Below are 55320 nucleotides of genomic sequence, written 5' to 3' on the forward strand. Positions count from 1 at the left end.
CTTTGAGCAGAACACATAACTGAAGAGTGTGCTTGTTCGCTCGAAACCATTAGGGTTTCGGTGGTTATAGCGTGAGGGAAACGCCCGGTTACATTTCGAACCCGGAAGCTAAGCCTTACAGCGCCGATGGTACTGCAGGGGGGACCCTGTGGGAGAGTAGGACGCCGCCGAACAATCTTTGGGAAGGACCCCTGGTCACCAGCGTTCAGCTGGGACCAGGGGTCCTTTCGTTTTTACAATGCTTGCGGTACCGAAGACAGGAGTCACCGATGTCCACCAACTCTCCCGACGATCGACCGGAGCGCGACCAGCGGCGACGGGACAGTGGGGACCGCGGCGAGCGTGGCGGCTACCGCGGCGACCGCGGTGGCTTCCGTCGCGACGACCGCCGTGACGATCGTCGCGACGACACCCGCCGTGACGACAACCGCGGTGGCGGGTACGGCCGCAGAGACGACCGACGCGAGGGTGACCGCGGTGGCCGGCCGGCGTTCCAGCGTGACGACCGTGACCGTGGTCCGCGTCGGGACGACCGTGACCGTGGCTTCCGTCGTGATGACCGGCGTGACGACCGTGGGGACCGGCCGTCCTTCCGCCGGGACGACCGCGGCGACCGTCCTTCCTTCCGCCGTGACGACCGTCGCGATGACCGCCGCGACGACCGTGGTGAGCGTCGTGACAGCGACCGCGGTGGCTTCCGGCGCGACGACAACCGCGGTGGCGGCTACGGCCGTAGGGACGACCGCCGGGGTGGCCCCGACCGTGGTGGCTACGGCCGTTCCGATGACCGGCGTGATGACCGCCGCGATGACCGTGACCGCGGCTTCCGTGGTGACGACCGAGGCGACCGCGGCCCGCGTCGTGACGACCGTGGGGACCGTCCGGCCTTCCGCCGGGACGACCGTGGGGACCGTCCGGCCTTCCGTCGCGACGACCGTGGGGACCGTCCGGCCTTCCGCCGGGACGACCGCCGTGACGACCGGCGCGACTTCCGGCGTGACGACCGTGACCGTGACTTCCGTCGCGACGACCGGCGCGATGACCGTCGTGACGATCGCGGGGACCGCCCGGCGTACCGCCGTGACGACCGCCGTGACGACCGCCGTGATGACCGTCGCGACGACCGCCCGGCGTACCGTCGCGACGATCGTCGTGATGACCGTCGCGCCGACCATAGTGAGCACCGACACGGCGGAAGTGGTCGGTTCCGGCGTGATGACAGTCGCGGCGAGCGCGGTGGGTTCCGTGGGCGCGACGACCGTGGCGGACGTGGTGGTCCGCGGCGCGACGACCGTGGCGGACGGCCCGGTGGCTTCCGCGGGCGTGACGACAGGCGTGACGACCGGCGCGGTGGTGGTGGCGGTCGGTTCCGCGACGATCGGCCCCGGGACAGGGACCGTGACCGCGACCGGGATCGCGAGCCCATCAAGCGGCTGCCGATCCCCGAGGATGTCACCGGCGACGAGATCGACAAGGACGTACGGCAGGAGCTGCAGAGCCTGCCGAAGACGCTCGCGGAGGACGTCGCCAAGAACCTGGTGATGGTCGCCCGGCTCATCGACGAGGACCCCGAGGGTGCCTACGCCTACTCCCGGATCGCTCTGCGGCTGGCGTCGCGCGTCGCGGCCGTACGAGAGGCGGCCGGGTTCGCCGCGTACGCGAACCAGAAGTACTCCGAGGCGCTGGCCGAGTTCCGTGCCGCGCGGCGTATGACCGGCACCGTCGAGCTGTGGCCCGTGATGGCCGACTGCGAGCGTGGGCTCGGGCGGCCGGAGAAGGCGCTGGACATGGCCGGGGCGCCCGAGGTGCAGAAGCTGGACAAGGCCGGGCAGGTCGAGATGCGTCTCGTCGCGGCCGGCGCCCGGCGCGACATGGGGCAGCTCGACGCGGCCATCGTGACGCTGCAGAGCCCCGAGCTCGCCTCCAACTCCGTGCAGCCGTGGACCGCGCGACTGCGGTACGCCTACGCCGACGCGCTGCTCGCCGCCGGTCGTGAGGGCGAGGCCCGGGACTGGTTCGCCAAGGCCGTCGAGGCCGACCGGGACGGCAGCACGGACGCCTCCGACCGGCTCGCCGAGATGGACGGCGTGGAGTTCGTGGACGCCTTCGACGCCAGCGACGAGGCCGAGGCCGAGGCCGACGGTGAGGACGTCGACAGCGCCAAGTCCGAGGCGGACGCCGACCGCGGCATCCAGGATGAGGCCGAGGCCGAGGGCGACGACAAGGGCTGAGCCGTCATGCGAAAGGGCGGGACCGCACGGTCCCGCCCTTTCGCATGTCCGTGTGCCGCGTCAGCCGTCCAGGGTCCGCAGCACCAGCCCCGACGCCGGCTTCGGGCCGAACGACGTCGACTTGCGGGGCATCGTCACTCCCTCGCGGGCCAGGTCGCGGACGACCTCCTCGCGGACCGGGTGCAGCAGGACGGCCGTGCCGCCGTCGCGTTCGGCCTTCTCGACCGTGGCCGCCGTGTCGTGGATGTAGGCGATACAGGCCGGGTCGTCCTCGGGGATGCCCCAGACGTGGTCGAGCAGCGTGGCGTGCAGGACCGTCGCGTCCAGGGTGCGCCAGGCGACGGGGCGGTCGACCGGGATCGTCCGGGCCAGGAGGTCCGGGTCCGGGCGGTCGACCAGGTGGAAGGCGCCGTCGCCCGCCAGCAGGAACGCGTTGCCGGCGCACGCGCTGTCCGCCAGTGCCTCCAGGGCCTGGGGGAGGGACACCGGCAGGTGCCGTATGCGGAACCGGCCATCCAGGGCGGCGAGGGCGTCGGAGACCGGCAGGCCGTGCAGGAGGCGATGGATGGCGCGCACGCGCAGCGGGTAGCGGGCCGTGTCGACGAGCAGGACGAGGCCGTAGTCCCAGGGGCTCGGGGAGCCGTGCTCGGTGCGCAGGCGGCGGTACGTCGCCCAGCGGTGGTGGCCGTCGGCGATCAGCGCCTGGTGCTGGGCCAGGTCGGCCTGGACGCGGGCGAGGTCGGCCGGGTCGGTGATCGACCACAGGCGGTGGCTGTAGCCGTCCTCGGTGGTGGTGGCGAGCAGCGGCGGGTGGTCGGCGGCGCGTTCCACGAGCTCGGCGGCGGAGGAGGCCGAGCCGTCGCCGCGGTAGGTCAGGAGCAGGGGTTCGAGGTTCGCGGAGGTGGCGCGCATGAGGTCCGCGCGATCGGCGACCACGTGCGGCATGACGTCCTCGTGCGGCAGCACCACGCCCTCCGCCGGGTCCGAGACGCGCAGGGCACCGATGATGCCGCGCTGGAGCATGCCGTCGCCGTCGCTCTGCTCGTAGACGTACAGGCCGGGTTCGGGGTCGGCGGCCAGGACTCCCTCGGCGAGCCAGCGGCGCAGGGTGTCGGACGCCTGCTCGTTGCGCGCGACCGCCGTCGGGGCCTGCGGCAGGATCAGGCGGACGATGTTGTACGGGTCCGCGGACTGGAGGTGGTGCAGGCCGTCGGGGCGTACCACGACGTCGTACGGCGGCGATGTCACGGCGGCCAGGCTGCCGACCCGGTCCGGATCGTAACGAAGGCCGCGGAACGGGGTGAGTTCCAGGCCCCGGCGCGCCGTTGCTTCCGAGTGACCTGCTGTGTTCATCCCGGCATCGTACGTGTGTCGGGGGCGTGAGGGATGATCGGGGGAAAGCCGTCGAACGAGGAGCGATGTGGAATGAGCCAGAGCGTCAGGACGAGGCCCGAGGGCAGTGGCCAGGCCCTGAGCGAGGCGTACGACACGGCGCTGCTCGATCTGGACGGGGTGGTGTACGCGGGAGGTCATGCCATCGCGCACGCCGTCGAGTCGCTGGAGACGGCCAGGGCGGGCGGGATGCATCTCGCGTACGTCACCAACAACGCGCTGCGGACGCCCGACACGGTGGCGGAGCACCTGACCGAGCTGGGGATACCGACCGGTGCCCAGGACGTCATCACCTCCGCGCAGGCGGTCGCGCGGCTGATCAGCGAGCAGGTGCCGGCGGGGTCGCGGGTGCTGGTCATCGGCGGCGAGGGGCTGCGGGTCGCGCTGCGGGAGCGCGGCCTTGAGCCCGTCGAGTCGGCGGACGACGATCCGGCGGCGGTCGTGCAGGGGTTCGGCGGGCTCGACCTGCCGTGGGGACGGTTCGCCGAGGCGAGCTACGCGGTCGCGCGCGGAGTGCCGTGGTACGCGTCCAACACCGATCTGACGATCCCCAGCGGCCGCGGGATCGCGCCGGGCAACGGCGCCGCGGTGGAGGTCGTGCGGATCGCGACGGGTGCCGAACCCCAGGTCGCGGGCAAGCCGTTGCCGCCGATGCACCGGGAGACGATCCTGCGCACGGGCGCCGAGCGGCCGTTGGTGGTCGGCGACCGGCTGGACACGGACATCGAGGGGGCGTTCAACGGCGCGGTGGACTCGCTGCTCGTCCTGACGGGCGTGACCGACGGCGCGCAGCTGCTCGCCGCGCCGCCGCAGCACCGGCCGACGTACGTCGACGCCGATCTGCGCGGGATGCTCACGGGGCAGCCGGAGGTCGAGGAGGCGGGTGACGGCTTCCGGTGCGGCGGCTGGACGGCCACGGCGGCCTCGGACCGGCTGGAACTGGAGGGTGACGGCGCGGCCCTGGACGGCCTGCGGGCGCTGTGCGCGGCAGCCTGGACGGCGGCCGGGGACGGTGTGTGCGAACTGGATGCGGGGAAGGCGCTGGCGCGGCTGGAGTTGTGAGCCGTGCGGCCGGGGCGGCCCATAGGGAAGATGCGAGGGTAGGCTAACCTAACTACGTGTTGCTCGACAGTCCTCCCGAACAGCGCGCGGAGACCGCCCCCGCGCCCCCAACCCGCCGGGCGATACGTGCCGTTGGGCTCCTCGTCGCGCTCGCCGTCCTGGTGCTCGTCGCCTTGGCGAGCATCGCGATCGGCGCGAAGGAGCTCTCCCTGGAGCAGGTCTGGCACGGACTGTTCCAGGACACCGGGACGTACGGCGACGTAGTCGTGGACGAGCGGCTGGCGCGGACCGCGCTCGGGCTGCTCGCCGGCGCCGCGCTGGGACTCTCCGGCGCGGTGCTCCAGGCGCTCACCCGCAACCCGCTGGCCGACCCCGGCCTGCTCGGCATCAACGCGGGCGCCTCGGCCGCCGTCGTCACCGCCCTCACGTACTTCGGTGTCACGAGCCTCAACGGCTATGTGTGGTTCGCCTTCGCGGGGGCGGCCGCCGTGGGGGCCCTGGTGTGGTTCCTCGGGGGCAGCCGCAGCGCCACGCCGGTGCGGCTCGCGCTCGCCGGCACCGCCATCAGCGCCGCGCTCTACGGCTATCTGCAGGCCGTGATGATCACGGACGAGGCGGCGCTCAACAAGATGCGCTTCTGGACGGTCGGTTCGCTCGCCTCGGCGTCCAACTCGACCACTTTGCAGGTGCTGCCGTTCATCGCGGTCGGCACGGTCCTCTCCCTGGTGCTCGCCCGGCCGCTCAACGCCGTGGCCATGGGCGACGACACCGCCAAGGCGCTCGGCGCCAACCTGAACCGCACCCGGGCGCTGTCCATGCTCGCCGCGACCGTGCTGTGCGGCGCGGCGACGGCCGCCTGCGGGCCGATCGCCTTCGTCGGGCTGATGGTCCCGCACGTCGTACGGTCCTTCACCGGCCCCGACCTGCGCTGGATCCTGCCGTACGCCGCGATCCTGTCGCCCGTGCTGCTGCTCGGCGCGGACGTGCTCGGCCGGATCGTCGCCCGCCCCTCGGAGCTCCAGGTCGGCATCGTCACCGCGATCATCGGCGGTCCGGTCTTCATCCTTCTGGTACGACGGCGGAGGACGGCGCAGCTGTGAGGACCACCCGTGTGATGAGGAGCCCGGGCGGGCTCTCCGTGCGCCTGGACGTCCGGGCCGCCGTCGTGGTCGCCGTGCTGCTGCTCGCCGCGCTCGCCGCGAGCGTCCTGCTGATCGGCACCGGCGACTTCCCGATCCCGGCCGGCGACGTCCTCAAGACCCTGGCGGGGAACGGCAATACGGGCCAGGAGTTCATCGTCCGCGAGCTGCGGCTGCCGCGCGTCCTGGTCGGGCTGCTGGTCGGCGCCTCGCTCGGACTCGGCGGCGCGCTGTTCCAGGCCGTCACCCGCAACCCGCTGGGCAGCCCGGACGTGCTCGGCCTCGGGCAAGGGGCGACGGCCGGCGCGCTCGTGATGATCGTGCTGTTCTCCGGCAGCGCCGCGCAGGTCACCCTGGGCGCGCTGGTCGGCGGGCTCGCGACCGGGCTCGCCATCTATCTGCTCGCCTGGAAGCAGGGCGTGCACGGCTACCGGCTGGTCCTGGTCGGCATCGGCGTCTCCGCGATCGTCACGGCGGTCAACGGCTATCTGCTCACCGTGTCCGACATCGTCGACGCGGCCCGCGCGGTCGTCTGGATGACCGGCTCCCTCAGCGGGCGTGACTGGGACCAGGTCTGGCCGCTGCTCGCGCTGTGCGCCGTGCTCGTCCCGCTGGTCCTCGCCAACGCGCGCGGGCTGCGGCTGATGGAGATGGGCGACGACGTGTCGAACGCGCTCGGCGTACGCGTGGAGCGGGTGCGGGCGCTGCTGATGGTGGCCGCCGTCCTGCTCACCGCGACCGCCACCGCCGCCGCGGGCCCCGTCGGCTTCGTGGCGCTGACCGCGCCGCAGCTCGCCCGCCGCCTGACCCGCTCGCCGGGCCCCAATCTGCTGTCGTCCCTGTGCATGGGCGCCGCCCTGCTGGTCACCGCCGACTGGGCCTCGCAGCGGATCTTCGGCGCCGACCAGCTGCCCGTCGGGGTGGTCACCGGAGTCCTCGGCGGCGTCTACCTGCTGTGGCTGCTGGTCGCCGAGCGCAGGGCGGGCCGGATATGAGCGCCTCCACGAAGCCGGACCCGAACACCCGAAGGAGCACAGTGAACCGCCTGTCCGCCGAGGACGTCACCCTCGCCTACGACCAGCGGGTCATCGCCGAGCAGCTCTCGGTGGAGATCCCGGACAACTCCTTCACCGTGATCGTCGGCCCCAACGCGTGCGGCAAGTCGACGCTGCTGCGGGCCCTTTCGCGCATGCTGAAGCCCAGCCGGGGCCGGGTGCTGCTGGACGGGCAGGTCATCCAGTCGATGCCGGCGAAGAAGGTCGCGCGGACGCTCGGCCTGCTGCCGCAGTCGTCGATCGCGCCCGACGGCATCACCGTCGCCGACCTGGTGGGCCGCGGCCGGTACCCGCACCAGGGCGTCCTGCGCCAGTGGTCGGGCGAGGACGAGCGGGTCGTGCAGGAGTCGATGGCGCGGACCGGGGTCGCCGAACTCGCCGATCGCCATGTCGACGAACTGTCCGGCGGTCAGCGCCAGCGCGTGTGGATCGCCATGGCGCTCGCCCAGCAGACGCCGCTGCTGCTGCTCGACGAGCCGACGACGTACCTCGACATCCACCACCAGATCGACGTCCTCGACCTCTGCGCCGAACTGCACGAGGAACAGGGCCGCACGCTGGTCGCCGTGCTGCACGACCTCAACCACGCCGCGCGGTACGCCACCCACCTCATCGCGCTGCGCGAGGGGCAGGTCGTCGCCGAGGGCGCGCCGAAGGACATCGTCACGGCCGGGCTGGTCGAGGAGGTCTTCGGGCTGCGCTGCCAGATCATCGACGACCCGGAGACCGGAACGCCGCTGGTGGTGCCGGCGGCGCGCAGGGCGCGGGCCGCTACAGCAGCTTCCTGAGCAGGAACAGGTCGCGCAGGCCGGCCTCCAGCTTCACCCGGCCCGAGCCCCAGGCCCGGGCGAAGTTCAGCTCGCCGTCGACCATCGCGACCAGGTCGTCGCCCTTCATGGCCAGCCGGATCTGGGCCTTCTCCCGCGGCGGGCCCTGGACGGTGTCCTGCACCACGATCCGGCCACCGGTCATCCTGCCGACGAACGTGACGTCGAGGTCGGTGATCAGGCAGCTCACCGAGCGGTCCAGGGCGGCGGCCGTGCGGACGTCCCCTTCGGCGCGGTTCATGTTGTCCGAGAGCTTTTCCAGCGCGGCGCGGCATTCTTCGATCGTGGCCATCGAGATCGACGGTACCCCAGGGCTTCGGGGTAGCGTCTGGGCATGAGCGACACTGTGCCCGAGGCCACGGCGGGGGACGGGAGGGCCGAGGCCGGACCCGCGCCCGACCACGACCCGGCCGCCCCGGCCCCGCTGAACGTCCCCCGCACGCCCACCGGCAACGCCGAGGTCGACGTACAGCTGGAGCGGCTGGGCGACGCCGACCACCTCGCCACCGACGGACACGTCGAGGTGTACGAGGATGTACACCGGGGGCTGCGCGACACGCTCACCGCGCTCGACGCCCGCCCGGGTCCGCCGGCCCCCGCACCGTCGTACGGACAACACAGGAGCTGAACCGAACGTGGCAGGAGTCGCACGCCGCCGTCTCGACGCGGAGCTGGTGCGCCGCAAGCTCGCGCGCTCGCGCGAGCACGCGAGTCAGCTGATCGCCGCCGGGCGGGTCAAAGTCGGCAAGACCGTGGCGACCAAGCCGGCCACGCAGGTGGAGACCGCGGCGGCGATCGTCGTCTCCGCCGACGACGGCGATCCCGACTACGTCTCGCGCGGCGGCCACAAGCTCGCGGGCGCCCTCGCGGCCTTCGCGCCGCAGGGGCTCGTCGTCGAGGGGCGGCGGGCGCTCGACGCCGGCGCCTCGACCGGTGGCTTCACGGACGTCCTGCTGCGCTCGGGGGCCGCGCACGTCGTCGCCGTCGACGTCGGATACGGACAACTCGCCTGGACTCTGCAGAGCGATGAACGCGTCACCGTCAAGGACCGTACGAACGTACGCGAGTTGACGCTCGAAGCGATCGATGGGGAGCCTGTGGATCTTGTCGTGGGGGATCTGTCCTTCATCCCGCTCGGCCTGGTACTGCCTGCCTTGGTGCGGTGCGTGAAACCGGACGCCGACCTGGTGATGATGGTCAAGCCGCAGTTCGAGGTGGGGAAGGAACGGCTGGGCAGCGGGGGAGTCGTACGGAGTCCGCAGCTGCGGGCGGAGGCCGTGCGGGGCGTGGCCCACAAGGCGTCGGAGCTCGGGCTCGGGGTGCAGGGTGTCACCGCCAGCCCGCTGCCCGGCCCGTCCGGGAATGTCGAGTACTTTCTGTGGCTGCGGGCCGGGGCACCGGAACTGGACCCGGCCGACGTAGACCGTGCAGTGGCGGAGGGGCCGCGTTGACACCGAACCGAGCTCGTACTGTTTTCCTGCTCGCCCACACGGGGCGGCCCGCGGCCATCCGCAGCGCCGAGCTGGTCGTGAAGGGGCTGCTGCGCGAGGGCATCGGCGTGCGCGTCCTGGAGTACGAGGCGCGCGACCTGCCGCTGCCCGAGGAGGTGGAGCTGGTCAAGGAGGCCACTCCGCAGTGCCTCGACGGCTGCGAGCTGCTGATCGTGCTGGGCGGCGACGGGACGCTGCTGCGCGGCGCCGAGTTCGCCCGGGCCTCCGGGGTGCCGATGCTCGGGGTCAACCTCGGGCGGGTCGGGTTCCTCGCGGAGGCCGAGCGCGACGATCTCGACAAGGTCGTCGACCGGGTGGTGACGAAGGCGTACGAGGTCGAGGAGCGGATGACCGTCGACGTCGTCGTCCACCGCAACGGCGACATCGTGCACACGGACTGGGCGCTGAACGAGGCGGCCGTGCAGAAGGTCTCCGCCGAGAAGCTGCTCGAGGTGGTGCTGGAGATCGACGGGCGGCCGGTCACCGGCTTCGGCTGCGACGGGATCGTGCTGTCGACGCCGACCGGGTCGACGGCGTACGCCTTCTCCGCCGGCGGGCCGGTGGTGTGGCCGGAGGTCGAGGCGCTGCTGATGGTGCCGATCTCGGCGCACGCGCTCTTCGCCAAGCCGCTGGTCACCTCGCCGGACTCGGTGCTGGCCGTCGAGGTGCTGCCGCACGTCCCGCCGGGGGTGCTGTGGTGCGACGGGCGGCGGACGGTCGAGCTGCCGCCGGGGGCGCGGGTGGAGGTGCGCCGGGGGTCGGTGCCGGTGCGGCTGGCACGGCTGCACCACGCGTCGTTCACGGACCGGCTGGTGGCGAAGTTCGCGCTGCCGGTGTCCGGGTGGCGCGGGGCGCCGCACTAGCCGGCGGACGCCGGAGGTCCTGCACTCGCGTGGGTGACAATGTGCTGTCGGTGGGCATTCGTCACCTGCACCTTCACACAACAGGGACGGGGGCCGTCGCACTTCCCGGTGCCGACCTCGTAAGGTCGTAGCCGTGCTGGAAGAGATGCGGATACGGTCGCTCGGAGTCATCGACGACGCGGTCGTCGAGCTGTCGCCCGGGTTCACCGCCGTCACCGGTGAGACGGGTGCGGGCAAGACCATGGTGGTCACCAGCCTCGGGCTGCTGCTGGGCGGACGGGCGGACCCTGCGCTCGTGCGGATCGGGGCCGACAGGGCCGTGGTGGAAGGACGGATCGCCGTCCCCTCGGGCTCGTCGGCCGGCGTACGCGCCGAGGAGGCGGGGGCCGAGCTGGACGACGGGGCGCTGCTGATCAGCCGTACCGTTTCCGCCGAGGGGCGGTCGCGGGCGCACGTGGGCGGGCGCAGTGTCCCGGTCGGGCTGCTGGCCGAGCTCGCCGACGATCTGGTGGCCGTGCACGGGCAGACGGATCAGCAGGGGCTGCTGAAGCTGACGCGGCAGCGGCAGGCCCTCGACCGGTACGCCGGGGAGGCCGTCGCCGGGCCGCTGGCGAAGTACGGCGAGGCGTACCGGCGGCTGCGGGCGGTCTCCGCCGAGCTGGAGGAGATCGTCACGCGCGCGCGTGAGCGGGCCCAGGAGGCCGACATGCTGCGCTACGGCCTCGAGGAGATCTCCGCCGTGGAGCCGCGGGCCGGCGAGGACGTGGAGCTGGCGGAGGAGGCCGAGCGCCTCGGGCACGCGGAGGCGCTCTCGTCGGCCGCCACGGCCGCGCACGCCGCGCTCGCCGGGAATCCCGAGGACCCCGAGGGCATCGACGCCGCCACGCTCGTCGCGGGCGCCCAGCGGGCGCTGGACGCCGTGCGCTCGCACGATCCGGCGCTGTCGGCGCTGGCCGACCGGATCGGCGAGATCGGGATCCTTCTCGGCGACGTCGCGGGGGAGTTGGCGGGATACGCCGACGACCTGGACGCGGATCCCCTGCGGCTGGCGGCAGTTGAGGAACGGCGCGCCGCGCTGGGCGCGTTGACGCGGAAGTACGGCGAGGACGTCGCCTCGGTGCTGGCCTGGGCCGAGCAGAGCGCCACGCGGCTGACCCAGCTGGACGGCGACGACGAGCGGATCGCGGAGCTGACCGCCGAGCGGGACGCCCTGCGGACCGAACTGGGCGGGCTGGCCCAGGCGTTGACGGACGCGCGGGCCGAGGCGGCCGAGCGGTTCGCGGCGGCCGTGACGGCCGAACTGGCCTCGCTCGCCATGCCGCACGCGCGCGTGTCCTTCGAGATCCGGCAGACCGAGGACCCGGAGGGCGTCGAGGTCGGCGGGCGCACCGTCGGCTACGGGCCGTCCGGCGTCGACGAGGTCGAGCTGCTGCTCGCCCCGCACCCCGGTGCGCCGCCGCGGCCGATCGCCAAGGGCGCGTCCGGCGGTGAGCTCTCGCGCGTGATGCTCGCCGTGGAGGTCGTGTTCGCGGGGACGGACCCCGTGCCGACGTACCTCTTCGACGAGGTGGACGCCGGTGTCGGCGGCAAGGCGGCCGTCGAGATCGGGCGCCGGCTGGCGCGGCTGGCGAAGAGCGCGCAGGTCGTGGTCGTCACCCACCTCCCGCAGGTGGCCGCCTTCGCCGACCGGCAGTTGCTGGTCGAGAAGACCAACGACGGGTCCGTGACACGGTCCGGCGTGAAGGTCCTGGAGGGCGAGGAGCGGGTGCGCGAGCTGTCGCGCATGCTGGCCGGCCAGGAGGACTCCGAGACGGCCCGGGCGCACGCGGAGGAGCTGCTGGCGACGGCCAGGGCGGACGCCTAGGGCGGACGGCCGGGCAGAGGGCTGGGCGGACGGTCAGGTAAACGGCCGGGCAGTGGGCCGTAACGGGCGGTCGGGACGCGGGTCCGGGCCGCCCGGTCCACGCACTAGGGTGGCCCGATGCCCAACCGCGCTGGAAGAACACGATCGTTCGCACTCGCCGCCGCGCTCACGCGCGCGGGCATCGCCGGGCTGCGGGCCAAGGCCCCCGGCGGCCGCGGGCGTTGGGAGCGGACGAACCACCGCGGGCGCGCCGTCGGGCTGTACGCCGGGCCCGCGGCCGGGCTCGCCGCCGCGGCCGGTGCCGCACGGGTGCGTCCGGCCGCCGGGTTCGCGGTGCTCACGGCCGGGGTCTGCGGGGCCTACGACGACGTGGCCGGCGCCGGCGACCCCCGGCGCGGGTTCCGCGACCATCTGTCCGCGCTCGGGGACGGCGAGGTCACCAGCGGCGCGGTCAAGCTCTTCGGTATCTCCGCGGCGGGGCTCGCCGCCGGTGCGCTGCTCAAGGAGCGGGCCGTGGACAAGGCGCTCGCGGGGATCGTGATCGCCGGGGCCGCACACTTCGTGAACCTCGTGGACGTACGCCCGGGAACGGCCGCCGCGGCGGTGGTCGCGCTCGGGGCGCCGGGACTGCTGCGGTCCGGTCCGGGCGCGGAACTGGCCGCCGTCACCACGGGCGCCGCCGCGGCCGTCCTGCCCGACGATCTGGGGGAGCGCACGATGCTCGGTGACACCGGGGCGCACGCGCTGGGCGCGGCCCTGGGCACCGCCGTGGTGGTGGGCAACGGGCGCGCCGGACTGCTCGCCCACGCCGTGGCGTTCGTCACGGCGGCCGTGTACGGCGACAAAGTCAGCGCGACGGCGCGGTCGTTGAGCCTGGAGTGAAGCGTGGGACGCAATAGGCTCCGTCTTCACCTGTACGTCCCCGTACTTCACCCGTGTGAGTGACCAACCCCACCGTCGCGCGGCCCGCGCATCGCCTCCACGTTTCCGGAACACCCGTGCGTGCTGGCATCCTTGACGTCGTCCATGGAGGAAACCGCGCGGTACACCCCCTCCGCCCGTTCCTTCTGTACTTTCGTCGTGACCGCCCGACGCCGAACCAGGAGCCCCGGCCACGTGAGCCCCGTGAGCAGCCACTCACCGCACGGCCAGTCGCCGCTGCGCACCGTGCAGGTGCTGGGCGGCGGCAACGCCCACAGCAGCGCGCACGTGCGGTCGCTGGCGTCGGGTCTGGTCGCGCGGGGCGTGCGGGTGACCGTGTGCGCCCCCGGTGAGGCCGATCGCACCTACGACTTCACGGGCACCGGCGCCGAACACGTGCACGTGCCGCGCAGCAGCGACCCGGGAGCCGTGGCCGCGCTGCGGGCCGTCTGCGCCGACGCCGACCTCGTGCACGCGCACGGACTGCACGCCTCCTTCCGCGCCGCGCTCGCCCTCAGCGGCCGGCGCATCCCGTTCGTCGTCACCTGGCACGACCGCGCGCACGCCGAGGGCGCCCGCGCGCATCTGCTGCGCCTCCTGGAGCGGCGGGTCGTGAAGGCGGCCACCGTGGTGCTCGGCGCCTCCTCCGACCTCGTGGACCGGGCCCGCCGGAGCGGGGCGCGGGACGCGCGGCTCGCGGCGGTCGCCCTGCCGGCGGCGCGCCGGTCCCCCGACGCGGAGGACCCCGACCGTCCGGGCCTGAAGGTCCGGGCCGAACTCGGCGCCACCGAGCGCCCGTTGCTGATGGCGGTCGGCTCCCTCGACCGGCACCGGGGCTACGGCACCCTGCTGGACGCCGCGCGCGCGTGGCGGCGCCTCGACCCCGTGCCGCTCGTGGTGATCGCGGGCGAGGGCCCGCTGCGGGCCGTGCTGCAGCGCCGTATCGAGGACGAGGGGTTGCCCGTGCGGCTCATCGGACGGCGCGACGACGTGGCGCAACTGCTCGCTGCCGCCGACGTCGCGCTGCTGCCCAGCAGTTGGGAGTCGCGTTCCGTCCTCGCGCAGGAGGCCCTCCACGCGCGCGTGCCGCTCGTCGCGACCCGGGTCGGCGGCATCCCCGAACTCGTCGGCGACGCCGCCGAACTCGTCCCCTACGGCGACGCCGAGGCGCTCGCCGGCGCCGTGACCGGGCTCCTCGCCGATCCCGGCCGGTGCGAGGAACTCCGGGACAGGGGCACCCGCCAGGCCGCCACCTGGCCGACCGAGGACGAGACGGTCGCCCAAGTGCTGAGCGTCTACGACGAGTTGACGCAGCCCCGGGTGCTGATCTGAACCGTCCGGCTACGGCACGTGCCGGCGTGCCCGCAGGGCCAGGCTCAACGCCATGACCGTCTGCGGGTCGTCGAGGTCCGTGCCGAGCAACTCGCCGATGCGGGCGAGGCGGTTGTAGAGGGTCTGCCGGTTGAGATGGAGCTCGCGGGCGGTCTCCGCCTTGCGGCCGGCGTGCGCCAGATACGTCTCCAGGGTGGGCAGCAGCGGCGGCCGGGAGCGGTCGTCGTGGTCGCGCAGCGGGCCGATCGCACGGTCCACGAAGGCCGCCAGGTCGGGGTGGTCGCGCAGCCGCCACAGCAGCAGGTCGATGTCCAGGCGGCGGGCGTCGTACCAGGGGCGGTCCGACAGGCCCTGCGCCGCCGTCGCCGTCTCCGCCGCGTGCCGCAGGCCCGCCGAGGCCGCCGCCCAACCGCCCGCCACCGCGACGACCACCACCGGCGGCTGCGCCCCGGGCCGGTGCATCCCGGCCCGCTCCACGCCCGCCCGCAGCGCCGCCGCCACCCGGTCCGCGACCGCCGGGCGCTCCGACTCCGAGCGCAGGCCCAGCAGCACGAGCACGCGGCCCTCGACGGGCCGTACACCGAGCAGGACCGGGACGCCGACGGAGGCCAGCTCCTCGGAGACCGCGCGGGCCAGCACCGCCCAGCCGCCGCCGGGGGCGAGGGCGTCGCCCAGCCGCATGACGACGGGCAGCAGCGGGCTGCTGCCCGGTTTGAAGCCCAGCACGCGCGCCTGCGCGGGCGCGTCCTCCGCGGTGATGCGGCCCTCGGCGAGGTCGGTGAGGAAGTCGCCGCGGCCCCGCGCCGCCAGCTCCTCCTCCTGCCGTGCCTGCATCAGGACGACCGCCAGGATGCCCGCCGCCCGCTCGGCCGCCATGCGGTGCACCGGCGCCAGCGGGCCCCGTACCGGAAGCAGGACCAGGCGGGCCCGTACCGAACCCGTCCCGGGTCCGCCCCCGGGCACGTCCACGAGCACCGAGCCGGCCGGCGGCGGGGTGTCCTTGTGCTGGCCGCGCAGCCCCTCCCACACCTGGAGCGGGTCCGCGCCCTCGGGCCCGGATCCGGCGGCGTACAGCAGCTGACCGTCGGTCGTCTCCAGGAAGACCGGGTTGCCGCCGAAGTCGGCCAGGATGCCGAGCACCTGGGGCACCCCACCGCCGCCCAGCAGGGCCTCGGTGCAGCGGCGGTGCACCTCCTCCGCCTGCTGGAGCAGTGCGTAGTGGCCGTTGACGATCTCGGTGTGGATCTCCTCCGTAACCGTCACGAAGGGCACCTCGCGGTGCAGCTGGACGAGCGGGAGGCCGGCCGCGCGCGCCGTGTCGACCAGGGCGGCGGGCAGCCGGGCGAAGCGCGGGCCGAGCTCCACGACGAGCGCCGCGATGCCGCGCTGGGCCAGGGTGCGCACGAACGCCCGCTGGTCGGCCGGGCGCGTGCCGAGCCCGTACCCCGTGGTCAGCAGCAGCTCGCCGCCCTTCAGCAGCGAGGCGATGTTCGGCACCTCGCCCGCGTGCACCCAGCGCACGGTGCGCTGCAGCCGGTCGGCGCCCGCGAGCACCTCGGGCAGCCCGCTGCGCAGACCGGGCAGTTCCAGTGCCCGCTGAACGGTGATCCCGGCGCCGTGGGACTCGAATCTGCGCTCCGTGCCGCTGTGCATAGCCGGACGCTACCTGCGCGGATGCCTCCAGGACATCTCCGGGCGGTCACGGCGGTTAGGCCCGGGACGGCCGGGTAGCGGGCGGGGCATGGAATTCAGTGTGGTGGCCGCGGCGCGTGAGGACGGCAGTCCCGTCGAGGAGCCCCTGCGGGTCGGGGTGCTAGCCGACCGGCTGGGCTACCGGGAGGTGTGGGCGGGCGAGGGACCGACGTGGGACTCCTTCGTCCTCGCCACCGCGATCGGACGGGCCACCGAGCGGGTCGCGCTCACCGCCGGCCCGGTGCCGGTGTCCGTGCGCGACGCCTACACCCTGGCCCGCGGCGCCGCGTCCGTCGCCGCCGTCACCGGACGGGCGGTCGGCGTGGCGCTGGGCACCTCAAGCACCCGGGTCGTCGAGGGGGTGCACGGGCGGCCCAGGACGCGCCCCGCGGCCGTACTGGCGGAGACGGCCGAGGCCGTGCGCGGGCTGCTGCACGCCGCGCCGGGCGGGCCCGTGGCCCCCGGCAGCCCCTTCCTGCGCCGGCTCGCGCCACCCGGCGGACCGCTCACCGTCGCCGCCTTCGGGGACCGCGCGATCGCGGCGGCAGCCGCCCACGCCGACCGCATGCTGCTCGACGTCGTCTCCCCGGCGCAGGTGCGCGAGCTGCGCGCCAAGCTGGACGCGGCGGCCGCGAAGGCGGGCCGCACGCCGCCCTCGCTCGCCGTCTGGCTGCCCGCGGCCGTGGACCCGGAACCGGAGTCGCTCGCGCAGGTCCTGGGCAGCATCGCGGGCTATCTGACCGTGCCGGGCTACAGCGACGTGTTCGCCGCCGCGGGGTTCGGCGAGGCGGTGCGGCTGGCCGCCGCCGGAGCCGACCGCGCCACGCTGGTGCGCGCGCTGCCCGCCGAGGCCGCCGCGGAGGTCGGCCTGGTCGGCGGCCTCGACACCGTACGCGCGCGTGTCGAGGCCTACGCGGAGGCCGGTCTCGACGAGATCGCCCTGGTCCCGGCGACCGCCGCCGACCCGGCGGGCGAACACACCCTGACGGCGCTCAGACCGGCCTGATGTTGTGGTTGAAGCGGAACACGTTGTCCGGGTCGTACTCGCGCTTCACCCGCCCCAGCCGCCGGGTGTTCTCGGCACCAAGGCCCGCCACGACGCGCTCCGTGCCCTCGTCGCCGATGAAGTTGAGGTAGACGTCCCCGGTGCTCCACGGGCGCACCGCCTCCCGCACCCCGCGTACCCACGCGATGCAGCGCTCGTCGTCCACCGGGTCCTCCCAGATCCCGAACGGATGCACGCTCCAGGGAGCGTCCCGGTAGGGCACGGGATAGTCGCGCGGCCCGTCGGCGATGGCGCCGCCCTGCGGCCACAGGATGTGCTGGCAGCCGGTCGGCACCGGCAGCGAGTCCGCCAGGGAGCAGAAGGCGGCCACGAAGTCGTCGGGGACGCCGGTCAGGTACTCCGCCGACCAGTAGTTCCGCAGGCCGGGCGGGTCGTCGAGCATGCACTGCACGTCGGCGTACGGCATCGCCCCGACGATCTCCGTCTCGTGCGGCAGCGCGAGCAGCGGCTCGGCCAGCTTGCGCAGGTCCTCCTCGGCGCCCGCGTACGTCAGCAGCACCCCGCACAGCATCGTGCCGACCAGGTGGGGCGGCACGAACGCGTCGGGCGGGCCGGTGAAGTACAGCACCGCGCCGCTCGCCTCGGCCGGCGCGGTCGCGATCACGTCGCGGTAGGTGCGCACGGCCTCGGGGCCGTGTTCCGGCAGGCTCACGGTCAGCGCGATGGAGAACCGGGGCAGCTCGTGCAGCTTGAGGGTGATCGCCGTGGCGACGCCGAAGTTGCCCCCGCCGCCGTGCAGCGCCCAGAACAGCTCGGGGTTCTCGTCGGCGCTCGCGTGCACGAGGGTCCCGTCCGCGGTGACCAGTTCGACGGCGAGGAGGTTGTCGACGGCCAGCCCGCAGCAGCGGTCCAGCCAGCCCGTGCCGCCGCCCAGGACGAACCCGCCGACGCCGGTGGTGGAGGCCCGGCCGCCCGTGGTCGCCAGGCCGTACGGCTGGGTGGCCCGGTCCAGCTCGCTCATGGTGGCGCCGCCGGCGACCCGTACCGCCTGGTCCGCGGGGTCGACGGTGACCGTGCGCATACGGCGCAGATCGATCACCAGTCCGTCGTCGTTGACCGCCGTGCCGGCCACGCTGTGCCCGCCGCCGCGCACCGCCACCGGCAGGTCCAGTTCACGTGCGAAGCGCACCGACCGTACGACGTCGGCCTCGTCCGCGCACTGGGCGATCGCCGCCGGACGGCGGTCGATCATCGCGTTGAACACCGTCCGGGCCTCGTCGTAGCCCGCATCCCCCGGAGCGAACACGTCGCCGGTGAGATCCTCGCGCAGCGCGGTGAGGGCCGCGCCCGCCTTCGAGAGGGAAGCCATGGCCGCCCCCTTCCAAAGGGGCAATGGGAATATTTCAACCCTAGGTGGGTACCGGGCGGCGGTCGTGCCGGACCGCCGCTCCGTCACGGATCCGTAAGGTCAGCCTCCGTACGCCCCGGACGCCGTCAGGCGCAGGGCCGTGTCGATCAGGGGGACATGGCTGAAGGCCTGCGGGAAGTTGCCGACCTGGCGCTGCAGGCGCGGGTCCCACTCCTCGGCGAGCAGGCCCAGGTCGTTGCGGAGCGCGAGCAGCTTCTCGAACAGCTTGCGGGCCTCGTCCACCCGGCCGATCATCGCCAGGTCGTCGGCCATCCAGAACGAGCAGGCCAGGAACGCGCCCTCGTCGCCGGGCAGGCCGTCGACGCCCTCGCTGGAGCCCTCCGTCGGGTAGCGCAGGATGAAGCCGTCCGGGGTGGACAGCTCGCGCTGGATCGCCTCGATGGTGCCGATCACGCGCTTGTCGTCCGGCGGCAGGAAGCCCATCTGCGGGATCAGCAGCAAGGAGGCGTCCAGCTCCTTCGAGCCGTACGACTGCGTGAAGGTGTTGCGCTCCTTGTCGTACCCCTTCTCGCACACGTCCCGGTGGATGTCGTCCCGCAGCCGGCGCCAGCGCTCCAGCGGGCCGTCGGCCTCGCCGGACTCCAGGAGCTTGATGGTGCGGTCGACGGCGACCCAGGCCATGACCTTGGAGTGCACGAAGTGCCGGCGCGGGCCGCGCACCTCCCAGATGCCCTCGTCGGGCTCCTCCCAGTGCCGCTCCAGGTAGCGGATGAGCTTGAGCTGGAGCAGCGAGGCGTAGTCGCTGCGGGCCAGGCCGGTCATGTGGCCGAGGTGCAGGGCCTCGGTGACCTCGCCGTAGACGTCGAGCTGGAGCTGGTGCGCGGCGCCGTTGCCGACCCGCACCGGCGCCGAGTTCTCGTACCCGGGCAGCCAGTCCAGCTCCGCCTCGCCGAGCTCGCGCTCGCCCGCGATGCCGTACATGATCTGCAGGTTCTCGGGGTCGCCGGCCACCGCGCGCAGCAGCCACTCGCGCCAGGCGCGGGCCTCCTCGCGGTAGCCGGTGCGCAGCAGCGAGGACAGGGTGATGGCCGCGTCGCGCAGCCAGGTGTAGCGGTAGTCCCAGTTGCGGACGCCGCCGATGTCCTCGGGCAGGGAGGTGGTCGGCGCGGCGACGATGCCGCCGGTCGGCGCGTACGTAAGGGCCTTCAGCGTGATCAGGGAGCGGATCACGGCCTCGCGGTAGGGGCCGTGGTACGTACAGTGCTCCACCCATTCGCGCCAGAAGTCCTCCGTCGCCTGCAGCGAGCCCTCCGGCTCCGGCAGCGCGGGCGGCTGCTTGTGCGAGGGCTCCCACGAGATCGTGAACGCGATCCGGTCACCCGGAGCGACCGTGAAGTCCGAGTACGTGGTCAGCGACTTGCCGTAGGTCTCGCACTCGGTGTCGAACCACACCGAGTCCGGGCCCGCCACGGCGACCGTGCGCCCGTCGTGCTTGTGCACCCACGGCACCACGCGCCCGTAGCTGAAGCGCATCCGCAGGGCGGAGCGCATGGGGACGCGGCCCGAGACGCCCTCGACGATGCGGATCAGCTGGGGGGCGCCGTCACGCGGGGGCATGAAATCGGTCACCCGGACCGTGCCGCGCGGGGTGTCCCACTCCGATTCCAGGATCAGGGAGTCGCCGCGGTAGCTGCGCCGGGCCGCGGTGGGCGGCTGCGCGTCGGAGGCGTGCGCGGGCCCCAGGCGCCAGAAGCCGTGCTCCTCGGTGCCCAGCAGGCCGGCGAAGATGGCATGCGAGTCGAAGCGGGGCAGGCACAACCAGTCCACCGTGCCGTCCCGGCAGACCAGGGCAGCGGTCTGCATGTCTCCGATGAGTGCGTAGTCTTCGATGCGCCCGGCCACGTGCAACTCCAGTCGAACGGCCACGTCAGACCCCCATAAGGGGGCTGTCGCCAAGTCGGTCAAGGGGTTTTTTCCATGCGTCGTTGAGCGGTGAAGCAAAGCAGGCGTCCAGCCGTGTGGCAAAACGACGATTTCTGCTCAACGAACTGACGAGCTCTCGTTGTTCCGGAGTAAACGGACGGGGGTGGTGCCGTGTTGCCGGCCGGGCTCGGCAGCGAGTGTCCGAGCAGGATACGACGCACGTAGATGATCTGTGTGCCCCTCGGGACAACCCGGATAGGCCGAACGGGTGAGCAACGGGTGAGAAACCCGGGAGACCGTGCGGGTCCGTGGTGACTCGTGTGCGGAGCGTGGCCGGAAGCCATCCCCTCCGGGCGCTGATACCCTGGTAGCCCGTGGACCGGTGGGCGAGAAAACCCCGGAACCGCACCCCAGACCGAGACCACGGGAGCCCCCCTTTGGCCATGACGCCCAAATCCACGACGACCAAGCACATCTTCGTCACCGGGGGTGTCGCCTCCTCGCTCGGCAAGGGCCTCACCGCCTCCAGTCTGGGCATGCTGCTCAAGGCCCGCGGCCTGCGCGTGGTGATGCAGAAGCTCGACCCGTACCTGAACGTCGACCCGGGCACGATGAACCCCTTCCAGCACGGTGAGGTGTTCGTCACGAACGACGGCGCCGAGACGGACCTCGACATCGGACACTACGAGCGCTTCCTGGACCGTGACTTGGACGGCTCCGCCAATGTCACTACAGGCCAGGTGTACTCGACGGTGATCGCCAAGGAGCGGCGCGGCGAGTACCTGGGCGACACCGTGCAGGTCATCCCGCACATCACCAACGAGATCAAGCACCGCATCCGCCGCATGGCCACCGACGAGGTGGACGTCGTCATCACCGAGGTCGGCGGCACGGTCGGCGACATCGAGTCGCTGCCCTTCCTGGAGACCGTCCGGCAGGTGCGCCACGAGGTCGGCCGGGACAACGTCTTCGTCGTTCACATCTCGCTCCTGCCGTACATCGGCCCCTCGGGGGAGCTGAAGACGAAGCCGACGCAGCACTCGGTTGCGGCGCTGCGCAACATCGGTATCCAGCCGGACGCCATCGTGCTGCGCTGCGACCGCGAGGTGCCCACCGCGATCAAGCGCAAGATCTCGCTGATGTGCGATGTCGACGAGGCCGCCGTGGTGGCCTGCCCCGACGCCCGCTCCATCTACGACATCCCGAAGACCGTGCACGGCGAGGGCCTGGACGCCTACGTCGTCCGCAAGCTGGACCTGCCCTTCCGCGACGTCGACTGGACGACCTGGGACGACCTGCTGGACCGCGTCCACAAGCCCGACCACGAGGTCACCCTGGCCCTGGTCGGCAAGTACATCGACCTGCCCGACGCCTACCTCTCGGTCACCGAGGCGCTGCGCGCGGGCGGCTTCGCCAACCGCGCCCGCGTGAAGATCAAGTGGGTCACCTCGGACGACTGCAAGACCCCGGCCGGTGCCGCGGCGCAGCTCGCCGACGTCGACGGCATCTGCATCCCGGGCGGCTTCGGTGACCGCGGTGTGCTCGGCAAGGTCGGCGCGATCAAGTACGCCCGCGAGAACAAGATCCCGCTGCTCGGCCTCTGCCTGGGCCTGCAGTGCATCGTGATCGAGGCCGCGCGCAACCTGGCCGACATCACCGACGCCAACTCCACCGAGTTCGACTCGGCCACCGGCCACCCGGTCATCTCCACCATGGCGGAGCAGCTCGACATCGTCGCCGGCGAGGGCGACATGGGCGGCACCATGCGCCTGGGCATGTACCCGGCGAAGCTGGCCGAGGGCTCGATCGTGCGCGAGGTGTACGACGGAAAGGAGTACGTCGAGGAGCGGCACCGTCACCGGTACGAGGTCAACAACGCCTACCGCGCGGAGCTGGAGAAGAAGGCCGGCATCCTGTTCTCCGGCACGTCGCCCGACGGAAAGCTCGTGGAGTACGTGGAGTACCCGCGCGAGACGCACCCTTATCTGGTGGCCACCCAGGCCCACCCCGAGCTGCGTTCGCGCCCGACCCGCCCGCACCCGCTGTTCGCCGGTCTGGTGAAGGCCGCCGTCCAGCGCCAGCAGGACGAGGGCAAGAGTTCCGAGTAACACGACAGTTGTACGGTGGCCGGGGTGCTCGCATTCAAAAGGTGAGCACCCCGGCTTCATTTTGCGTGTGGGGAAGGACAGGGCATGACGATCAGCGACACCCCGGAGGAGTGGGAGATCCGGGCGACGGAGACCCCCTTCGTGGGCAACAAGACCTCCGTCCGCACCGACGACGTGGTCATGCCCGACGGCCATGTGGCCCGCCGCGACTACCAGGTCCACCCCGGATCGGTCGCCGTCCTCGCCCTCGACGCCGCGGGACGGGTCGTGGTCATCCGCCAGTACCGCCACCCCGTGCGCCAGAAGCTGTGGGAGATCCCGGCGGGCCTGCTGGACATCCCCGGCGAGAACCCGCTGCACGCCGCCCAGCGCGAGCTCTACGAGGAGGCGCACGTCAAGGCCGAGGACTGGCGGGTGCTGACCGACGTCTACACCACCCCCGGCGGCTGCGACGAGGCCGTGCGCATCTTCCTCGCCCGCGACCTGTCCGAGGCCGACGGCGACCGCTTCGAGGTCGAGCACGAAGAGGCCGACATGGAGCTCGCACGAGTGCCCCTCGACGACCTCGTACGGGGCGTGCTGGCGGGCGAGCTGCACAACAACTGCCTTGTCGTCGGCGTCCTTTCGCTGGTCGCCGCGCAGACGGGTGACGGGCTCGACGCACTGCGCCCGGCGGAGGCGCCGTGGCCCGCGCGCCCCTTCGAGTCCTGAACGCACCGTCCCCGCACCCGTTGACGCACGGTCCCGCGCCCGTTACCCCTACCGGTGTGACCATCGGCTGATCCGATCGGGGGACCTGTCCGCCGTGGTCCGCACGGAACGTAGCAGAGCGTGAACTAGGCTCTGAACACGCCCGAACCGGAGTCCCGGCGGGCTTGCGCGTGCGGTGGGACGGGAGTGTGGCCCGTGACGGATCAGGCGGTGGACACAGACGGTGTACAGCCGGCGGGGCGCGCTGAAGAGAGCCGATTCCTCGGCCGTACAAGGGAGTTGAAAGAACTTCGCGCCGACATCGAGCGCGCGGGACTGGACACCCTCTCCGGCCGCAAGGCGCCACGCGCGCGCGTGCTGCTCATCGCGGGCCGACCCGGTTCCGGCCGCACCGCGCTCGCCGAGGAACTGGTGCGGAAGGTTGCGGACCGTTACGACGACGGGGTGCTCCGGGCACGGCTGAGCGGCCACGACGGCACGCCCGTCCCCGTCGCCCAGACAGCCCGCGAACTGCTCGCCGCACTGGACCTGACCGCCCCCGCCGGAGCCTCGGAGGACGACCTGGCAGGGGAGCTGCGCACGGCCCTCGCCGACCGCCGGGCCCTTGTCCTGCTCGACGACGCGGCCGACGCCGCGCAGGTCGACGCCCTGCTGCCGGACACGCCGGACTGCCTGGTCGTGGCCGTCTCCGGCGGCCCGCTGACCGGGATCTCCGACGTCCGCCCGTGCACCCTCGGCGGCCTCGACACCAAGTCCGGCGTGGAGCTGCTCAGCCGGCACACCGGCTCGGTCCGCATCACCGTCGACCCCCGGGCGGCCGAGAGCCTGGTCGAGGAGTGCCAGGCCCAGCCGGCCGCCCTCAGGCTGGCCGGCGGCTGGCTCGCCACCCGCCCCAAGGCGACCGTCGCCGACCTCGCCAAACAGCTGCACACGGAAGGTGACGAGGGCACGCCGCTCAGCCGCGTCTTCCGGCTCGTCCACGCCTCGCTGCCCGCCGCCACCGCCCGGATGCTGCGGCTGCTCGCCCTCGCGCCGGCCGGCCAGGTCGATCCGCACACCGCCTCCGCGCTGGCCGGCTGCTCGGTGAACGACGCCCGCGGCGCGCTGGACGGCCTCGTCACCCTGGGCCTGCTGCGGCAGGTCCGCTCGCCGCTGCCGCAGTACGAGGTGCCGGGCTGCCTGTACCCCCTGCTGAAGCGGCTCACCGAGACCCTGGACCGGCCCGGCGAGCTCCAGCTGGCCCGCGCCCGGATGCTGGAGCGGACCGTACGGCTGCTGCAGTCCTGCCGGACGATCACGGAGACCGACGACGCCGAGGCGCGCGAGAAGCTCCAGGCCATGCCGCCCTCCGTGCGCTTCCCGAACCCGCGGGCCGCCGAGGAGTGGCTGCGCATCCGCAGGCCCGCGCTGCTGGCCGCGGCGCGGCTCGCCGTCGCCGACGGGGAGCTGGACACCCTCGCCCGCCGGCTGATGTCGCAGCTGGTCAAGGCCATGGTCGCGCACTTCGGGACCCGGGCCGCCGCGCCCGACCTGTACGGCATCCACCGGCTGGTGCTGGACGTCGCCGAGCGGCAGAAGCTGCCCCGGGAGCAGGCCGCGGCCCTGCTGAACCTCGGCGACCTGGACGCCCGGACCGGCCGTACCCGTGACGCACTGGTGCGATATCGGGCAGCACTGGATGCCGGACGCAGAGCAAATGACCCGTATGCGACCGGTCGCGCAATGGAATCCGTAGGTGGTGCGCACCTGGAGCTCGGGGACTACGACCGGGCGGCCGACTGGTTCGGCCGCGCCCTTGCCGAGTGCCTGGCCCGGGACCAGCGCGAGGGGGCGGCCCGGCTCTACGGCCGGATCGCCGTGGCCCACACCTATGCGGGCCGCTACGGGGAGGCCCTGCGCAGCTGGCGCGCCGCCATCGCGGGGTACCGCAAGAGCGGTGATGTGGCCGCCCGCGCGCGTGCGTTGAGCGAGGTCGCCCGCGTCCAGGAGTACGCGGGACGGCCCGAGGAGTCGCTGCTCACCTGTCACGAGGCGGTGGAGCTGGCCCGCCGGGCCGAGGACGTACGGCTCCAGGCGGCGCTCCAGCTGCGGCTCGCGGACACGCTCGAGCGCCTCGGTGACCCCGCCTCGGCACAGCTGCACCGGGGCACCGCGGAGCGGCTGCTGGACGAGGAGTCGCTGGACGCGGAGGGTCCGGTGGAGATCGAAGACGCGAAACAAGACGGTGATGCCTGCGAAATCCGTAGTGCATCCGCTGAAGATTGATGCAATGAAAGGCTAGACAGCGGGAACACCTTCATTAAACTGGCTCTGCCGCACCTTCTCCTGCGGTGTCTCCCGGTGTGCTCATGCATGCCTGGGTATGTGTTGTATTGCCCCATCCACGAGCCAAGGACCGTGATCGACGTGAAGGTCGGCATTCCCCGCGAGGTCAAGAACAACGAGTTCCGGGTGGCCATCACCCCCGCCGGCGTGCACGAGCTGGTGCGCAACGGCCACCAGGTCGTCATCGAGCGCGGCGCCGGCGTCGGCTCGTCGATCCCGGACGAGGAGTACGTCGCCGCAGGCGGGCAGATCCTGGAGACGGCCGACGAGGTGTGGGCCACCGCCGACCTGCTGCTGAAGGTCAAGGAGCCCATCGCCGAGGAGTACCACCGCCTCCGCAAGGACCAGACCCTCTTCACCTACCTGCACCTGGCCGCCTCCAAGGAGTGCACGGACGCGCTCATCGAGTCCGGCACCACGGCGATCGCCTACGAGACGGTCGAGCTCCCCAGCCGCGCGCTGCCGCTGCTCGCCCCCATGTCCGAGGTCGCGGGCCGGCTGGCCCCGCAGGTCGGCGCCTACCACCTGATGCGCTTCAACGGCGGCCGCGGCGTGCTGCCCGGCGGCGTCCCCGGCACCCAGCCCGCGAAGGCCGTCGTCATCGGCGGCGGCGTCTCCGGCTGGAACGCCACCCAGATCGCCGTCGGCATGGGCTTCCACGTCACGCTGCTCGACCGCGACATCAACAAGCTGCGCGAGGCGGACAAGGTGTTCGGCACCAAGGTCCGGGCGATCATGTCCAACTCCTTCGAGCTGGAGAAGGCCGTCCTGGACGCCGACCTCGTCATCGGCGCCGTCCTCATCCCGGGCGCCAAGGCCCCCAAGCTCGTCACCAACGAGCTCGTGGCGCGCATGAAGCCGGGAAGTGTCCTTGTCGACATCGCGATCGACCAGGGCGGTTGCTTCGAGGACTCGCGTCCGACCACGCACGCCGAGCCGACCTTCAAGGTCCACGACTCGGTCTTCTACTGCGTCGCCAACATGCCGGGTGCGGTGCCCAACACCTCCACCTACGCGCTCACCAACGCCACGCTGCCCTACATCGTGGAACTGGCCAACCGAGGCTGGGCCGAGGCGCTGCGCCGCGACCCCGCGCTGGCCAAGGGCCTCAACACGCATGACGGCAAGGTCGTTTACCGCGAGGTCGCGGAGGCGCACGGCCTGGAGCACGTCGAGCTCGAGACCCTGCTCGGCTGACCGTGCGGTCGTCGAGGCGCTAAGTCACCATTCGGTAAAAGGCGATACGTCAACACAGGTCGTCAACACCACGCACACGGCCGGACCTTGCCCGACAAGGTCCGGCCGGATGTGTGTATGGTCACTTTGCGGCTCTCGGTCAACTCGCCTCGAACGTAACCCTTTGGTCGATTCGCACACTGGCGAAACCTGCCGTGCGACGGCCGTACGCCCTTGACAGAGGGATGTTTCATTGCCGACACATCCTGCCGGGTCCGGCGGATTGTGTTGCTGCGGACGCCCGACACGCCATAGAGTCGCCAACCGTCGGCATGGTGCCACGCTGACCTGTCTAGAAGTTCCCTGGTCACCAAGGAGGTAAGACGACTTGTGAATGAGTCGACATTTTCTCCCGGGGGTGGTCAACCAGGAGCGCCTGTACGGGACCAGGGTCCCGCGGGGTTCGAGGCTGTCGGCTCCGTAGCTGTGCGCACCTTCGCAGCCCACCAGAGCCCGGGTCCGCAGCTGATCCGGACTGCACACCAGAGCATGGATGGCCATCACGTGAACGCCATGGCCGGCGACGGAAGTGGCGCGCCCCACAACCATTTCGCCGACTACGACGAACTGCCCGAAGGGCACTTCTACGACCCCGACGCGGAGTACGAGCCCGACCCCGAGTACGCGGCCACGCTCGCGCCCGACGCTGCCCGGCAGCGCCGTGAGCGCGTCGGCCCGACCGGACGTCCGCTGCCGTACTTCCCGATCCCGGGCCCGCTGACCGACCACGGCCCCGCGAAGATCATCGCGATGTGCAACCAGAAGGGCGGCGTGGGCAAGACGACGTCGACCATCAACCTGGGTGCCGCGCTCGCGGAGTACGGACGGCGCGTGCTGCTCGTGGACTTCGACCCGCAGGGCGCGCTGTCGGTGGGCCTCGGCGTCAACCCGATGGAGCTCGACCTCACCGTCTACAACCTGCTCATGGAGCGGGGCATGGCGGCCGACGAGGTGCTCCTGAAGACGGCGGTCCCGAACATGGACCTGCTGCCCAGCAACATCGACCTGTCCGCCGCCGAGGTCCAGCTGGTGAGCGAGGTCGCGCGCGAGTCGACGCTCCAGCGCGCCCTGAAGCCGCTCATGGCCGACTACGACTACATCGTGATCGACTGTCAGCCCTCCCTCGGCCTGCTCACCGTCAACGCGCTGACCGCGGCGCACAAGGTGATCGTGCCGCTCGAGTGCGAGTTCTTCGCACTGCGTGGTGTCGCGCTGCTGACCGAGACCATCGAGAAGGTCCAGGAGCGGCTCAACCCGGAGCTGGAGCTCGACGGGATCCTCGCCACCATGTACGACTCGCGCACCGTGCACAGCCGTGAGGTGCTCGCGCGTGTCGTCGAGGCGTTCGACGACCACGTCTACCACACGGTCATCGGGCGCACGGTCCGCTTCCCGGAGACCACGGTCGCCGGTGAGCCGATCACCACGTACGCCTCCAACTCCGTCGGTGCCGCCGCCTACCGCCAGCTCGCCAGGGAGGTGCTCGCCCGGTGTCACGCCGAGTGAGTCTGCCGGGGGCCGACGAACTCTTCCGTACGACAGGGGGAATGGCACTCCAGCCGTCCACTCCGCGACGGGGGGCCAACGGTGAGGCCCGGGTGCCCGCGCCCGCCGGAGAGAGCGACGGGGCCGCGGCCGCGTCGCCCGAGGACGCGCCGCACGCGGTGCCCGCACAGGGCGGCGACGGCGACGGCGCGGAGCACGTGGCCGCGGAGCCGGAGCCGGCCGACACCGGTGAGTCCCGCAGCCGCGCCGCGGCCGGGGAGCGCCCGGCACGACGCCAGGGGGCGCAGGAAGGTTCTGCCGCCTCGGCCGCGTCCTCCGCCAACGCCCAGCCCCGCAAGCGCGGCCGGTCGTCCTCCGCCTCACGCCGGCCCAGTGGGCGGGAGCGGCACGACGAGAAGATCACCGTGTACGTCTCCGCCGAGGAGCTCATGGACCTGGAGCACGCACGTCTGGTGCTCCGCGGTGAGCACGGGCTGGCGGTCGACCGCGGGCGCATCGTCCGCGAGGCGGTCGCCGTCGTGCTGGCCGACCTGGAGTCCCGAGGGGACGCGAGCATCCTCGTACGTCGGCTGCGCGGGCGGTAGCGATAGCCTGCGGGGGCCATGACCTCGAACGACGTTCCCGCCCCCGGCGCCGGTGCTGCTGCCTCCGGCGGTCGGCGGCGTGTGCTGGGACGGGGGCCGGGAGCGGCGCCTGTGGCTCCGCCGGTCGAGCCGGAGCCGGCGCCCGTGGAGCCGGCCCTAGTGGAAGCGGCCCCCATAGAGCTGGAACCGGTGGTCCCGGAGCCCGTGGTCCCGGAGCCCGTGGTCCCGGAGCCCGTGGCGCCGGAACCCGTGGTCGCCGCACCGCCCGAGCCGGAGCCGCTGCCTGAGGCCGCTGCCGCCGCTCCCGCCGAACTCGTCGAACCGGAGGGCGAGGCGCCCGAAGAGCCCGCCGACGGTGTCTTCAAGGTCCGGCTGTCCAACTTCGAGGGCCCTTTCGACCTGCTCCTGCAGCTGATCTCCAGGCACAAGCTGGACGTCACCGAGGTCGCGCTGTCGAAGGTGACCGACGAGTTCATGGCGCACATCCGGGCCATGGGGCCCGACTGGGACCTGGACCAGACGACCGAGTTCCTGGTCGTCGCGGCGACGCTGCTCGATCTGAAGGCCGCCCGGCTGCTGCCCTCCGCCGAGGTCGAGGACGAGGCGGACCTCGCGCTGCTGGAGGCCCGTGACCTGCTGTTCGCGCGGCTCCTGCAGTACCGCGCGTACAAGCAGATCGCCGACATCTTCAACACGAGGCTGGAGGAGGAGGCCCGCCGCTACCCCCGTACCGTCGGCCTCGAACCGCACCACGCCGAGCTGCTGCCCGAGGTGGTCATCAGCATCGGCCCCGAGGGCTTCGCGAAGCTCGCGGTCAAGGCGATGCAGCCCAAGCCGAAGCCGCAGGTCTACGTCGACCACATCCATGCGCCCCTGGTGAGCGTGCAGGAGCAGGCCGGGATCGTGGTCGCGCGGCTGCGCGAACTCGGCGAGGCCAGTTTCCGGGCGCTGGTGGAGGACACCGACGACACCCTGACCGTCGTGGCGAGGTTCCTGGCCCTGCTGGAGCTGTACCGCGAGAAGGCCGTCGCGCTGGACCAGGAGACCGCGCTCGGCGATCTGGTCGTGCGCTGGACCGGTGGCGAGGGCGAGGGGACGCCGATGGTCACCGACGAGTTCGACCGGCCGCCCGAGGAGCCCAAGGAGGAGAAGAAAGCATGACCGAGGAGACCGAGGAACTCCCGGCAGGGCTCCGCGGCGTCGCCGACCTCGACCTCAAGCCGGCCCTGGAGGCCGTCCTCATGGTCGTGGACGAGCCCGCGAGCGAGGAGCACCTGGCGAAGATCCTGGAGCGGCCCAGGCGGCAGATCGGGAAGGCCCTGCGGGAGCTGGCCGACGACTACGCGGTGCAGGGCCGCGGCTTCGAGCTGCGGTTCGTGGCCGGCGGCTGGCGCTTCTACAGCCGCGCCGAGTACGCGCCCGCCGTCGAGCGGCTGGTGCTGGACGGCCAGACGGCCCGCCTCACCCAGGCCGCCCTGGAGACGCTGGCGGTCGTCGCCTACCGCCAGCCGGTGAGCCGCAGCCGCGTCTCGGCGGTACGAGGAGTCAACTGCGACGGGGTCATGCGCACCCTCCTGCAGCGGGGTCTGGTCCAGGAGGCGGGCACGGAACCCGAAACAGGTGCGATCCTGTACACGACGACGAACTACTTCCTGGAGCGGATGGGCCTGCGCGGTCTGGACGAGCTCCCGGAGCTCGCGCCCTTCCTCCCGGAGGCGGAGGCGATCGAGGCCGAGACCCAGGAAGCCGTGCCGTCGTTCGATCCGGATGCTCCGGACCCGGACGACGGACCCACGTCGACCCTGACTGACACGACGACGACGGAATTTTGATGCGAAGCAGCAGCGGCAGGAACAGCAGCGGAAACAACGGCGGGAGCCGTGGTGGCAACAGCGGCGGCCGCGGCGGGAGCAGTGGCGGTCGCGGTAATTACCGCGGCGCCGGCAACTCCCGTGACGACAAGCAGGGGGGCCGGCCGAAGAAGCCGCGCCCGGAGGAGCGCCGCTACGACGTGGGCCCCGGCGCCACCCAGGACGGCCCGAAGTCGGGTCGCGGCGCCTCGGCGCGCGGCGGCGCAAAGGGCGGGCCCAGGCAGGGCCAGGGCACCGGGCGCGGCCGTACGGCTCCGGCGAGCTCCCGTGAGTACGACGCCCGGGCCGAGGAGCGCAACCGCGAGCGGTACGCGGGCAAGAAGGACGTCAAGCCGCCCAAGACCTTCCCGGGCGCCGAGCAGGAGGGCGAGCGGCTGCAGAAGGTCCTCGCGCGCGCCGGCTACGGCTCCCGGCGTGCCTGCGAGGAGCTGATCGAGCAGGCGCGGGTCGAGGTCAACGGCGAGATCGTGCTGGAGCAGGGCAAGCGGGTCGACCCGGAGAAGGACGAGGTCAAGGTCGACGGCCTGACGGTCGCGACGCAGTCGTACCAGTTCTTCTCGCTGAACAAGCCGGCCGGTGTCGTCTCCACGATGGAGGACCCCGAGGGGCGGCAGTGCCTCGGGGACTACGTCACCAACCGTGAGACCCGGCTCTTCCACGTCGGCCGGCTCGACACCGAGACCGAGGGTGTCATCCTGCTCACCAACCACGGCGAGCTGGCGCACCGGCTGACGCACCCCAAGTACGGCGTGAAGAAGACCTACCTCGCCGCCATCGTCGGCCCGATCCCGCGCGACCTGGGCAAGAAGCTCAAGGACGGCATCCAGCTGGAGGACGGGTACGCGCGCGCGGACCACTTCCGGGTCGTCGAGCAGACCGGCAAGAACTACCTGGTCGAGGTCACCCTGCACGAGGGCCGCAAGCACATCGTGCGGCGCATGCTCGCGGAGGCCGGCTTCCCGGTCGAGAAGCTGGTGCGCACGGCCTTCGGGCCGATCACCCTGGGCGACCAGAAGTCCGGCTGGCTGCGGCGGCTGTCCAACACCGAGGTCGGCATGCTGATGCAGGAAGTCGATCTCTGACCGTTCGCGCTTCGGCGGGTCGCGGCCGATGCATTTCCGCCCTCTCGCCGGTCTGTACTGCGTGACCGGCGAGAGGAGTGGCAGACATGGCTACGACGACGGACCGCGACGATGCCGGCGGGATCGCCGCCGCCGCGGGTCAGGGGGCGCTGGAGCGCCCCGCGAGGCGTCCGGCTCCCCGCGGGCCGGCCGGGCCGTTCCAGGCCCCTGAGGGGCCGCTGAGGGCCCGTGTCGCGCGTGCTGCGCGGGTGCTGCCGTGAACGCGGGGGAGCTGCTGGAGCGTTCGCTCGCCTACGCGCTGGGCAGCGTCGCCGGGGTGGTGCCCGGGCAGCTGGAACGCGGCACGCCGTGCGCCGGATGGGACCTGGGGGAGCTGATCGGTCATCTCCACGACTCGCTGGACACCCTGCACGAGGGGCTGACGGGCGGGCGGATCGGCCTGTTCCCGCAGGAGCCTGAGGGGGCCGATCCCGCCTGTGCGTTCCGCACGCGCGCGTGCGCCGTGCTCGGCGCGTGGGCGGCCGGGCCGGGGGAGCGGGTGGTGGTGGGCGAACTGCCGCTGGACATGCGGCTCATGGCAGCCGTGGGGTCCGTGGAGATCGCCGTCCACGGGTGGGACGTCGCGCAGGCCTGCGGGCGTCCGCGCCCCATCCCGGCCCCGCTCGCGGGCGAGCTGCTGCCCGTCGCGCGGTGCGTGGTCGCCGATGAGGACCGGGGCGTCCGGTTCGCCGAGCCGGTCACCGTACCGGCGGGCGCCGGGCCTGAGCTGCGGCTGCTGGCCTTCCTGGGACGGAGCGACTGAGGGCTGTCACGGTTCGCCGGTCGCCGTGGTGGGCTGTGCGCCCGGTCCGCTCGTGGCGCCGAGCAGTCGGCGCATGCGTTCGGCGGCATGGACCGCGGCGGCTCCGCAGCAGTTGTTGAACAGGACGTGGACCTCCTGGACCTGCCGTGCCAGGTCCCGCAACCGGGGGAGCCAATCGGCGAGTTCGTCCTCGTCGTAGTCGTGGCGGAAGCGGTCCTCCTTGCTGCCGGCTCCCCAGTCCGGGCTGCGGCCGTGGAAGCGCACGACCGACAGCCGCGACGAGGTGACCGGTGTGACGGGCGGGACGGACGTGGGCAGTGTCTGCGTCATGTCGACCCCGACGGCCGTCAGGCCGTACCGGGTCAGCAGCGCGCGCGTCGCGTCCGCCCACTCCGGCCGCCACCAGCCGGGGTGCCGGAACTCCACGGACACCGGCCAGCCCGCGGTCCGCTCGACGCACTCCTGCAGGAACTCACCGGCCCGCTTGCCGGGCCGGAACCACGGCGGCAGCTGGAAGAGCACGCTGCCGAGCCGCCCGGCCGCGCGCAGCGGCTCGATCCCCTCGGTGAACAGCGCCCACACCGCGTCCAGCACCTTCGGGTCGCGCGGCTCGGGCGCCAGCCCGTCCGGCATCGCGGCGCGGCGCGTGGGGTGCCCGGTCAGGAGCGAGAACGCCTTCACGTCGAAGACGAAGCCGTCCGGCGTGCGCTCGGCCCACAGCCGGCTGGTGCGGGCGCTGGGCAGCGCGTAGTACGCCGAGTCGGCCTCGACGACCGGGAACCGCTCGGCGTAGTGGCGCAATCGGCCCTCCGGATCGCGCCGTCCCTCCGGGTACCACCCGCTTCCGATCAGCGCCCGATCCGTCCACGAACACGTGCCCACCAGGATCTCGCCCATGCAAGCCCGGTTACCCCGGCCGGCCTTGTGGAAGCACACGGATCCTGTTTATAGTCGTAGTGACCATTAAAGGGGGTGGCTGTGCATGACCTTCGATCAGGCGGGCCACGACCACGCGGGCTACGACAAGTACGCCTACGAGCCCTTCGCCGTCACCGTCGACCTCGCCGTCCTCACCGTCCGCGACGGCGCCCTGCACGTCCTGCTCGTCGAGCGCGGGCAGGACCCCTTCGCCGGCCGCTGGGCGCTGCCCGGCGGCTTCGTCGAGCCGCGCGAGTCCGCCGAGACGGCGGCCCGGCGCGAACTCGCCGAGGAGACCGGCCTCGCGGACGTCACCGGGCTCCACCTGGAACAGCTGCGGACGTACAGCGAGCCCGACCGCGACCCGCGGATGCGGGTCGTGTCCGTGGCCTTCACCGCGCTGCTGCCCGACGCGCCCGAACCGCACGCCGGCTCGGACGCGGCACGGGCGAGCTGGCTGCCGTACGGCTCGGCCGGCCCGCTCGCCTTCGACCACGACGCGATCCTGGCCGACGCCCACGAACGTGTCGGCGCCAAGCTCGAGTACACCTGCCTCGCCACCGCCTTCTGCCCGCCCGAGTTCACCCTCGGCGAGCTGCAGCAGGTCTACGAGGCCGTGTGGGGCACCACCCTCGACCGGCCCAACTTCCGCCGCAAGGTGCTCGCCACGCCCGGATTCGTCGAACCGCTCGCCGGCGCCGCCCGGTTGACCGGCGGACGCGGCAAGCCCGCCGCGCTCTACCGCGCGGGACCGGCCACGGCCCTGCACCCGCCCCTCCTGAGACCGTCCCCGGAAGGACGCCCCGCATGAACGACCTCGTCGACAAGCAAGCCGCCACCGGGGCGTTGACCGGTCTCGCGCTCGGGGACGCGCTCGGCTACCCGACCGAGTTCGACGACGTGCCCGCGATCCTCACCAAGCACGGGCCGTGGCGGCAGATGCCGCTGCCCACGCCCGCGCTCGTCAGCGACGACACGCAGATGACCCTGGCCGTGGGGCGGGCGCTGCGCACCGCGACAGACCGCGGGGTGCTCTCGCCGCAGGGGCTGGAGCGGCCGCTGCGCGAGGAGTTCGTGAAGTGGTACCGGTCGCCGGACAACAACCGGGCGCCGGGCAACACCTGTCTGCGCGCCTGCGACCTGCTGGAGGACGAGGGCCGGCCCTGGCAGGAGGCGAGCCAGACCAACTCCAAGGGCTGCGGCGCCAACATGCGCGTGGCGCCCGTCGGCCTCGTCCCCGGACTCAGCGCCGAACAGCGCGCGGGCGCGGCCCAGTTGCAGGCCGCGCTCACGCACGGGCATCCGACCGCGCTCGCCGCGTCCGACCTCACCGCCCACGCCGTTCGGCTGCTCGCCGAGGACGTCGAGCCGACGGGACTCGTCGGCCGGCTGCGGTCGTACGCCATCGAGAACCGCAGCCGCTACCACCGGTCCTGGCTCGGCGACCTGTGGACGCGCGCCGGGGACGCCTCGCCCGGGGCGTTCATCGCGCGGGGCTGGGACGAGTGCCTGGAGGTCCTCGACCGCCTGGGGGACGCCGTGCGCACGGTCTCCCCGGAGACCGACCCGTGCCTGGCCACCGGCGCGGGCTGGATCGCCGAGGAGGCCCTGGCGACCGGCCTGCTGTGCTTCCTGCTGTTCGTCGACGAACCGGTCACGGCCCTGCGGCGGGCCGCCTGCACCTCCGGCGACTCCGACTCCGTCGCCGCGCTCGCGGGTGCCTTCGCGGGTGCCTGGACCGGCGCGGACGCCTGGCCGACGGAATGGGCCGACCGCATCGAGTACGGGAGCGACCTGCTGACCCTCGGAGCTCTCTGGGATTCTTGAGGGATGATCGACGCCCTCGCCATCGACCTCACCCCGGTGGTCGCCGAACAGCCCGACCCGGTGCTGTTCGCGACCGTCTCCGGCGCGCATCTCTACGGCTTCCCGTCCCGCGACTCGGACGTGGACCTGCGCGGCACGCACCTGCTGCCGGCCGCGGACCTCGTCGGGCTGCGGGAGCCCGAGGAGACCCGGTCCCGGATGTGGGACCGGGACGGCGTCGAGATGGACCTCGTCACGCACGACGTCCGCAAGTTCGTCCGGCTGATGCTGCGCCGCAACGGCTACGTGCTGGAGCAGCTGCTCTCCCCCCTGGTCGTGCACACCACCGACGCGCACCGCGAACTCGCCGCACTCGCACCCGGAGTGATCACCAGTCATCACGCCCACCACTACCGGGGGTTCGCGGCGACGCAGTGGCGCCTGTTCGGCAGGACCGGTGAACTCAAGCCGCTGCTCTACACGTTCCGGGTGCTGCTCACCGGCATCCATCTGATGCGCAGCGGCGAGGTGCGGGCCCATCTGCCCACGCTGCTGGGAGAAGTGGACGCGCCGGCCTACCTGCCCGACCTGATCGCGGCGAAGGCGGAACGCGAGCACGGGGACGCGGACGTCGACCACGCGCGCGTGGCGGCGGACGTCGAGCGGCTGCACGCCGTGCTGGACGAGGCGCAGGCGGCCTCGGCGCTACCCGCGGCCGCCACCGTCCACGACGCCCTGCACGACTTCCTCGTACGCATCCGGCTGGAGGGCCGATGAGCGGCGGACCCGGACGAGGAACGCCTCGACGCGGCGCCGGTCCGGCTCCTCGGGCAGCGGGCTGCGGCGGGCGGCCTCGTCCGCCTCGCCCGCCAGCCGGTTCATCCAGGACTCGACGTCGGGCCAGGGGACCTCGCCGCGCTTGACGGCGAGCAGCGACTCGCGCCGGTCGCCGACGTCGATCGTCAGGGCGCCGGTGCGCAGCAGGTCCCCGGAGCTGATCAGCAGGCGCAGCAGGTGCATGGCGTGCTTCCAGCGCGGGGCGCCGTGCAGGCGGACGTGCGCCTCCAGCTTCCTGCGCTGGCCGAGCGCATAGCGCGCGAAGGTCTCGTGGGCCCGGCGGGAGAGGAACGCCCCGCGCAGCGCGAGCAGTTCACGGCCGGTGTCGTCGACGTGCTCCACGTGCGGGGAGTGCAGGCACTCCAGGATGTTCGGATTCGCGCGCAGCGCCAGCTCGCAGAAGCGCTCCAGCTCCCAGCTGAACTGCTCCTCGGCCGGCCCCTCGACATGCGTCGGCGGCTTCTCGAAGCGCCAGAACAGCGGCGTGGGCGCGAGGAACACGCCCCGCCGGTCGGTGTCGCTGCCCTCCGTCGCCAGACCGAAGGCGCGCGAACCCATCACGCAGGCGTAGATCGTGTGGTCGCGTACCAGGGTCTCGGGGTGCATGCCCGGGAGCGTACGCGGCGCCTCACGCCAGCCGGATCGAATTTCCCTGCACGTCGATCTGCTCCTCGGGCAGCGGCTTCGGCGCCGGGCCGCCCGCCACCGAGCCGTCCGCGATGCGGTACTTGCTGCCGTGGCAGGGGCAGTTGATGGTGCCGTCCGCGACGGCGCTCACCGTGCAGCCCTGGTGGGTGCAGACCGCCGAGAAGGCCTTGAACTCGTCCTTCTTCGGCTGCGTCACCACGACCTTCTCGTTCTTGAAGATCTTGCCGCCGCCGACCGGGATGTCGGCCGTCTTCGCGAGCTCCTGCCCGCCGGAGGCCTGCACGGACGACGATCCGGAGTCGTTGCCGTCGCCGTATTTGCTGCAGCCCGCGGCGAGCGTGGCCGCGCCCGTCGCGAGGAGGACCGTGCGTCGGGTCGAGCGGTGGGTCATGTCGTCACTCCGAACGTACGGAAGAACCAGAGGGCCGAGGTCAGCCAGATGAGGGTGAGCGCGGTGAAGACCAGTCCGCCGACGAGCGGCAATAGCCAGCCCGGCAGCCGCTCCGAGCGGAGCAGTAGCATCTTTGCACTGAAAACACCGAAGAAGAAACAACCCAGGATGGAATGGGCCATCACGCGTGTTTCGTACGTCTGGTACCCCAGCGCGTACAGGCAGTGGACGGCGACCGGGACGGCCACGACGAACGCGATCCGCCCCGACCAGCGGTGCAGTTTCGGCGCCCAGCGCGGGCCCGGCAGCTTGCCGTACACCATGAAGGCGCTGACCAGCTGGACGAGCGCGAAGAAGAACGCGGTCGTCGCAAGCCAGGACTTCACGGCGCCCGTGCTGCTGAAGCCCGCGATGTTGAAGGCGGTCCCGGCCGGGTCGTGCGTCCGGCCGTAGACGCCGAGGCCGACCGCCACCGCGGCGGCCACCAGGGCCGGGACGAGGTAGCGGGCGGCGCCCGGAGCGCGGCGGGCCGGCTGCGGGGGCGGGAAGCTCTGTGTGGCGGCGTTCGGGTCGACGGTCATGGTCGGCTCCCTGGAGCGGAAGGTGGTGTCAGGGGGTCACAGGACGGGCCGTGAGCTGCTGCCCGTCGACCGTCACCGCACCCGTGGCCGGGTCGATGGCCGGTGCGGCCGAGGCCTTCGCGTTCCGGGTGACGACGCCGACCTGCCGGCCGTTCTGCAGGACGATCCAGCCGCCGTCGATCTTCGCCCCGCGCACGGTGGCCGTCGCCCGGTACAGCCCGGACGGCTTCTTGGCCTTGTCGGCGGTGAAGGCGTAGTGCCCGCCGCCGATGTCGACCGAGCCGCGGATGCGCTTGTTCTCCTTCACGGTGCCGTTCAGCTCGGCGCCGTCCCTGCCGGTCAGCCGCATGCTGCCGTCGGCCTTGACGGCGCCCTTAAGCCACGACTCCTTGGAGCGGCCGTCGCAGAAGTACGCGATCGCCCTGCCGTCGTGCACCGAGACGGCGACGGCGGAGGAGTCGTCGTCCGTCCGTCCGGCGTAACTTGCGTCGGTCACCGCGGACCGCGACGGCGACGGCTTCGGTGACGCGGTGGACTTGGCCGGAGCCGGTGACGCCGAGGCGGCGGGCGGCTCCTTCTTGTACGTCGACGAGGCGGTCTGCGTCCCGGTCGTCGTATTGAGAATCAGCATGAACAGGCCGAGCAGCAGTCCCGCGAGCAAGGTGAGCAGCGGTCCAGGACGCTTCATACGGGCCTCCCCCGAGGCGAGTGTCCTGCCATCAGAGCGGACCGCGGGCCCGGCGTAAAGAGGCGCAGAGGGGCGTCCGACGCCAAGTAGCGGAATTGGGGCGATTCGGTGACATTGGCAATGTCTCCGGTACCCGCGGCGAGCGGTGTGCGCGGTGCTCTCCCGTCTCAGCGGGCGGGCGCCGCCCACCCGCTCGCCGCGGGCTTGACTACGCTGGACGGTCGTAGAGCCGATCCGTAGAACAGCAAGGAGCCAAGCCGTGGCGGTACGAGCGGTCCGGGGAGCCGTCCAACTGGAGCGGGACGAGGCCGGCCACATGGACGAGCAGGTCGGGGCCCTGCTCACCGCCATCATCGAGCGCAACGCCCTGACCGCCGACGACCTGATCAGCATCTGGTTCACGGCCACGCCCGATCTGCACAGCGACTTCCCGGCGGCCGCCGCCCGCAAGCTCGGCATCGTCGACGTTCCGCTGATCTGCGCGCAGGAGCTGGACATCGAGGGCGCCATGCCCCGTGTCGTGCGCGTCCTCGCGCACATCGAGTCCGACCGGTCCCGCGCCGACATCGCCCACGTCTACCTCGGCGCCGCGGCCGCCCTGCGCAAGGACATCGCCCAGTGAGGACCGCGCTCGTCATCGGCACCGGGCTCATCGGCACGTCCGCCGCCGCCGCCCTGTCCCAGCGGGGCGTCGTCGTCCACCTCGCCGACCACGACCCGGAGCAGGCCCGTACGGCCGCGGCGCTCGGCGCCGGCACCGACGAGGCGCCCGCCGGACCCGTCGACCTCGCGATCGTCGCCGCGCCGCCCGCCCATGTGGCCGGCGTGCTGGCCGACGCCATGCGCCGGGGCGTGGCCCGCGGCTACCTCGACGTGGCCAGCGTCAAGGGCGGCCCGCGGCGCGAGCTGGAGGCGCTGGGCCTGGACCTGTCGGCGTACATCGGGACGCACCCCATGTCGGGCCGCGAGAAGTCCGGCCCGCTCGCCGCGACCGGCGACCTCTTCGAGGGCCGCCCCTGGGTCCTCACCCCGACCCGGGACACCGACACCGAGGTGCTGAACCTCGCCCTGGAGCTGGTCTCGCACTGCCGCGCCGTGCCGGTCGTGATGGACGCCGACGCCCACGACCGCGCCGTCGCCCTGGTCTCCCACATGCCCCACCTGGTCTCCAGCATGGTGGCGGCCCGGCTGGAGAACGCCGAGGAGGCGGCCGTACGGCTGTGCGGCCAGGGCATCCGGGACGTCACCCGGATCGCCGCGTCCGACCCCCGGATGTGGATCGACATCCTGTCCGCCAACCCCGGCCCGGTGGCCGACCTGCTCTCCGACGTCGCCGCCGACCTGGACGAGACGGTCCGGGCCCTGCGCTCCCTGCAGTCCTCCGACGAGGCCAAGCGGGTCGAGGGCACGGCCGGCATCCAGGACGTCCTGCGGCGCGGGAACGCCGGGCAGGTGCGCGTCCCGGGCAAGCACGGCTCCGCGCCGCGGGCGTACGAGGTCGTGGCCGTCCTCATCGACGACCAGCCCGGTCAGCTGGCCCGGATCTTCGCCGACGCCGGGCGGGCCGGGGTCAACATCGAGGACGTGCGCATCGAGCACGCCACCGGCCAGCAGGCGGGCCTGGTGCAGCTGATGGTGGAGCCGCAGGCGGCGCCGGTGCTCACGGCGGCGCTGCGCGAGCGGGGCTGGGCGATCAGGCAGTGAGCGGGCCCACGCCGGCCAGGTGATCACCCGGATCATCCGCCTGTAAGAAGGGTGCCGGCGAGCCAGTAACCTTGTGCGGGGCGCCCTCGCGCCCCGCCCACCACTCGCCACACCGCACCAGGAAGGTGTCCCCCCGTGGAAAACGGCGCCGCCCAGCCCGTGATTGTCGCCATCGACGGCCCCGCCGGCACCGGCAAGTCGAGCACGTCGAAGGCCGTCGCCGCGCAGCTCGGCCTGAGCTACCTGGACACCGGTGCCCAGTACCGGGCGATCACCTGGTGGATGGTGACCAACGGGATCGACATCGAGGACCCGACGGCGATCGCCGACGTGGCCGGCAAGGCCGAGATCGTCTCCGGCACGGACCCGGCGCACCCGACGATCACGGTCGACGGCGTGGACGTGGCCGGGCCGATCCGCACCCAGGAGGTCTCCTCCCGGGTCAGCGCGGTCAGCGCGGTGCCCGAGGTGCGGGCCCGGATCACCGAGCTGCAGCGCTCGGTGGCCGCCGCGGCGGAGCGGGGCATCGTGGTCGAGGGCCGTGACATCGGTACGACCGTGCTGCCCGACGCCGACCTGAAGATCTTCCTCACCGCCTCTCCCGAGGCCCGCGCCGCCCGCCGCAGCGGCGAGCTCAAGAACGCCGACGTGCACGCGACCCGCGAGGCGCTGATCAAGCGCGACGCGGCCGACTCCTCCCGCAAGACCTCGCCGCTCGCCAAGGCGGACGACGCGGTCGAGGTGGACACCACCGAGCTCACGCTCCAGCAGGTCATCGAGTGCGTCGTCACCCTCGTCGAGGAGAAGCGGGCCGGGAAGTGACTGCTCCCTCCGAGAAGGGCGCCGAGGTCGGGCGGCGCATCGGCGTCGGCCTGATGTACGGCCTGTGGCGGCCGCGCGTGCTCGGCGCCTGGAAGGTGCCCGCGACCGGTCCGGCGATCTACGCCGTCAACCACTCGCACAACATCGACGGCCCGATGGTCCTCGGCGTCTCGCCCCGGCCGATGCACTTCCTGATCAAGAAGGAGGCGTTCGTCGGGCCGCTGGGGCCGTTCCTGACGGGCATCGGCCAGCTGAAGGTGGACCGCTCGACCGCCGACCGCACGGCCATAACGCAGGCCCTCGAGGTGCTGTCCGAGGGCGGCGTCCTCGGCATCTTCCCCGAGGGCACCCGCGGCGAGGGCGACTTCGCCTCCCTGCGCGCCGGGCTCGCCTACTTCGCCGTCCGCAGCGGCGCCCCGGTCGTCCCGGTCGCCGTGCTGGGAAGTTCCGAGCGGCGCGGGCGGTTGGTCAAGGGGCTGCCTCCGCTGCGCAGCCGCGTCGACGTCGTCTTCGGCGAGCCCTTCGAGGCGGGCGACGGCAGCGGACGGCGTACGCGCAAGGTGCTCGACGAGGCGACCGAGCGCATCCAGAAGCAGCTCACCGCGCACCTGGAAAACGCCAGGCGGCTCACCAGCCGCTAGGCGACACTGAGTAGTGGATCAACCGGCAGAAACCCGGGTGTTCCACCGACCACCACGATGAACGAGGTACGGACTTCATGAACGACCACATCCACTCCGAGGGCTCTTCCGAAGAGCACGACCACGGAGCACTTGGCGATGCCGAGTACGCGGAGTTCATGGAGCTCGCCGCGGAAGAGGGCTTCGACCTCGAGGACGTGGAGGGCGCCATCGAGGCGGCCGGCCACGGACCGCTGCCCGTCCTCGCCGTCGTCGGCCGCCCGAACGTCGGCAAGTCGACCCTGGTGAACCGCATCATCGGCCGCCGCGAGGCGGTCGTCGAGGACAAGCCCGGCGTCACCCGCGATCGCGTCACCTACGAGGCCGAGTGGGCGGGCCGCCGCTTCAAGGTCGTCGACACCGGCGGCTGGGAGCAGGACGTCCTCGGCATCGACGCCTCCGTGGCCGCCCAGGCCGAGTACGCGATCGAGGCCGCCGACGCCGTCGTGTTCGTCGTCGACGCCAAGGTCGGTGCCACCGACACCGACGAGGCGGTCGTACGGCTGCTGCGCAAGGCCGGCAAGCCCGTGGTGCTGGCCGCCAACAAGGTCGACGGCCCGAGCGGCGAGGCGGACGCGGCCTACCTGTGGTCGCTGGGTCTCGGCGAGCCGCACCCGGTCTCCGCCCTGCACGGCCGCGGCACCGGCGACATGCTGGACGCCGTCCTGGAGGCGCTGCCGGACGCCCCCGAGCAGACCTTCGGCGGCGCCGGGATCGGCGGCCCCCGCCGGATCGCCCTCATCGGCCGCCCGAACGTCGGCAAGTCCTCCCTGCTCAACAAGGTTGCGGGCGAGGAGCGCGTCGTCGTCAACGAGCTGGCGGGCACCACCCGCGACCCGGTCGACGAGCTCATCGAACTCGGCGGCGTCACCTGGAAGTTCGTCGACACGGCCGGCATCCGCAAGCGCGTCCACCTCCAGCAGGGCGCCGACTACTACGCCTCGCTGCGTACGGCCGCGGCCGTCGAGAAGGCCGAGGTGGCGGTCATCCTGATCGACGCATCCGAGTCCATCTCGGTCCAGGACCAGCGGATCGTCACCATGGCCGTCGACGCGGGCCGCGCCATGGTCATCGCCTACAACAAGTGGGACACCCTCGACGAGGAGCGCCGCTACTACCTGGAGCGGGAGATCGAGACCGAGTTCGGCCAGGTCGCCTGGGCGCCCCGGGTCAACGTCTCGGCGCAGACCGGCCGCCACATGGAGAAGCTGGTCCCGGCGATCGAGACGGCGCTCGCGGGCTGGGAGACCCGTGTGCCGACCGGCCGGCTGAACGCCTTCCTCGGTGAGCTGGTCGCCGCCCACCCGCACCCGATCCGCGGCGGCAAGCAGCCCCGCATCCTCTTCGGCACGCAGGCCGGCACCAAGCCCCCGCGGTTCGTGCTGTTCGCCTCCGGCTTCATCGAGGCGGGCTACCGGCGCTTCGTCGAGCGCCGGCTGCGCGAGGAGTTCGGCTTCGAGGGCACGCCCATCCACATCTCGGTGCGGGTGCGCGAGAAGCGCGGCAGGAAGAAGTAGTCCGACATGACGAAGGGGCGGCCCCGGTGGGGGCCGCCCCTTCGTCATGTCCGTGGGGTCAGTGGACGCCGCGCGGGCCGGGCGGCAGCGCCGCCGGCAGGTGGTGCAGCCCCGAGGCCTGGTGCCCGGCCGATCCGATGCGCTGCCACTGCGACTGCTGCCGGGCGCTGACGGCTCCCGCACTGTAGGCGCTGTAGGAACTGCTGAAGGAGCCCGGCCGGTGTCTGGTGTACATCCCCGCGCCGTGCGGGATGTTCCCGAAGGCGGTGAACCCCAGCTCCTCCTCGCCGCTGCGGTCGCCCGGCAGCGTACGGAAGGACTTGACGTACTCGGCGTAGAGGGCGTCGTAGATGGGCGTGGCCGAGGGGCCGCCCGGGACGTCCTGGGCCGACCGCGCGGACGGAATCGGCTGGAGGGACTGGCGGCGGGGAACGTCGTATGGGTGCACGTATGTCCAAACGACCCCGGACCTCAGGAGATGCGGCCAGGGCCGGCCCCGTTGGGCGCACGCGCCGGGCGCACTCACGTCCCGGCGAGGGGCATGGCCACACCGACGAGCTTGCCGTTGGCCGCCGCCTTGTCCAGCGCGTCCCGCAGCAGGTCCTCGCGTGGCTGGCGCCCGATGGAGCCCACCGGGGCGGCGAACAGGAGCACCTGCTGGAGCTTGTTGGCGGCCGTCCGCCAGCCCTCGGTGACCTGGAGCGGCTGATGGGCCTGCCACCAGGCCACCGGCTGACCGCCGTTGCTGCCGGGCTGGAGCACGGCGTGCAGCTGGCCCATCGCGAGCAGCACCGACCAGCCGTGCAGCACCGGCGGCACCTCGGCCAGCTCGCTCAGCGGCATGAACCCCTGCTCGATGAGCAGCGGCAGGAAGTCGTCGCCGGCCTCCGTGGTGCCGGGCCGCACGATGGGGCCGGTCGGCTCGACGACCAGCGCCGGGTGCAACTCGCCTGCGATCAGGACGAGTCCGCTCGTCACGCCGAGCACGGCCTGCTCCGGGACGGCCTGCGCCGGGTCCATGTCCACCGTGTTGCCGGAGATGGACCGCACCGCGCCCTGCAGCTGCTCCTCGGTGACCTGGACGACCTGCGAGGGCAGGCAGGTGGCGTGGGCGAAGGCGAGGACGGCGGTCTCCTCGCCGATGAACAGGACGGTGCTGGTGCGCTCCTGTTCGGAGTCGCCCGGGGTGCGGCAGGACGTGCAGTCGTAACTGCCCGGGTTCTCTCCGGCGAGCAGCCGGTCGGCTTCTTCGTCGCCGATCTCGGCGCGTACCTGGTCGCTGACGTCGAGCATGCGCGGCACGGGTGGCTCCCTCGGGGTCGTGGTGCGCGGCGGGGCCGGGTGGCTCCCGGCCCGTGAACCGGGTGGGCCCGGGCTCATGAAGAAGACAACGGGTGATCTGTGGCGGGAGTCACGCCTGACGGCGAACGGAATCGAACCATCCACCGCACAGGGTCACCGCATGTACGGAATCGGGCACTCACCGTCAAGTCCTTGGAAATCCAAGGAAGTTGGTTTCGTGAGGTGAGTCACAGATCGTCCGGGTCTCAGGCCGACAAATCATGAAATCCGCGAATGAAGTGGGTGTCCGGAAGTCGCTGCTACCGGCGGTAACGGCGAACTGGCCTGGAATGACAAGGAGTTGGTTGCTGACGGCTCGACAGGCTCTCTAGATTCCTCCGCCGTGTGCAACGAGCACCGCTCGGGTACGTCCGCCGGCCGCAACACGCCAGCTCAGCATCACCTCCGGCGGACGGGGCCTGGCGTGACGACCACTCAGGTGAGGGGGAGGGCGCGCCCGGTCAGGGGGACCCCGGGTTGTTCGAGAGGGAACTTCATGTCCGAATGTGCCGATACCACGCACGGCAGCGATCGTCACGACAACGCTCGTAGGACGCCGACTCGTACGACGGCGGTCCTCGCCGGGGCCGCACTGCTCGCCGCCCCGCTCGGCCTGCTGGCCGCGACCGGGAACGCCGCGGCTGCCGACAACGGAGTGTGGGACCGCATCGCCCGGTGCGAGAGCGGCGGCAACTGGCACATCAACACCGGCAACGGCTACTACGGCGGGCTCCAGTTCTCCGCCGGCACCTGGCGCGCGTACGGCGGAGCGGCCTACGCGTCGACGGCCGACAAGGCCTCCAAGAGCCAGCAGATCGCCGTCGCGACCAAGGTCCAGCGCGCCCAGGGTTGGGGCGCCTGGCCCGTCTGCTCGGCCCGGGCCGGGGCGTACGGCAGTGCGCCGGCCTCCTCCGGCTCGGTGACCACCAAGTCGGCCAAGACCCCGAAGACCACCAAGGCAGCCCCGTCGAAGAAGCCGTCGAAGGCGCCGGCACGCTCGACGGGCCACGCGAGCCGTGGCTCCTCGCGCGGTGACTACACCGTGCGCCCGGGCGACACCCTGAGCAAGATCGCCGCCCGGCACGGGACCACCTGGCAGAAGCTGTACGCCGCCAACAGGTCCGTCATCGGCGGTGATCCCGACATGATCGTGCCCGGGCAGCAGCTCCAGCTCTGAGCCGCTCCCCTCACCGGGCACGGGCCCCGTCCGGTCGTCCGACCGGGTGGGGCCCTCCGGCGCTCCGGACGCGCCGGAGCGGTCGGGGGCCGCCCACTGCTTACCTTGGCCCGATGTTGCGCACGCACCACAGGTACGGCACGCCCCGCAGGCACCGCACGCTCCGCCGGTGTCGCACCCGCACGTACGGCATGCCGATCGCACTCGTCGTGGCCGCCGCCCTCTCCGGCCTCCTCGCCCCTGCCGCCGCCCAGGCCGCACCGGCATCCCAGCATCCGCACGCCGTGCCCGGGCGCGTGGCCCGTGACTGCGCCAAGGACCACTGGCCCTGGGGCTGCCTCGCCGAGTGCGAGAGCGGCCGGCGCTGGGACGCCAACACCGGGAACGGCTACTACGGGGGCCTGCAGTTCGCGCAGTCCACCTGGAAGGCCTTCGGCGGGCTGAAGTTCGCCGCCCGCGCGGACCTCGCCACGCGCGAGGAGCAGATCACCGTCGCCAAGAAGGTGCTGGCCGAGCAGGGCTGGAACTCCTGGCCCGTCTGCTCGGACCGCTACCGGCTGGAAGGGCGCGTACTGACCGCGCGGCCCGGCCGGACGCTCGCGTCGATCGTGGAACTGCTCGGCGTCCACGGCGTCCTGCCGGGGCTCGACCCCTCCGACGACATGAGCTCCGGCGTCTCCGGCCAGGCGGCCCCCGGCGCGTTGCCGCTCACCCCGGAGGACCCGGACGGCGGCCTGGAGCCGCACCGGGCCCGCGCGGAGTTCGGCCCGCCCCTGACCGACGCTCCCGCTCGGCCGCCTCGCCGCTGAACACGACGGCGCCGCGGCGCAGTTCGTACACCAGCACACCGGGGCGGTCCTGGAGCCCGGGCGGCAACCGCTGCTCGGCCACCACCACGCACGCGTCGAGGGCGCCCAGGAGGTCGTACGTGCGCGCCGCGACCGCCGGCGACATGCCCTGCGCGGGCTCGTCGACGAGCACCACGCGCGCGCGTGCCAGCAGGGCGCGGGAGAGGGCGAGCATGCGCTGCTCGCCGCCGGACAGGGTGCCGGCGCGGCGCGGGAGCAGCGGCACCAGCTGCGGATAGGCGTCGAGGGCGGCGGCGTGGTCGCGGGCGGTCAGCTCCAGGTTCTCGCGCACCGTCAGGGAGCCGAAGACCGCCTGCCGTTCGGGGACCATGCACAGTCCGCGCCGGGCCCGCTCGAAGGCCGGCATCCGGGTCACGTCGACGCCGTCCCAGACCACCGCGCCACCCGACAGCGGCACCGTGCCGGCCAGCGCGCGCAGGGCTGTCGTACGGCCGGAGCCGTTGCGGCCCAGCAGGACGGTGAGGCCGGGGCCGGGCGCGGCGAGCGTGACACCGTGCAGGGCCTCCAGGGGGCCGTAGCGCACGCGCGCGTGGCGCAGCGAGAGGGTCATGCCTCAGCCCCCGTGGTGCCGAGGGCGTCGAGCACGTGCCCGGGCGGGCCCGAGGCGACGATGCGGCCCGCCGTCATCACGTGCACCACGTCCGCGAGATCGGCGACCAGGTCGAGGTCGTGCTCGACGACGAGGAGGGCGGTGCCGTCGGCCGCGAGCGCCTTCAGCACGCGCGCCAGGGCGGCGACCTCCGCGCTGTCGAGACCGGCGGCCGGTTCGTCGAGCAGCAGGACGCGGGGGCCGCCGGCCAGGGCCCGGGCGAGTTCGACGCGGCGGAGGGTGCCGGTGGGGAGTCCGGCGGCGGGCAGGGATCGCAGCGGGCCGTCGAGGGACAGGAGCCGCAGCGCGCGTTCCACGGCCGCCGGGTCGTGCAGGCGGCCCTGTTCGGCGCCGACGCGGACGTTCTCGGCGACGGTCAGGGAGGGGAAGACGGCGAGCTGCTGGAAGGTCCGGGCGATGCCGAGGCGGGTGCGGGCGTGGGCGGGGAGACGGGTGATGTCGCGTCCGCCGAAGGTCACTCGGCCGTGGGTGGGGCGCAGGGTGCCCGCGAGGCAGTGGAACAGGGTGCTCTTGCCCGCGCCGTTGGGGCCGACGATCGCGGTGACACGACCGGGGGTGACGTCCAGGTCCACGCCGTCGAGGGCGGTGAAGGTGCCGTAGCGGGCGTGGAGGGCGTGGGCCGACAGTTCGGGTGCGGGTTCGTTCGGGTGCACCCGGCCTTCGGCCGGGTCTGGTTCCCCACCCGCACCACACGTCCTGCTTTCGTCGTCGGGTGCGGGTGGCCCCTGTGGGACGCCGGCACCATCGGCGGCTGCCGGCCGTAGCCGGTTGCGTGCGCGCAAGCCCGTTGGTGTCAGCTTCGCGCTCCGGCGCAGGCGCAGGCGTTCCGCCCCCGTGCGCAGCGCCTCGTACGGGCCGCCCGGGAAGCGTCCGACCAGGACCGCCAGGACGCCGATCAGGGCCGCCGCCACACCGCCGCGCGCGCCCGCGTCCAGGCCCACCAGCAAGGCCGCCGCCAGCAGGGCGCCCAGGGTGCTGTCGGCGCCGAGGACCACCACCGCGGCGAACCACAGCAGGCCGCGGACGGGGTCGAAGGCGGTGGGGTCGAAGGCGCGCACGCCCATGCCGAGCATGCCGCCGCCGAGGGCGGCCAGCGCGGCGCCCGAGACGAAGGCCAGGAGCTTGAGCGAGGGGACCTGGACGCCCGCGGCGCGGGCGCCCGGCTCGTGGTCCCGCATGGCCGCCAGCGCGCGGCCCGTGCGGCCCCGGCGCAGCGCCCGGGTCGCCAGCAACGCGGCCGCCAGCAGGGCCAGTTCGAGCACGTAGTAGGCGTGGTCGCCGTCGAAGCCCGCGGGGCGGTCCAGCGCGAGTCCGGAGGTGGCGTACGGCTGGGCGAAGACGAAGCGGCTCACGCCGACGCCCACCGCGAACGTCGCGAGCGCGAGGGCGAGGCCCCGGCGGCCGATGGCCGGCCAGCCGGTGAGCAGGCCGAGGGGAGCGACCAGGACCACCGCCGCGGCGAGCGCGGCGAGTTCGGGCAGGCGGGGCAGACCCGGGAAGCGGCCCGCCGCGAGCAGTGCCGTGAACAGGGCGCCCAGACCCGCGTACGCCGCCTGCCCCAGCGAGATCTGGCCGCCGCGGCCGGTGACCACCACCAGGGAGAGCAGTACCACGCCCAAAGCCGGCACCTGGACGGACGTGTGCAGGTCGGGGCCGGCGAAGCCGAGCGGCAGCAGGAACAGGACGATGGCCACTATCCACGCGCCCTGCGGCGTCGGCACGCGCGCGGAGGCCGTGCGCGGCAGGGCGTCGCGGGTGCCGATGCGGGGCAGGACCAGGGACGCGACCAGCAGGGCCACCACGAACAGGTTCGCGCCCACCGCCTGCAGCAGGGGCTCCGCCCAGCCGGAGGGGTGCAGTCGCGTCAGCTGGCTCTGCGCGACCCCGATGCCCAGGGCGACGACGACCGTCACCGGCAGGCTGCGCATCCGCGCCGCCACCGCGACCGCCACCACCTCCATCACGAGCAGCGGCAGCCCGTACGGGTCGAGGCGGACGTACGGCGCCAGCAGCACGCCCGTCAGGCCCGCCGTGAACGAGCCGAACGCCCAGCCCGCGGCCGCAACCCGGTCCGCGTCGATCCCGCCCAGCACCGCGAGCTGCCGGTCGTCCACCACGGCCCGCAGCTCCGTGCCGAACCGCGTCCAGCGGATCACCGCCCCGACCCCCGCGGCGAGCAGCAGCGCCACGCCCAGCTGCCCCCACGGGTCGGCCGACACCAGCTCCGGCGCGTCGTCCCGCGCGCCCTGCCCCCACAGCACCGCCGCGCCGCCCACCAGCAGCACGAAGACCCCGATGGAGGCGACGAGGGTCTGCGCCGGATCGCCGCCCAGAATCGCCAGCGGCCGGAACACGAACCGCTCCAGGGCCACGCCGATCCCCGGCGCCAGGATCACGAGCGTCACCGCCGCGGCCGGCCACAGCGGCCACCCCCACTCGACCACGCACTGCCGCAGTACGTACGCGCACACCATCGCGATCGCGCCGTGCGCGAAGTTGAGCACACCGGTCGCGCGGTACGTCACGATCAGGCCGATTCCGGTGAGCGCGGCCGCGCTGCCGACGGAGAGGCCGGCCAAGGTGAGGTCGTAGGTCAGCGAGGACATCAGTCGGTGTCGCCGCTGGGCTCGCAGATCGGGCACGGGCCCAGTTCGCCGCTCGCGATCAGCTTCGTGTCCACCGGTACGGCCTCCACCTTCCCGGCGACCAGCGGGCAGTCCGCGCGGTGCCAGAGCGTGCCGCCCGGCACCATCAGCAGCTCGCCGCTGACCGCGAGGGGCAGCGCGGCCGTGGCCGGCCCGGACTCCTCGGCGTCGGCGGAGCCGGCCGCCACCAGAAGGCCGTACAACTCCTCCACGCGCGCTGCGGCCAGCGCGTTGCGCCCCTGGGTGAGCAGCACCGCACCGGCGACGATCAGCGCCGCGCCCGGGACCGTGCAGGAGGCGAGATAGGGCAGCTGGCGCTCGGCGAACCGCTCGCCGGAGACGCCGTACCAGCCGATGACGCACAGCACCGCGCCCGTGGCGAGCGCGGCCCACCCGGCCCACAGCACGGGGTGCACACTCCGCAGTCGGCCTGTCCGCATCAATGGCTCCCGCACGTCGCGTTCTGGTGCATGTGTCTGTCCATGTCAGCCAATGGCTTGCACTATGCCCTCTGGAAGCTGACCCTGAAAGCACCGGGCGCACCTTGCCCGGACCGACACCCGGTGGTGAGCCAGATGGTTCTCGGGAGCGACCTCAGGCGGGGGAACGCACAAGGGGGGCGCGGCCCACGGGCGGCGGGCCGGGGCACGGCGGCGCCGGCCGCCCTCGCACTCGTCCTCGTCCTTGCCCCGGTCCTCGCGGCGTGCAGCGACGACAGCGGCGGCGGCAGCGCGAGCACGCCCCCCGCCCCGTCCGTGCAGCGGACGACGAGCGCCCCGGCGACCGCGCCGGCCGATCCCGCGGCCGCCACGAAGGAGATCCAGCAGAACTGGAAGAAGTTCTTCGACCCGGCCACCTCAACCAAGGACAAGCAGGCGGTCCTGGAGAACGGCGACCGGATGGCCCCGGTCATGCGGGCCTTCGGCGGTGACCAGCGCGGCGGCGAGGTGCAGGCCAAGGTGACGAAGGTCGAGTTCACCTCGCCGGCCAAGGCGACCGTGACCTACGACCTGACCCTGAAGGGCGCGACCGCGCTGCCGAACGCCTCCGGGACGGCCGTCGAGCAGAACGGCACCTGGAAGGTCTCCGTCAACACCCTCTGCGCACTGGTGGGCATGAGCGGAAATGCCTCGGCTTCGGCGCTCCCGGGCTGCTGAGACCGCGGCCGCGGTGCTGCTGCTCCTGGCGGGCACGGCCTGCGGCAGTCGGCTGCCGGAGAGCGACTTCGAGCACGACGGCCGCACGAACGCGCCCGCGCCGAGCAGCGCCGCATCCGTCCGCGTCGGCATCCTCACGAGCGCCACCAGCCCGGTCGGGGGCAGCACCTTCACCGGCCCGCGCGACGGCGCCAAGGCGTGGTTCGACCGGCTCGACGCGGCAGGCGGCATCGACGGCCACCCCGTCGAGGTGCGCGAGTGCGACGACGGCGGCAGCGGCGTCGGCAACAACACCTGCGTGCACCAGCTGATCGACCAGGACAAGGTGGTCGCCCTGGTCGCCACCACGGCCCTGGACTACGCGAGCGCCTCCCGCGTCTCCCAGGCCGGCGTGCCCGACATCGGCGGCCAGCCCATCGGCGCGGCCTACGACACCTGGCCGCACCTCTACGGCATCTACGGCAGCCTCGCCCCCCGCGACGGCACCCCCGGCTGGGACGGGAAGCTCTACGGAGGCACCGAGGTCTACCGCTACTTCAAGCGCGAGAAGGGCGCCCGTACGGCGGCCGTGGTGTCGTACAACCAGGCGTCCTCCGCGGCATACGCCCGCCTCGTCGAGCAGGGCCTGAAGGCCGAGGGCTACAAGGTGGTCCCCGAGGAGGTCGACTTCGCGCTGCCCAACTTCCGTGCCGCCGCCGCCGACCTGAAGGAGCAGGGCGCCGACCTGGTCTTCGACGCCATCGACACCCACGGCAACGCCCAGCTGTGCCGGGCGATGGACCAGGTCGGCGCCAAGGTGACCGCCAAGGTCACCAACGTGCAGAACTGGACGTCCACCGTCGCCGACGACTACAAGGACTCCCCGCGCTGCCGCAACGCCCTGTGGGCGACCGGTTCCAGCCGCAACTTCCAGGACACGGGCGACGCGGCCGTACGGCGGTTCCGGGACGCCACCAAGGGCCTGAAGACGCACTCCCAGTGGCAGTTGGAGGGCTGGGCGGCCGGCATGTGGTTCACCGACGCCGCCGAATCCTGCGCGGACCAGGGCATCACGCGCGCGTGCGTCGACGCCTTCATGAACCGCAGCGAGAACTTCACCGCGGACGGACTGCTGGTTCCGGTCGCGTTCGAGCGGCTGGCCGAGCCGCCGAAGCACCGCAGGACCTGTCTGTCGGTGGCCCGCTGGCAGGACGGCAGGGGATGGGTGTCCCAGGGCGACATGAACAGCACCTGCTTCGACGTGCCGCAGCTGCCCTACCGGCCGTAGATCCGCGGGCACGGAACGCAACCAAAGGGGCGGGCCGCGGGTCTAACCGGGCAGCACAGGCCGAGGGAGGATCTTGACCGGATGAGGACGCTGGCTCCGCGCTCCACGCCGCTGCGCGCCGACTGCGTCGCCGACTCGGCGGGCGGGCTGACCTTCGACGTCCCCGCCGCCGGCGAGGCCGCGGGCGCGCACATGGTGCTGCGCCGGCGCGACGGCCACGAGGAGGTGTGCCTGCCGCTGACCCCGGCCGGCGACGGCCGGCTGCGCGCCGCGCTGCCCAGCACGGTCGCCCTCTCCGAGGGGCGCTGGGAGGCCTCCGCACGCGTGGACGCCGGCGAGCCGCGCCGCCTGCAACTGGGCACCACCGACCTGCGCTCGCTCGCCGCGCGAACCCCGAGCGGCTCGCGCGGCCATGTCGCCGTCCGCATCCCGTACGCGACCCGCCAGGGCCGGCTCGTCGTCCGCAGCTGGCTGCGCGCCCCGCACGCCGAGGTGGGCGAACTGCGCGTCGGACAGGGCGTGCTGACCGTGTCGGGGCGGATGTACGGCACCGGGCTCGGCCCGCACGCCCACGCCGAGATCCACGGCCGTCACGCGTCCGTGCCGGTCCGGCGGACCGAAGTCCTCGCCGACCGCGCCGGGTTCCGCTTCCAGGTGGTCTACGCGGCCCTGGAGCCGGGCGTGTGGGACCTGTGGCTGCGGCCCGCGGGCGAGGCCGGACCGGCGGTGCGGGTCGCGCGGCTGCTCGACGACGTGGCCGACAAGAAGCCCGTGTTCACCTATCCACGCGTGCGCGTGGACGCGGCGTACGGCCCGGTGGAGGCCGGGCCGTACTACACGCGCGACAACGACCTGTCGGTGTCCGTCACCGCGTGCGCCTCAGCGCACTGACCTCACCGCAGTGAGCCGAAGAACTCCCTGACGTCGCCCGTCAGCAGCTCGGGCACCTCCAGGGCGGCGAAGTGGCCGCCGCGGTCGAACTCCGTCCAGCGGACGACGGTGTTGGCCTGCTCGGCCCAGCGGCGGATCGCGACGTCCTCGGCGAAGTTCGCCACCGCGGTCGGCACCCCGGACGGCGCGGTCGGGAACCAGTCCGGGACGTGGCTGTTCTCGTAGTACATCCGGGCCGCGGAGCCCGCCGTGCCGGTCAGCCAGTACAGCATCACGTTCGTCAGGAGGGTGTCGCGGTCGATCGCGTCCTCGGGCAGCGGCGCCGAGGAGTGCGTCCACGCCTGGAACTTCTCCATGATCCAGGCGAGTTGGCCGACGGGCGAGTCGGTCAGGGCGTAGGAGAGGGTCTGCGGGCGGGTCGACTGCAGGGCGTTGTAGCCGAAGCCGTCGGTGGTGAACTCGGCGATCCGGGCGAGGCGTTGCCGCTCCCGGTCGGTCAGCTCCTGCCGCGTCCCGTCGTCGACCGGGCCGAGCGGGATGAAGCCCACCGACGCGGCGTTCACGTGCACGCCGGCCACGGCCTCGGGCGCGACGCGGCCGAGCGCGGGGGAGATCAGGGCGCCCATGTCGCCGCCCTGGGCGCCGTAGCGCGTGTAGCCGAGCCTGCGCATCAGCTCGGCCCAGGCGCGTGCCGTGCGCGCGACGTTCCAGCCCTTCTCGTGCGTCGGCCCCGAGAAGCCGAAGCCGGGGATGGACGGGATCACGAGGTGGAACTCCTCGCTGAGCGGGCCGATCAGGCCGAGGAACTCCACGACGGAGCCCGGCCAGCCGTGCGTCAGGATCAGCGGCAGCGCGTCCGGCTCGGGGGAGCGGACGTGCAGGAAGTGCACCGTGGCGCCGTCGATCTCGGTGGTGTACTGCGGGATCTCGTTGAGCGCGGCCTCGTGCTCGCGCCAGTCGTAGCCGCCACGCCAGTACGCCGTCAGGTCGCGGAGGTACGGCAGCGAGGCGCCGTACTCCCAGCCCGCGTCCGGGAGTTCGTCCGGCCAGCGGGTCAGGTCCAGGCGGGTGTGCAGGTCGTCGAGCTGTGCCTGCGGGATGTCGATCCGGAAGCTGTGCACGCTGTTGTCTGCCATGAACCCCACGCTAGGGACCCTTGCGGACAACCTCTGTCCGCGATCCCTGGCAGACTCACCACCATGTTGGAGACCTCGGCTCGACTCCTGCGGCTGCTCTCGCTCCTCCAGGCCCACCGCGAGTGGTCCGGCGCCGATCTCGCCGAACGCCTCGGCGTCACCGCGCGCACCGTGCGCCGCGACGTCGACCGGCTGCGCGAGCTGGGCTACCCGGTCAACGCCAGCCCCGGCACCGGTGGCGGCTACCAGCTGGGCGCGGGCGCCGAGTTGCCGCCGCTGCTGCTGGACGACGACGAGGCGGTCGCCGTCGCCGTCGGGCTGCGCACCGCCGCCGGCCAGGGCATCGAGGGCATCGGCGAGACCTCCGTGCGGGCCCTCGCCAAGCTGGAGCAGGTCCTGCCGGGCCGGCTGCGCCGCCGCGTGGGCGCCCTGAACGCCTTCACCGTGCCGATGCTGCGCGGCCCGCAGGCCTCCGCGGTCGACCCGGGCGTCCTGACCGAGCTGGCCAACCTCTGCCGGGACGCCGAGCGCCTGCGCTTCGAGTACAGCGACCACGGCGGCACCGCCACCCGCCGCACCGTCGAACCGCACCGCCTGGTGTGCAGCGAGCGCCGCTGGTACCTGGTCGCCTGGGACCTGGACCGCGACGACTGGCGTACGTTCCGCGTCGACCGGATCACGCCGAAGCCGCCGCACGGCCCGCGCTTCGCGCCGCGCACCCCGCCCGCCGAGGACCTCGCCGCCTACGTCTCCAAGGGCGTCTCCACGCGCGCGTACGCCTCGCAGGCCGTGATCCGGCTGCTGGTGCCCCTGGAGGAGGCGGTGGAACGGGTCTCGCCCACGGCGGGCCGCCTGGAGGCGGACGGCCCGGACGCCTGCATCCTGCGCACCGGGGCCGCGAGCCTGGACGTGATGGTCATCCACGTCATGCTGATGGGCTTCGAGTTCGAGGTGCTGGAGCCCGCCGAGCTGACCGGGGCGATCAGGACCGCTCGGGACCGGCTGACTCGGGCTCTGCTGCGGGAGACTCCTCGGCGAACGCCGCGAACTCCGGATGGTGCAGATCGAACGCGGGGGACTCGGAGCGGATCTTCGGCAGGGTGAGGAAGTTGTGCCGCGGCGGCGGGCAGGAGGTCGCCCACTCCAGGGAGCGGCCGTAGCCCCAGGGGTCGTCGGTGTCCACCGGCACGCCGTACTTCGCGGTCTTCCAGACGTTGTAGAGGAACGGCAGCGTCGACATGCCC

The 55320-nt window shown here is 72.8% G+C and carries 54 protein-coding genes, 1 rRNA gene and 1 pseudogene (1 of these 56 only partly in view); 38 read left to right on the forward strand and 18 right to left on the reverse strand.

Annotation, left to right across the window (positions count from 1 at the left end; all coding sequences use genetic code 11):
* Positions 1–56: 56 nt before the first annotated feature.
* A 5S ribosomal RNA gene (gene rrf / locus ACFU97_RS08695) occupies positions 57–173 on the forward strand.
* A 90-nt stretch (positions 174–263) separates the two neighbouring features.
* On the opposite strand, the gene ACFU97_RS08700 is transcribed toward rrf, so the two are convergent.
* Positions 264–1190: a hypothetical protein gene (locus ACFU97_RS08700; protein WP_384253490.1), complete on the reverse strand. Its 927-nt coding sequence runs from the start codon at positions 1188–1190 to the stop codon at positions 264–266.
* Between the two features lie 243 nt (positions 1191–1433).
* Here ACFU97_RS08700 and ACFU97_RS08705 point away from each other — a divergent pair, with 243 nt between their 5' ends.
* Positions 1434–2231, forward strand: a complete 798-nt coding sequence (locus tag ACFU97_RS08705; protein ID WP_384253465.1) for a hypothetical protein — start codon at positions 1434–1436, stop codon at positions 2229–2231.
* 60 nt (positions 2232–2291) lie between these two features.
* Here ACFU97_RS08705 and ACFU97_RS08710 read toward each other — a convergent pair whose 3' ends face one another.
* On the reverse strand, positions 2292–3584 hold the full coding sequence (locus tag ACFU97_RS08710) for a DUF1015 domain-containing protein (RefSeq protein ID WP_384252749.1): 1293 nt from the start codon (positions 3582–3584) through the stop codon (positions 2292–2294).
* A gap of 72 nt (positions 3585–3656) precedes the next feature.
* Here ACFU97_RS08710 and ACFU97_RS08715 point away from each other — a divergent pair, with 72 nt between their 5' ends.
* The 4 genes from ACFU97_RS08715 to ACFU97_RS08730 are packed head-to-tail and all read left to right on the forward strand — an operon-like array spanning position 3657 to position 7667.
* A complete protein-coding gene (locus ACFU97_RS08715) occupies positions 3657–4685 on the forward strand; it encodes an HAD-IIA family hydrolase (protein ID WP_384252752.1) in 1029 nt (342 codons plus the stop codon).
* 56 nt (positions 4686–4741) lie between these two features.
* Positions 4742–5785 carry a FecCD family ABC transporter permease gene (locus ACFU97_RS08720; RefSeq protein ID WP_384252755.1) on the forward strand — a complete coding sequence of 348 codons (1044 nt, stop codon included), beginning with the start codon at positions 4742–4744 and terminating at the stop codon, positions 5783–5785.
* Positions 5782–6819 (forward strand): FecCD family ABC transporter permease, encoded by a 1038-nt coding sequence (locus ACFU97_RS08725; protein WP_384252758.1) that lies wholly within the window; start codon positions 5782–5784, stop codon positions 6817–6819. Before ACFU97_RS08720 ends, ACFU97_RS08725 begins: the two co-directional genes overlap by 4 nt.
* Entirely contained in the window at positions 6816–7667 is an 852-nt protein-coding gene (locus ACFU97_RS08730) for an ABC transporter ATP-binding protein (protein WP_384252761.1), read from the forward strand. The genes ACFU97_RS08725 and ACFU97_RS08730 overlap by 4 nt, the downstream gene beginning before the upstream one ends.
* Here ACFU97_RS08730 and ACFU97_RS08735 read toward each other — a convergent pair.
* Positions 7651–7998, reverse strand: coding sequence for a sterol-binding protein (locus tag ACFU97_RS08735; RefSeq protein ID WP_384252764.1), 348 nt, complete (start codon positions 7996–7998; stop codon positions 7651–7653). The genes ACFU97_RS08730 and ACFU97_RS08735 overlap by 17 nt on opposite strands.
* A gap of 42 nt (positions 7999–8040) precedes the next feature.
* Between ACFU97_RS08735 and ACFU97_RS08740 the strand changes: the two genes are divergently transcribed.
* The 6 genes from ACFU97_RS08740 to ACFU97_RS08765 all read left to right on the forward strand — a co-directional run bounded on the left by ACFU97_RS08740 (position 8041) and on the right by ACFU97_RS08765 (position 14176).
* Positions 8041–8334: a hypothetical protein gene (locus ACFU97_RS08740; protein WP_384252767.1), complete on the forward strand. Its 294-nt coding sequence runs from the start codon at positions 8041–8043 to the stop codon at positions 8332–8334.
* Between the two features lie 7 nt (positions 8335–8341).
* Positions 8342–9157, forward strand: a complete 816-nt coding sequence (locus ACFU97_RS08745; protein WP_384252770.1) for a TlyA family RNA methyltransferase — start codon at positions 8342–8344, stop codon at positions 9155–9157.
* A complete protein-coding gene (locus ACFU97_RS08750) occupies positions 9154–10059 on the forward strand; it encodes an NAD kinase (protein ID WP_384252773.1) in 906 nt (301 codons plus the stop codon). Before ACFU97_RS08745 ends, ACFU97_RS08750 begins: the two co-directional genes overlap by 4 nt.
* A 145-nt stretch (positions 10060–10204) precedes the next feature.
* On the forward strand, positions 10205–11923 hold the full coding sequence (gene recN, locus ACFU97_RS08755; protein WP_384253468.1) for a DNA repair protein RecN: 1719 nt from the start codon (positions 10205–10207) through the stop codon (positions 11921–11923).
* A gap of 117 nt (positions 11924–12040) precedes the next feature.
* Positions 12041–12805, forward strand: a complete 765-nt coding sequence (locus ACFU97_RS08760; protein ID WP_384252776.1) for a hypothetical protein — start codon at positions 12041–12043, stop codon at positions 12803–12805.
* A 234-nt stretch (positions 12806–13039) separates the two neighbouring features.
* Positions 13040–14176: a glycosyltransferase family 4 protein gene (locus ACFU97_RS08765; RefSeq protein ID WP_384252779.1), complete on the forward strand. Its 1137-nt coding sequence runs from the start codon at positions 13040–13042 to the stop codon at positions 14174–14176.
* Between the two features lie 9 nt (positions 14177–14185).
* On the opposite strand, the gene ACFU97_RS08770 is transcribed toward ACFU97_RS08765, so the two are convergent.
* Entirely contained in the window at positions 14186–15829 is a 1644-nt protein-coding gene (locus ACFU97_RS08770) for a PucR family transcriptional regulator (RefSeq protein ID WP_384252782.1), read from the reverse strand.
* An 88-nt stretch (positions 15830–15917) separates the two neighbouring features.
* On the opposite strand from ACFU97_RS08770, the gene ACFU97_RS08775 reads away from it, so the two are divergent.
* Positions 15918–16874 carry an LLM class F420-dependent oxidoreductase gene (locus ACFU97_RS08775; RefSeq protein WP_384252785.1) on the forward strand — a complete coding sequence of 319 codons (957 nt, stop codon included), beginning with the start codon at positions 15918–15920 and terminating at the stop codon, positions 16872–16874.
* On the opposite strand, the gene ACFU97_RS08780 is transcribed toward ACFU97_RS08775, so the two are convergent.
* Positions 16861–18243, reverse strand: a complete 1383-nt coding sequence (locus tag ACFU97_RS08780) for an FAD-binding oxidoreductase (protein ID WP_384252788.1) — start codon at positions 18241–18243, stop codon at positions 16861–16863. The two genes, ACFU97_RS08775 and ACFU97_RS08780, sit on opposite strands and share 14 nt — an antisense overlap.
* A 99-nt stretch (positions 18244–18342) precedes the next feature.
* Entirely contained in the window at positions 18343–20145 is a 1803-nt protein-coding gene (locus ACFU97_RS08785; protein ID WP_384253470.1) for a glycoside hydrolase family 15 protein, read from the reverse strand.
* 464 nt (positions 20146–20609) lie between these two features.
* Between ACFU97_RS08785 and ACFU97_RS08790 the strand changes: the two genes are divergently transcribed.
* The 11 genes from ACFU97_RS08790 (at position 20610) to ACFU97_RS08840 (ending at position 32391) form a co-directional block, all read left to right on the forward strand.
* A complete protein-coding gene (locus tag ACFU97_RS08790; RefSeq protein WP_384252791.1) occupies positions 20610–22274 on the forward strand; it encodes a CTP synthase in 1665 nt (554 codons plus the stop codon).
* Positions 22275–22358: 84 nt separating this feature from the next.
* Positions 22359–22985 (forward strand): NUDIX domain-containing protein, encoded by a 627-nt coding sequence (locus tag ACFU97_RS08795; RefSeq protein WP_384252794.1) that lies wholly within the window; start codon positions 22359–22361, stop codon positions 22983–22985.
* A gap of 195 nt (positions 22986–23180) precedes the next feature.
* A complete protein-coding gene (locus ACFU97_RS08800) occupies positions 23181–25250 on the forward strand; it encodes a tetratricopeptide repeat protein (RefSeq protein WP_384252797.1) in 2070 nt (689 codons plus the stop codon).
* A gap of 132 nt (positions 25251–25382) precedes the next feature.
* On the forward strand, positions 25383–26507 hold the full coding sequence (gene ald / locus ACFU97_RS08805) for an alanine dehydrogenase (RefSeq protein ID WP_384252800.1): 1125 nt from the start codon (positions 25383–25385) through the stop codon (positions 26505–26507).
* A 369-nt stretch (positions 26508–26876) separates the two neighbouring features.
* Complete coding sequence (locus ACFU97_RS08810) at positions 26877–28052, forward strand: ParA family protein (protein ID WP_384252803.1); 1176 nt, start codon at positions 26877–26879, stop codon at positions 28050–28052.
* Positions 28037–28636, forward strand: a complete 600-nt coding sequence (locus ACFU97_RS08815; RefSeq protein ID WP_384252805.1) for a hypothetical protein — start codon at positions 28037–28039, stop codon at positions 28634–28636. The genes ACFU97_RS08810 and ACFU97_RS08815 overlap by 16 nt, the downstream gene beginning before the upstream one ends.
* Positions 28637–28654: 18 nt before the next feature.
* Positions 28655–29797: a segregation and condensation protein A gene (locus tag ACFU97_RS08820; protein WP_384252808.1), complete on the forward strand. Its 1143-nt coding sequence runs from the start codon at positions 28655–28657 to the stop codon at positions 29795–29797.
* Positions 29794–30468 carry an SMC-Scp complex subunit ScpB gene (scpB, locus tag ACFU97_RS08825; RefSeq protein WP_384252811.1) on the forward strand — a complete coding sequence of 225 codons (675 nt, stop codon included), beginning with the start codon at positions 29794–29796 and terminating at the stop codon, positions 30466–30468. Before ACFU97_RS08820 ends, scpB begins: the two co-directional genes overlap by 4 nt.
* A complete protein-coding gene (locus ACFU97_RS08830) occupies positions 30468–31589 on the forward strand; it encodes a pseudouridine synthase (protein WP_384252814.1) in 1122 nt (373 codons plus the stop codon). Before scpB ends, ACFU97_RS08830 begins: the two co-directional genes overlap by 1 nt.
* A gap of 86 nt (positions 31590–31675) precedes the next feature.
* Positions 31676–31849 carry a hypothetical protein gene (locus tag ACFU97_RS08835; RefSeq protein ID WP_384252817.1) on the forward strand — a complete coding sequence of 58 codons (174 nt, stop codon included), beginning with the start codon at positions 31676–31678 and terminating at the stop codon, positions 31847–31849.
* A complete protein-coding gene (locus tag ACFU97_RS08840; RefSeq protein WP_384252820.1) occupies positions 31846–32391 on the forward strand; it encodes a TIGR03086 family metal-binding protein in 546 nt (181 codons plus the stop codon). Before ACFU97_RS08835 ends, ACFU97_RS08840 begins: the two co-directional genes overlap by 4 nt.
* Positions 32392–32397: 6 nt before the next feature.
* Here ACFU97_RS08840 and ACFU97_RS08845 read toward each other — a convergent pair whose 3' ends face one another.
* Entirely contained in the window at positions 32398–33288 is an 891-nt protein-coding gene (locus tag ACFU97_RS08845) for a DUF72 domain-containing protein (RefSeq protein WP_384252823.1), read from the reverse strand.
* 85 nt (positions 33289–33373) lie between these two features.
* Between ACFU97_RS08845 and ACFU97_RS08850 the strand changes: the two genes are divergently transcribed.
* The 3 genes from ACFU97_RS08850 to ACFU97_RS08860 are packed head-to-tail and all read left to right on the forward strand — an operon-like array spanning position 33374 to position 35892.
* Positions 33374–34120, forward strand: a complete 747-nt coding sequence (locus ACFU97_RS08850; RefSeq protein WP_384252825.1) for an NUDIX domain-containing protein — start codon at positions 33374–33376, stop codon at positions 34118–34120.
* The gene (locus ACFU97_RS08855; protein WP_384252828.1) at positions 34117–35136 is read left to right on the forward strand and encodes an ADP-ribosylglycohydrolase family protein; all 1020 of its coding nucleotides are present in this window, start codon (positions 34117–34119) and stop codon (positions 35134–35136) included. The genes ACFU97_RS08850 and ACFU97_RS08855 overlap by 4 nt, the downstream gene beginning before the upstream one ends.
* A 3-nt stretch (positions 35137–35139) precedes the next feature.
* Positions 35140–35892, forward strand: coding sequence for a DNA polymerase beta superfamily protein (locus ACFU97_RS08860; protein ID WP_384252830.1), 753 nt, complete (start codon positions 35140–35142; stop codon positions 35890–35892).
* Here the strand turns inward: ACFU97_RS08860 and ACFU97_RS08865 are convergent.
* The 4 genes from ACFU97_RS08865 to ACFU97_RS08880 are packed head-to-tail and all read right to left on the reverse strand — an operon-like array spanning position 35821 to position 38260.
* A complete protein-coding gene (locus ACFU97_RS08865; protein ID WP_384252833.1) occupies positions 35821–36558 on the reverse strand; it encodes a DNA polymerase beta superfamily protein in 738 nt (245 codons plus the stop codon). The two genes, ACFU97_RS08860 and ACFU97_RS08865, sit on opposite strands and share 72 nt — an antisense overlap.
* 22 nt (positions 36559–36580) lie before the next feature.
* The gene (locus ACFU97_RS08870; RefSeq protein ID WP_384252835.1) at positions 36581–36991 is read right to left on the reverse strand and encodes a Rieske (2Fe-2S) protein; all 411 of its coding nucleotides are present in this window, start codon (positions 36989–36991) and stop codon (positions 36581–36583) included.
* Entirely contained in the window at positions 36988–37572 is a 585-nt protein-coding gene (locus ACFU97_RS08875) for a DUF6529 family protein (protein WP_384252838.1), read from the reverse strand. The genes ACFU97_RS08870 and ACFU97_RS08875 overlap by 4 nt, the downstream gene beginning before the upstream one ends.
* A 28-nt stretch (positions 37573–37600) precedes the next feature.
* A complete protein-coding gene (locus ACFU97_RS08880; protein WP_384252840.1) occupies positions 37601–38260 on the reverse strand; it encodes a hypothetical protein in 660 nt (219 codons plus the stop codon).
* Between the two features lie 259 nt (positions 38261–38519).
* Here ACFU97_RS08880 and aroH point away from each other — a divergent pair, with 259 nt between their 5' ends.
* From aroH to der, 5 genes are all read left to right on the forward strand, one after another.
* Complete coding sequence (aroH, locus tag ACFU97_RS08885) at positions 38520–38882, forward strand: chorismate mutase (protein ID WP_384252842.1); 363 nt, start codon at positions 38520–38522, stop codon at positions 38880–38882.
* Positions 38879–39964: a prephenate dehydrogenase gene (locus tag ACFU97_RS08890; protein WP_384252845.1), complete on the forward strand. Its 1086-nt coding sequence runs from the start codon at positions 38879–38881 to the stop codon at positions 39962–39964. Before aroH ends, ACFU97_RS08890 begins: the two co-directional genes overlap by 4 nt.
* Before the next feature lie 135 nt (positions 39965–40099).
* Positions 40100–40786 carry a (d)CMP kinase gene (gene cmk / locus ACFU97_RS08895; protein WP_384252847.1) on the forward strand — a complete coding sequence of 229 codons (687 nt, stop codon included), beginning with the start codon at positions 40100–40102 and terminating at the stop codon, positions 40784–40786.
* A 53-nt stretch (positions 40787–40839) separates the two neighbouring features.
* A complete protein-coding gene (locus ACFU97_RS08900; RefSeq protein ID WP_384253472.1) occupies positions 40840–41427 on the forward strand; it encodes a lysophospholipid acyltransferase family protein in 588 nt (195 codons plus the stop codon).
* Positions 41428–41504: 77 nt separating this feature from the next.
* Positions 41505–42983, forward strand: coding sequence for a ribosome biogenesis GTPase Der (gene der / locus ACFU97_RS08905; protein WP_384252849.1), 1479 nt, complete (start codon positions 41505–41507; stop codon positions 42981–42983).
* A gap of 58 nt (positions 42984–43041) precedes the next feature.
* On the opposite strand, the gene ACFU97_RS08910 is transcribed toward der, so the two are convergent.
* Positions 43042–43431: a hypothetical protein gene (locus ACFU97_RS08910; protein WP_384252852.1), complete on the reverse strand. Its 390-nt coding sequence runs from the start codon at positions 43429–43431 to the stop codon at positions 43042–43044.
* A gap of 74 nt (positions 43432–43505) precedes the next feature.
* Positions 43506–44285, reverse strand: coding sequence for a hypothetical protein (locus ACFU97_RS08915; protein WP_384252854.1), 780 nt, complete (start codon positions 44283–44285; stop codon positions 43506–43508).
* A 535-nt stretch (positions 44286–44820) separates the two neighbouring features.
* On the opposite strand from ACFU97_RS08915, the gene ACFU97_RS08920 reads away from it, so the two are divergent.
* Both ACFU97_RS08920 and ACFU97_RS08925 read left to right on the forward strand, forming a co-directional pair.
* Positions 44821–45501 carry a transglycosylase family protein gene (locus ACFU97_RS08920; protein ID WP_384252857.1) on the forward strand — a complete coding sequence of 227 codons (681 nt, stop codon included), beginning with the start codon at positions 44821–44823 and terminating at the stop codon, positions 45499–45501.
* Between the two features lie 113 nt (positions 45502–45614).
* Positions 45615–46310, forward strand: coding sequence for a transglycosylase family protein (locus ACFU97_RS08925; protein ID WP_384252859.1), 696 nt, complete (start codon positions 45615–45617; stop codon positions 46308–46310).
* Here the strand turns inward: ACFU97_RS08925 and ACFU97_RS08930 are convergent.
* From ACFU97_RS08930 to ACFU97_RS08940, 3 genes are read right to left on the reverse strand one after another with little or no spacing between them, the layout of a single operon-like run.
* The gene (locus ACFU97_RS08930; RefSeq protein WP_384252862.1) at positions 46210–46920 is read right to left on the reverse strand and encodes an ATP-binding cassette domain-containing protein; all 711 of its coding nucleotides are present in this window, start codon (positions 46918–46920) and stop codon (positions 46210–46212) included. The genes ACFU97_RS08925 and ACFU97_RS08930 overlap by 101 nt on opposite strands.
* Complete coding sequence (locus ACFU97_RS08935) at positions 46917–49586, reverse strand: ATP-binding cassette domain-containing protein (protein ID WP_384253474.1); 2670 nt, start codon at positions 49584–49586, stop codon at positions 46917–46919. The genes ACFU97_RS08930 and ACFU97_RS08935 overlap by 4 nt, the downstream gene beginning before the upstream one ends.
* Positions 49586–50065, reverse strand: coding sequence for a hypothetical protein (locus ACFU97_RS08940; protein WP_384252864.1), 480 nt, complete (start codon positions 50063–50065; stop codon positions 49586–49588). The genes ACFU97_RS08935 and ACFU97_RS08940 overlap by 1 nt, the downstream gene beginning before the upstream one ends.
* 135 nt (positions 50066–50200) lie before the next feature.
* Between ACFU97_RS08940 and ACFU97_RS08945 the strand changes: the two genes are divergently transcribed.
* The 3 genes from ACFU97_RS08945 to ACFU97_RS08955 all read left to right on the forward strand — a co-directional run bounded on the left by ACFU97_RS08945 (position 50201) and on the right by ACFU97_RS08955 (position 52940).
* The gene (locus tag ACFU97_RS08945; protein WP_384252866.1) at positions 50201–50782 is read left to right on the forward strand and encodes a hypothetical protein; all 582 of its coding nucleotides are present in this window, start codon (positions 50201–50203) and stop codon (positions 50780–50782) included.
* Positions 50751–52049, forward strand: a complete 1299-nt coding sequence (locus ACFU97_RS08950) for an ABC transporter substrate-binding protein (RefSeq protein ID WP_384252869.1) — start codon at positions 50751–50753, stop codon at positions 52047–52049. Before ACFU97_RS08945 ends, ACFU97_RS08950 begins: the two co-directional genes overlap by 32 nt.
* A gap of 81 nt (positions 52050–52130) precedes the next feature.
* Positions 52131–52940 carry a hypothetical protein gene (locus tag ACFU97_RS08955; RefSeq protein WP_384252871.1) on the forward strand — a complete coding sequence of 270 codons (810 nt, stop codon included), beginning with the start codon at positions 52131–52133 and terminating at the stop codon, positions 52938–52940.
* Between the two features lie 2 nt (positions 52941–52942).
* Here the strand turns inward: ACFU97_RS08955 and ACFU97_RS08960 are convergent, their stop codons facing one another.
* Positions 52943–54076, reverse strand: a complete 1134-nt coding sequence (locus tag ACFU97_RS08960; RefSeq protein WP_384252874.1) for an epoxide hydrolase family protein — start codon at positions 54074–54076, stop codon at positions 52943–52945.
* Between the two features lie 63 nt (positions 54077–54139).
* Here ACFU97_RS08960 and ACFU97_RS08965 point away from each other — a divergent pair, with 63 nt between their 5' ends.
* Positions 54140–55180: a helix-turn-helix transcriptional regulator gene (locus tag ACFU97_RS08965; RefSeq protein WP_384252876.1), complete on the forward strand. Its 1041-nt coding sequence runs from the start codon at positions 54140–54142 to the stop codon at positions 55178–55180.
* Positions 55181–55226: 46 nt separating this feature from the next.
* Here the strand turns inward: ACFU97_RS08965 and ctaD are convergent.
* Positions 55227–55320, reverse strand: a pseudogene (gene ctaD, locus ACFU97_RS08970) (cytochrome c oxidase subunit I) (its annotated part continues 1433 nt past the right edge of the window); the annotation flags it as partial.

This window comes from Streptomyces sp. NPDC057616 (genome assembly GCF_042800575.1).
In the GTDB taxonomy this organism is placed as follows: Bacteria; Actinomycetota; Actinomycetes; order Streptomycetales; family Streptomycetaceae; genus Streptomyces.

Excerpts from the sequence above, each read along its gene's own strand:
- ACFU97_RS08710 (WP_384252749.1), bottom strand. The coding sequence starts at position 3,584 with ATGAACACAGCAGGTCACTCGGAAGCAACGGCGCGCCGGGGCCTGGAA.
- ACFU97_RS08715 (WP_384252752.1), top strand. The coding sequence starts at position 3,657 with ATGAGCCAGAGCGTCAGGACGAGGCCCGAGGGCAGTGGCCAGGCCCTG.
- ACFU97_RS08730 (WP_384252761.1), top strand. The coding sequence starts at position 6,816 with ATGAGCGCCTCCACGAAGCCGGACCCGAACACCCGAAGGAGCACAGTG.
- ACFU97_RS08735 (WP_384252764.1), bottom strand. The coding sequence starts at position 7,998 with ATGGCCACGATCGAAGAATGCCGCGCCGCGCTGGAAAAGCTCTCGGAC.
- ACFU97_RS08740 (WP_384252767.1), top strand. The coding sequence starts at position 8,041 with ATGAGCGACACTGTGCCCGAGGCCACGGCGGGGGACGGGAGGGCCGAG.
- recN (WP_384253468.1), top strand. The coding sequence starts at position 10,205 with ATGCGGATACGGTCGCTCGGAGTCATCGACGACGCGGTCGTCGAGCTG.
- ACFU97_RS08760 (WP_384252776.1), top strand. The coding sequence starts at position 12,041 with ATGCCCAACCGCGCTGGAAGAACACGATCGTTCGCACTCGCCGCCGCG.
- ACFU97_RS08770 (WP_384252782.1), bottom strand. The coding sequence starts at position 15,829 with ATGCACAGCGGCACGGAGCGCAGATTCGAGTCCCACGGCGCCGGGATC.
- ACFU97_RS08775 (WP_384252785.1), top strand. The coding sequence starts at position 15,918 with ATGGAATTCAGTGTGGTGGCCGCGGCGCGTGAGGACGGCAGTCCCGTC.
- ACFU97_RS08780 (WP_384252788.1), bottom strand. The coding sequence starts at position 18,243 with ATGGCTTCCCTCTCGAAGGCGGGCGCGGCCCTCACCGCGCTGCGCGAG.
- ACFU97_RS08790 (WP_384252791.1), top strand. The coding sequence starts at position 20,610 with ATGACGCCCAAATCCACGACGACCAAGCACATCTTCGTCACCGGGGGT.
- ACFU97_RS08795 (WP_384252794.1), top strand. The coding sequence starts at position 22,359 with ATGACGATCAGCGACACCCCGGAGGAGTGGGAGATCCGGGCGACGGAG.
- ACFU97_RS08820 (WP_384252808.1), top strand. The coding sequence starts at position 28,655 with ATGACCTCGAACGACGTTCCCGCCCCCGGCGCCGGTGCTGCTGCCTCC.
- scpB (WP_384252811.1), top strand. The coding sequence starts at position 29,794 with ATGACCGAGGAGACCGAGGAACTCCCGGCAGGGCTCCGCGGCGTCGCC.
- ACFU97_RS08830 (WP_384252814.1), top strand. The coding sequence starts at position 30,468 with ATGCGAAGCAGCAGCGGCAGGAACAGCAGCGGAAACAACGGCGGGAGC.
- ACFU97_RS08835 (WP_384252817.1), top strand. The coding sequence starts at position 31,676 with ATGGCTACGACGACGGACCGCGACGATGCCGGCGGGATCGCCGCCGCC.
- ACFU97_RS08845 (WP_384252823.1), bottom strand. The coding sequence starts at position 33,288 with ATGGGCGAGATCCTGGTGGGCACGTGTTCGTGGACGGATCGGGCGCTG.
- ACFU97_RS08850 (WP_384252825.1), top strand. The coding sequence starts at position 33,374 with ATGACCTTCGATCAGGCGGGCCACGACCACGCGGGCTACGACAAGTAC.
- ACFU97_RS08855 (WP_384252828.1), top strand. The coding sequence starts at position 34,117 with ATGAACGACCTCGTCGACAAGCAAGCCGCCACCGGGGCGTTGACCGGT.
- ACFU97_RS08860 (WP_384252830.1), top strand. The coding sequence starts at position 35,140 with ATGATCGACGCCCTCGCCATCGACCTCACCCCGGTGGTCGCCGAACAG.
- ACFU97_RS08865 (WP_384252833.1), bottom strand. The coding sequence starts at position 36,558 with ATGCACCCCGAGACCCTGGTACGCGACCACACGATCTACGCCTGCGTG.
- ACFU97_RS08870 (WP_384252835.1), bottom strand. The coding sequence starts at position 36,991 with ATGACCCACCGCTCGACCCGACGCACGGTCCTCCTCGCGACGGGCGCG.
- ACFU97_RS08875 (WP_384252838.1), bottom strand. The coding sequence starts at position 37,572 with ATGACCGTCGACCCGAACGCCGCCACACAGAGCTTCCCGCCCCCGCAG.
- ACFU97_RS08880 (WP_384252840.1), bottom strand. The coding sequence starts at position 38,260 with ATGAAGCGTCCTGGACCGCTGCTCACCTTGCTCGCGGGACTGCTGCTC.
- ACFU97_RS08900 (WP_384253472.1), top strand. The coding sequence starts at position 40,840 with ATGTACGGCCTGTGGCGGCCGCGCGTGCTCGGCGCCTGGAAGGTGCCC.
- der (WP_384252849.1), top strand. The coding sequence starts at position 41,505 with ATGAACGACCACATCCACTCCGAGGGCTCTTCCGAAGAGCACGACCAC.
- ACFU97_RS08920 (WP_384252857.1), top strand. The coding sequence starts at position 44,821 with ATGTCCGAATGTGCCGATACCACGCACGGCAGCGATCGTCACGACAAC.
- ACFU97_RS08925 (WP_384252859.1), top strand. The coding sequence starts at position 45,615 with ATGTTGCGCACGCACCACAGGTACGGCACGCCCCGCAGGCACCGCACG.
- ACFU97_RS08930 (WP_384252862.1), bottom strand. The coding sequence starts at position 46,920 with ATGACCCTCTCGCTGCGCCACGCGCGCGTGCGCTACGGCCCCCTGGAG.
- ACFU97_RS08935 (WP_384253474.1), bottom strand. The coding sequence starts at position 49,586 with ATGTCCTCGCTGACCTACGACCTCACCTTGGCCGGCCTCTCCGTCGGC.
- ACFU97_RS08940 (WP_384252864.1), bottom strand. The coding sequence starts at position 50,065 with ATGCGGACAGGCCGACTGCGGAGTGTGCACCCCGTGCTGTGGGCCGGG.
- ACFU97_RS08945 (WP_384252866.1), top strand. The coding sequence starts at position 50,201 with ATGGTTCTCGGGAGCGACCTCAGGCGGGGGAACGCACAAGGGGGGCGC.
- ACFU97_RS08950 (WP_384252869.1), top strand. The coding sequence starts at position 50,751 with ATGCCTCGGCTTCGGCGCTCCCGGGCTGCTGAGACCGCGGCCGCGGTG.
- ACFU97_RS08955 (WP_384252871.1), top strand. The coding sequence starts at position 52,131 with ATGAGGACGCTGGCTCCGCGCTCCACGCCGCTGCGCGCCGACTGCGTC.
- ACFU97_RS08960 (WP_384252874.1), bottom strand. The coding sequence starts at position 54,076 with ATGGCAGACAACAGCGTGCACAGCTTCCGGATCGACATCCCGCAGGCA.
- ACFU97_RS08965 (WP_384252876.1), top strand. The coding sequence starts at position 54,140 with ATGTTGGAGACCTCGGCTCGACTCCTGCGGCTGCTCTCGCTCCTCCAG.